The organism is Rhodococcus yunnanensis NBRC 103083 (genome assembly GCF_001895005.1).
Lineage (GTDB): Bacteria > Actinomycetota > Actinomycetes > Mycobacteriales > Mycobacteriaceae > Rhodococcoides > Rhodococcoides yunnanense.
In genome coordinates this window covers 518,801-576,471 of the sequence record NZ_BCXH01000001.1, presented here as the reverse complement: position 1 = coordinate 576,471, position 57,671 = coordinate 518,801, and the positions used below count along the sequence as shown (strand labels likewise).

Annotated in this window: 52 protein-coding genes (2 of these 52 running past the window's edge); 39 read left to right on the top strand and 13 right to left on the bottom strand. The window is 64.3% G+C overall.

From position 1 onward, the window contains the following. The 10 genes from carA to RY1_RS02485 form a co-directional block, all read left to right on the top strand. On the top strand, positions 1-944 hold the 3' portion of the coding sequence (gene carA, locus RY1_RS02530; RefSeq protein ID WP_072801911.1) for a glutamine-hydrolyzing carbamoyl-phosphate synthase small subunit. 190 nt of this gene lie to the left of the window's left edge; 944 of the gene's 1,134 nt are visible here — the last part of the coding sequence; its start codon lies beyond the left edge, outside the window; it ends in the stop codon at positions 942-944. Then, the gene (gene carB, locus RY1_RS02525) at positions 944-4,285 is read left to right on the top strand and encodes a carbamoyl-phosphate synthase large subunit (RefSeq protein WP_072801910.1); all 3,342 of its coding nucleotides are present in this window, start codon (positions 944-946) and stop codon (positions 4,283-4,285) included. Before carA ends, carB begins: the two co-directional genes overlap by 1 nt. Continuing rightward, entirely contained in the window at positions 4,282-5,109 is an 828-nt protein-coding gene (gene pyrF, locus RY1_RS02520; protein WP_072801909.1) for an orotidine-5'-phosphate decarboxylase, read from the top strand. Before carB ends, pyrF begins: the two co-directional genes overlap by 4 nt. Before the next feature lie 142 nt (positions 5,110-5,251). Beyond that, positions 5,252-5,572: an integration host factor, actinobacterial type gene (mihF, locus tag RY1_RS02515; protein ID WP_072801908.1), complete on the top strand. Its 321-nt coding sequence runs from the start codon at positions 5,252-5,254 to the stop codon at positions 5,570-5,572. Between the two features lie 29 nt (positions 5,573-5,601). Beyond that, entirely contained in the window at positions 5,602-6,198 is a 597-nt protein-coding gene (gmk, locus tag RY1_RS02510; RefSeq protein ID WP_072801907.1) for a guanylate kinase, read from the top strand. A 79-nt stretch (positions 6,199-6,277) separates the two neighbouring features. Next, the gene (rpoZ, locus tag RY1_RS02505; protein ID WP_072801906.1) at positions 6,278-6,583 is read left to right on the top strand and encodes a DNA-directed RNA polymerase subunit omega; all 306 of its coding nucleotides are present in this window, start codon (positions 6,278-6,280) and stop codon (positions 6,581-6,583) included. Positions 6,584-6,606: 23 nt separating this feature from the next. Beyond that, positions 6,607-7,857, top strand: a complete 1,251-nt coding sequence (gene coaBC, locus RY1_RS02500) for a bifunctional phosphopantothenoylcysteine decarboxylase/phosphopantothenate--cysteine ligase CoaBC (RefSeq protein WP_084727139.1) — start codon at positions 6,607-6,609, stop codon at positions 7,855-7,857. A 200-nt stretch (positions 7,858-8,057) separates the two neighbouring features. After that, complete coding sequence (gene metK / locus RY1_RS02495; protein WP_072801904.1) at positions 8,058-9,272, top strand: methionine adenosyltransferase; 1,215 nt, start codon at positions 8,058-8,060, stop codon at positions 9,270-9,272. Between the two features lie 30 nt (positions 9,273-9,302). Further along, the gene (locus tag RY1_RS02490) at positions 9,303-11,327 is read left to right on the top strand and encodes a primosomal protein N' (RefSeq protein ID WP_174565300.1); all 2,025 of its coding nucleotides are present in this window, start codon (positions 9,303-9,305) and stop codon (positions 11,325-11,327) included. A gap of 104 nt (positions 11,328-11,431) precedes the next feature. After that, positions 11,432-12,283, top strand: coding sequence for a cyclase family protein (locus tag RY1_RS02485; RefSeq protein WP_072801902.1), 852 nt, complete (start codon positions 11,432-11,434; stop codon positions 12,281-12,283). Here RY1_RS02485 and RY1_RS02480 read toward each other — a convergent pair. After that, complete coding sequence (locus tag RY1_RS02480) at positions 12,199-13,938, bottom strand: GGDEF domain-containing protein (protein WP_072801901.1); 1,740 nt, start codon at positions 13,936-13,938, stop codon at positions 12,199-12,201. The genes RY1_RS02485 and RY1_RS02480 overlap by 85 nt on opposite strands. A 311-nt stretch (positions 13,939-14,249) precedes the next feature. Between RY1_RS02480 and RY1_RS02475 the strand changes: the two genes are divergently transcribed. The 3 genes from RY1_RS02475 to RY1_RS02465 all read left to right on the top strand — a co-directional run bounded on the left by RY1_RS02475 (position 14,250) and on the right by RY1_RS02465 (position 17,329). Then, a complete protein-coding gene (locus RY1_RS02475; RefSeq protein ID WP_072802265.1) occupies positions 14,250-14,903 on the top strand; it encodes a PadR family transcriptional regulator in 654 nt (217 codons plus the stop codon). A 66-nt stretch (positions 14,904-14,969) separates the two neighbouring features. Then, entirely contained in the window at positions 14,970-15,893 is a 924-nt protein-coding gene (gene fmt, locus RY1_RS02470) for a methionyl-tRNA formyltransferase (protein ID WP_072801900.1), read from the top strand. Further along, positions 15,890-17,329, top strand: coding sequence for an RsmB/NOP family class I SAM-dependent RNA methyltransferase (locus RY1_RS02465; RefSeq protein ID WP_072801899.1), 1,440 nt, complete (start codon positions 15,890-15,892; stop codon positions 17,327-17,329). The genes fmt and RY1_RS02465 overlap by 4 nt, the downstream gene beginning before the upstream one ends. Here RY1_RS02465 and RY1_RS02460 read toward each other — a convergent pair. Both RY1_RS02460 and RY1_RS02455 read right to left on the bottom strand, forming a co-directional pair. Further along, positions 17,322-18,614, bottom strand: a complete 1,293-nt coding sequence (locus tag RY1_RS02460; protein WP_072801898.1) for an HNH endonuclease — start codon at positions 18,612-18,614, stop codon at positions 17,322-17,324. The genes RY1_RS02465 and RY1_RS02460 overlap by 8 nt on opposite strands. 128 nt (positions 18,615-18,742) lie before the next feature. After that, positions 18,743-19,915, bottom strand: coding sequence for an epoxide hydrolase family protein (locus RY1_RS02455; RefSeq protein WP_072802264.1), 1,173 nt, complete (start codon positions 19,913-19,915; stop codon positions 18,743-18,745). A gap of 97 nt (positions 19,916-20,012) precedes the next feature. Here RY1_RS02455 and RY1_RS02450 point away from each other — a divergent pair, with 97 nt between their 5' ends. From RY1_RS02450 to RY1_RS29895, 18 genes are all read left to right on the top strand, one after another. Then, positions 20,013-20,585 (top strand): CGNR zinc finger domain-containing protein, encoded by a 573-nt coding sequence (locus tag RY1_RS02450; protein ID WP_072801897.1) that lies wholly within the window; start codon positions 20,013-20,015, stop codon positions 20,583-20,585. Positions 20,586-20,645: 60 nt separating this feature from the next. After that, positions 20,646-20,993, top strand: coding sequence for an MmcQ/YjbR family DNA-binding protein (locus tag RY1_RS02445; RefSeq protein WP_072801896.1), 348 nt, complete (start codon positions 20,646-20,648; stop codon positions 20,991-20,993). 9 nt (positions 20,994-21,002) lie between these two features. Next, complete coding sequence (gene rpe, locus RY1_RS02440) at positions 21,003-21,680, top strand: ribulose-phosphate 3-epimerase (RefSeq protein ID WP_072801895.1); 678 nt, start codon at positions 21,003-21,005, stop codon at positions 21,678-21,680. Further along, positions 21,677-22,705, top strand: coding sequence for a bifunctional diaminohydroxyphosphoribosylaminopyrimidine deaminase/5-amino-6-(5-phosphoribosylamino)uracil reductase RibD (gene ribD, locus RY1_RS02435; protein ID WP_371829443.1), 1,029 nt, complete (start codon positions 21,677-21,679; stop codon positions 22,703-22,705). The genes rpe and ribD overlap by 4 nt, the downstream gene beginning before the upstream one ends. Before the next feature lie 40 nt (positions 22,706-22,745). Then, positions 22,746-23,357: a riboflavin synthase gene (locus RY1_RS02430; protein WP_072801893.1), complete on the top strand. Its 612-nt coding sequence runs from the start codon at positions 22,746-22,748 to the stop codon at positions 23,355-23,357. Between the two features lie 111 nt (positions 23,358-23,468). Continuing rightward, positions 23,469-24,764 carry a bifunctional 3,4-dihydroxy-2-butanone-4-phosphate synthase/GTP cyclohydrolase II gene (locus tag RY1_RS02425; protein ID WP_072801892.1) on the top strand — a complete coding sequence of 432 codons (1,296 nt, stop codon included), beginning with the start codon at positions 23,469-23,471 and terminating at the stop codon, positions 24,762-24,764. Further along, positions 24,761-25,258, top strand: a complete 498-nt coding sequence (gene ribH, locus RY1_RS02420; RefSeq protein WP_072801891.1) for a 6,7-dimethyl-8-ribityllumazine synthase — start codon at positions 24,761-24,763, stop codon at positions 25,256-25,258. Before RY1_RS02425 ends, ribH begins: the two co-directional genes overlap by 4 nt. Beyond that, complete coding sequence (locus RY1_RS02415; protein WP_072802263.1) at positions 25,255-25,710, top strand: PH domain-containing protein; 456 nt, start codon at positions 25,255-25,257, stop codon at positions 25,708-25,710. The genes ribH and RY1_RS02415 overlap by 4 nt, the downstream gene beginning before the upstream one ends. A 36-nt stretch (positions 25,711-25,746) precedes the next feature. Beyond that, positions 25,747-27,843 (top strand): excinuclease ABC subunit UvrC, encoded by a 2,097-nt coding sequence (gene uvrC / locus RY1_RS02410; protein WP_072801890.1) that lies wholly within the window; start codon positions 25,747-25,749, stop codon positions 27,841-27,843. Positions 27,844-27,872: 29 nt separating this feature from the next. After that, positions 27,873-28,787, top strand: a complete 915-nt coding sequence (gene rapZ / locus RY1_RS02405) for an RNase adapter RapZ (RefSeq protein WP_072802262.1) — start codon at positions 27,873-27,875, stop codon at positions 28,785-28,787. After that, positions 28,784-29,821, top strand: coding sequence for a gluconeogenesis factor YvcK family protein (locus RY1_RS02400; RefSeq protein ID WP_072801889.1), 1,038 nt, complete (start codon positions 28,784-28,786; stop codon positions 29,819-29,821). The genes rapZ and RY1_RS02400 overlap by 4 nt, the downstream gene beginning before the upstream one ends. Then, positions 29,812-30,795: a DNA-binding protein WhiA gene (gene whiA / locus RY1_RS02395; RefSeq protein WP_072801888.1), complete on the top strand. Its 984-nt coding sequence runs from the start codon at positions 29,812-29,814 to the stop codon at positions 30,793-30,795. Before RY1_RS02400 ends, whiA begins: the two co-directional genes overlap by 10 nt. 118 nt (positions 30,796-30,913) lie before the next feature. After that, positions 30,914-31,933, top strand: coding sequence for a type I glyceraldehyde-3-phosphate dehydrogenase (gene gap, locus RY1_RS02390; RefSeq protein ID WP_072801887.1), 1,020 nt, complete (start codon positions 30,914-30,916; stop codon positions 31,931-31,933). A 4-nt stretch (positions 31,934-31,937) separates the two neighbouring features. Then, entirely contained in the window at positions 31,938-33,149 is a 1,212-nt protein-coding gene (locus RY1_RS02385; protein ID WP_072801886.1) for a phosphoglycerate kinase, read from the top strand. Positions 33,150-33,152: 3 nt separating this feature from the next. Further along, the gene (tpiA, locus tag RY1_RS02380; protein WP_072801885.1) at positions 33,153-33,938 is read left to right on the top strand and encodes a triose-phosphate isomerase; all 786 of its coding nucleotides are present in this window, start codon (positions 33,153-33,155) and stop codon (positions 33,936-33,938) included. Positions 33,939-34,072: 134 nt separating this feature from the next. Continuing rightward, positions 34,073-34,306 carry a preprotein translocase subunit SecG gene (gene secG, locus RY1_RS02375; RefSeq protein ID WP_072801884.1) on the top strand — a complete coding sequence of 78 codons (234 nt, stop codon included), beginning with the start codon at positions 34,073-34,075 and terminating at the stop codon, positions 34,304-34,306. A 99-nt stretch (positions 34,307-34,405) separates the two neighbouring features. Beyond that, a complete protein-coding gene (ppc, locus tag RY1_RS02370; protein WP_072802261.1) occupies positions 34,406-37,237 on the top strand; it encodes a phosphoenolpyruvate carboxylase in 2,832 nt (943 codons plus the stop codon). Positions 37,238-37,320: 83 nt separating this feature from the next. After that, a complete protein-coding gene (locus RY1_RS29895; RefSeq protein ID WP_156376376.1) occupies positions 37,321-37,485 on the top strand; it encodes a hypothetical protein in 165 nt (54 codons plus the stop codon). A gap of 35 nt (positions 37,486-37,520) precedes the next feature. Here the strand turns inward: RY1_RS29895 and pgl are convergent, their stop codons facing one another. The 5 genes from pgl to tkt are packed head-to-tail and all read right to left on the bottom strand — an operon-like array spanning position 37,521 to position 43,952. Further along, on the bottom strand, positions 37,521-38,267 hold the full coding sequence (gene pgl / locus RY1_RS02365) for a 6-phosphogluconolactonase (protein ID WP_072801883.1): 747 nt from the start codon (positions 38,265-38,267) through the stop codon (positions 37,521-37,523). Next, positions 38,260-39,168: a glucose-6-phosphate dehydrogenase assembly protein OpcA gene (gene opcA, locus RY1_RS02360; protein ID WP_371829433.1), complete on the bottom strand. Its 909-nt coding sequence runs from the start codon at positions 39,166-39,168 to the stop codon at positions 38,260-38,262. The genes pgl and opcA overlap by 8 nt, the downstream gene beginning before the upstream one ends. After that, complete coding sequence (zwf, locus tag RY1_RS02355; protein ID WP_072801881.1) at positions 39,165-40,721, bottom strand: glucose-6-phosphate dehydrogenase; 1,557 nt, start codon at positions 40,719-40,721, stop codon at positions 39,165-39,167. The genes opcA and zwf overlap by 4 nt, the downstream gene beginning before the upstream one ends. 3 nt (positions 40,722-40,724) lie before the next feature. Further along, positions 40,725-41,849: a transaldolase gene (gene tal / locus RY1_RS02350; RefSeq protein ID WP_072801880.1), complete on the bottom strand. Its 1,125-nt coding sequence runs from the start codon at positions 41,847-41,849 to the stop codon at positions 40,725-40,727. A gap of 3 nt (positions 41,850-41,852) precedes the next feature. Then, complete coding sequence (tkt, locus tag RY1_RS02345; RefSeq protein ID WP_072801879.1) at positions 41,853-43,952, bottom strand: transketolase; 2,100 nt, start codon at positions 43,950-43,952, stop codon at positions 41,853-41,855. 347 nt (positions 43,953-44,299) lie between these two features. Here tkt and RY1_RS02340 point away from each other — a divergent pair, with 347 nt between their 5' ends. Next, entirely contained in the window at positions 44,300-45,307 is a 1,008-nt protein-coding gene (locus RY1_RS02340) for a heme o synthase (RefSeq protein ID WP_072801878.1), read from the top strand. 30 nt (positions 45,308-45,337) lie between these two features. On the opposite strand, the gene RY1_RS02335 is transcribed toward RY1_RS02340, so the two are convergent. Continuing rightward, positions 45,338-46,303 carry a quinone oxidoreductase family protein gene (locus tag RY1_RS02335; RefSeq protein ID WP_072801877.1) on the bottom strand — a complete coding sequence of 322 codons (966 nt, stop codon included), beginning with the start codon at positions 46,301-46,303 and terminating at the stop codon, positions 45,338-45,340. Positions 46,304-46,362: 59 nt separating this feature from the next. On the opposite strand from RY1_RS02335, the gene RY1_RS02330 reads away from it, so the two are divergent. Beyond that, positions 46,363-46,758 carry a hypothetical protein gene (locus tag RY1_RS02330; protein WP_072801876.1) on the top strand — a complete coding sequence of 132 codons (396 nt, stop codon included), beginning with the start codon at positions 46,363-46,365 and terminating at the stop codon, positions 46,756-46,758. A gap of 91 nt (positions 46,759-46,849) precedes the next feature. Here the strand turns inward: RY1_RS02330 and RY1_RS02325 are convergent, their stop codons facing one another. From RY1_RS02325 to mptB, 4 genes are read right to left on the bottom strand one after another with little or no spacing between them, the layout of a single operon-like run. After that, positions 46,850-47,833: a COX15/CtaA family protein gene (locus tag RY1_RS02325; protein WP_072802260.1), complete on the bottom strand. Its 984-nt coding sequence runs from the start codon at positions 47,831-47,833 to the stop codon at positions 46,850-46,852. A gap of 49 nt (positions 47,834-47,882) precedes the next feature. Beyond that, entirely contained in the window at positions 47,883-48,683 is an 801-nt protein-coding gene (locus tag RY1_RS02320) for an ABC transporter permease (protein WP_072801875.1), read from the bottom strand. Further along, the gene (locus RY1_RS02315; RefSeq protein WP_371829442.1) at positions 48,680-49,588 is read right to left on the bottom strand and encodes an ABC transporter ATP-binding protein; all 909 of its coding nucleotides are present in this window, start codon (positions 49,586-49,588) and stop codon (positions 48,680-48,682) included. The genes RY1_RS02320 and RY1_RS02315 overlap by 4 nt, the downstream gene beginning before the upstream one ends. Before the next feature lie 32 nt (positions 49,589-49,620). Beyond that, positions 49,621-51,390 (bottom strand): polyprenol phosphomannose-dependent alpha 1,6 mannosyltransferase MptB, encoded by a 1,770-nt coding sequence (gene mptB / locus RY1_RS02310; protein ID WP_371829432.1) that lies wholly within the window; start codon positions 51,388-51,390, stop codon positions 49,621-49,623. Positions 51,391-51,555: 165 nt separating this feature from the next. Between mptB and RY1_RS02305 the strand changes: the two genes are divergently transcribed. The 6 genes in view from RY1_RS02305 to sufU are tightly spaced (at most 57 nt apart) and all read left to right on the top strand, a layout consistent with a single transcriptional unit that may run on beyond the window. Then, positions 51,556-52,404 (top strand): helix-turn-helix transcriptional regulator, encoded by an 849-nt coding sequence (locus RY1_RS02305; protein ID WP_371829431.1) that lies wholly within the window; start codon positions 51,556-51,558, stop codon positions 52,402-52,404. Further along, positions 52,401-53,846 carry a Fe-S cluster assembly protein SufB gene (sufB, locus tag RY1_RS02300; RefSeq protein WP_072801873.1) on the top strand — a complete coding sequence of 482 codons (1,446 nt, stop codon included), beginning with the start codon at positions 52,401-52,403 and terminating at the stop codon, positions 53,844-53,846. The genes RY1_RS02305 and sufB overlap by 4 nt, the downstream gene beginning before the upstream one ends. Beyond that, positions 53,847-55,058, top strand: coding sequence for a Fe-S cluster assembly protein SufD (sufD, locus tag RY1_RS02295; RefSeq protein WP_072801872.1), 1,212 nt, complete (start codon positions 53,847-53,849; stop codon positions 55,056-55,058). It abuts the gene before it with no gap. Positions 55,059-55,089: 31 nt separating this feature from the next. Further along, positions 55,090-55,893, top strand: coding sequence for a Fe-S cluster assembly ATPase SufC (gene sufC, locus RY1_RS02290; RefSeq protein WP_072801871.1), 804 nt, complete (start codon positions 55,090-55,092; stop codon positions 55,891-55,893). A 57-nt stretch (positions 55,894-55,950) separates the two neighbouring features. Further along, positions 55,951-57,228, top strand: a complete 1,278-nt coding sequence (locus tag RY1_RS02285) for a cysteine desulfurase (RefSeq protein WP_072801870.1) — start codon at positions 55,951-55,953, stop codon at positions 57,226-57,228. A 1-nt stretch (position 57,229) separates the two neighbouring features. Then, a protein-coding gene (sufU, locus tag RY1_RS02280) for a Fe-S cluster assembly sulfur transfer protein SufU (protein WP_072801869.1) crosses the window boundary here: on the top strand, positions 57,230-57,671 show its 5' portion. It continues 38 nt past the right edge of the window; 442 of the gene's 480 nt are visible here — the first part of the coding sequence; its start codon is at positions 57,230-57,232; the stop codon falls past the right edge of the window.

Genomic DNA, 57,671 nt, shown 5'->3' with positions numbered 1-57,671 from the left:
GGAACCAGGAAGACGGCGAAGCGGCGAGCGCGCAGGATCCCAACAAGATCTGGGTGGCAGGTTATGTCGTCCGCGACCCCGCGAGACGTACGTCGAGCTGGCGCTCGACCGGTTCGCTTCAGGATCAGCTGGAAGCGCAGAACGTCGTCGGAATCGCAGGCATCGATACCCGCGCACTGGTACGGCATCTCCGCTCACGCGGCTCGATGCGTGCAGGAGTGTTCTCCGGTGACGCACTCGGGACGCAGGAAGAGCTGCTGGAACAGGTACTCGGCCAGCCGTCGATGCTCGGTGCAGACCTGGCAGGCGAGGTGACCACGACATCGGGTTACGTCATCGAACCGGTGGGCGGCGATGCGCGGTTCACCGTCGTTGCAGTCGATCTGGGTATCAAGACCAACACTCCACGCATGTTCGCCGAGCGCGGTGTCCGGGTCCACGTGGTGCCGTCGACGACGAGCATCGAGCAAGTTCTCGAACTGAACCCGGACGGGGTCTTCCTGTCGAACGGCCCGGGCGATCCGGCCACCGCCGACGCCAGTGTCGCACTCACCAGGGGTGTGCTGGAGCGGGATCTGCCGCTCTTCGGAATCTGCTTCGGTAATCAGATCCTCGGACGCGCGCTCGGCCGTTCGACGTACAAGATGAAGTTCGGCCACCGGGGAATGAACATTCCGGTCGTCGAGCACACCACCGGTCGCATCGCGATCACCGCTCAGAATCACGGTTTCGCACTCGAAGGCGAGGCCGGGGAGGAATTCGACACCGACTTCGGCCGAGCACGCGTCAGTCACACCTGCGCGAACGACGGAACGGTCGAGGGCGTCGAACTGCTGAGCGGACGCGGATTCTCCGTCCAGTACCACCCGGAGGCGGCTGCAGGCCCGCACGACGCCGCCTACCTTTTCGATCGTTTCACCAGCGTCCTTCAGGAGAAGAAGTAATGCCACGCCGCACAGACCTGAGCCATGTGCTGGTCATCGGATCGGGACCCATCGTCATCGGTCAAGCCTGCGAGTTCGACTATTCCGGTACCCAGGCGTGCCGCGTGCTGCGCGAAGAGGGACTGCGCGTGAGCCTGGTCAACTCGAACCCGGCCACGATCATGACCGATCCCGAGTTCGCCGACGCCACGTACGTCGAGCCGATCACCGCCGAGTTCATCGAGAAGATCTTCGCCCGCGAGGCCGAGCAGGGACATCCGATCGAGGCCGTCCTGGCCACCCTTGGCGGTCAGACGGCGCTCAACGCAGCTGTCGCACTGCACGAGCAGGGCATCCTGACCAAGTACGGCGTCGAGCTGATCGGTGCCGACTTCGACGCGATCCAGCGCGGCGAGGATCGCCAGAAGTTCAAGGACATCGTCGCCAAGGTCGGCGGCGAGTCCGCGAAGTCGGCCGTCTGTTTCACGATGGACGAGGTGCGCGCGACGGTCGAGGAGCTCGGCTTCCCCGTGGTGGTGCGTCCGTCGTTCACCATGGGTGGTCTCGGATCCGGCATGGCGTACAACGACGCCGACCTGACACGAATCGCCGGCGGTGGGCTCGCTGCCTCGCCGACCGCGAACGTCCTCATCGAGGAGTCCATTCTCGGGTGGAAGGAGTACGAGCTCGAGCTCATGCGCGACAGCCGCGACAACGTCGTGATCGTGTGTTCCATCGAGAACGTCGACCCGGTCGGGGTGCACACGGGTGACTCGGTGACCGTCGCTCCGGCGATGACGCTCACCGACCGCGAGTACCAGGCGATGCGCGACCTCTCGATCGACATCCTGCGTGAGGTGGGTGTCGACACCGGCGGGTGCAACATCCAGTTCGCGATGGATCCGGCGGACGGCCGACTCGTCGTCATCGAGATGAACCCGAGAGTGTCGCGGTCGTCGGCGCTCGCGTCGAAGGCGACCGGTTACCCGATCGCGAAGATGGCAGCCAAACTGGCCATCGGTTACACACTCGACGAGATCGTCAACGACATCACGCGAGAAACTCCCGCGTGCTTCGAGCCGACACTCGACTACGTCGTCGTCAAGGCACCTCGGTTCGCATTCGAGAAGTTCCCAGGCGCCGACGGCACGCTCACCACGACGATGAAGTCCGTCGGTGAGGCGATGTCGATCGGACGTAACTTCACCGAGGCGTTCGGCAAGGTCATGCGTTCGCTCGAGACCAAGCGTGCGGGTTATTGGACCGGCCCCGAGGTCGAGGCGGAGAGCCTGGAGGCCCTGCTTGCCGATCTTTCGGTTCCGCAGGACGGCCGCATGTACGGCATCGAGAAGGCCTTTGCACTCGGTGCCACACTCGAGCAGCTGTTCGACGCCACCAAGATCGACCCGTGGTTCCTCGATCAGTTCCAGCAGATCCACGAGCTCGGCAACGAGTTGCGTGCCGCCGAGAAGTTCGACGAGGCCCTGCTGCGCCAGGCCAAGTACCACGGCCTGTCCGATCGCCAGATTGCCGCGCTCCGACCGGAACTCGGCGACGAGGACGGTGTACGGGCACTCCGCATCGAGCTCGGGGTGCACCCGGTCTACAAGACCGTGGACACGTGTGCCGCCGAGTTCGAGGCGAAGACGCCGTACCACTACGGCACGTACGAGCTCGACCCGGACGCCGAGTCCGAGGTCGCCGAGCAGCGCGAGCGTCAGAAGGTGCTGATCCTCGGGTCAGGACCCAACCGCATCGGTCAGGGCATCGAGTTCGACTACTCCTGCGTACACGCGGCGCAGACGTTGTCGGAGGCCGGGTACGAGACCGTCATGGTCAACTGCAACCCCGAGACCGTCTCCACTGACTACGACACCGCTGATCGTCTGTACTTCGAACCTCTGACGTTCGAGGACGTCCTGGAGGTCTATCGGGCGGAATCACAGTCCGGCACCGTCGCAGGTGTCATCGTCCAGCTGGGTGGCCAGACACCACTCGGCCTCGCGAAGCGACTGAAGGCCGCGGGGGTGCCGATCGTCGGTACCAGCCCGGAGGCCATCGACCTGGCCGAGGATCGCGGCGAGTTCGGACGAGTACTGACCGAAGCAGGCCTGCCTGCGCCGAAGTTCGGCACGGCCACGACGTTCGATGGTGCCCGTGAGATCGCAGCAGGCATCGGCTACCCGGTACTCGTGCGTCCGTCCTACGTCCTCGGCGGACGCGGCATGGAGATCGTGTACGACGAGGCGTCGCTCGCCGACTACATCTCTCGGGCGACCGAGATCTCGCACGATCGTCCGGTTCTGGTCGACCGCTTCCTCGAAGATGCGGTCGAGATCGACGTCGACGCCTTGTGCGACGGCACCGAGGTCTACCTCGGTGGTGTGATGGAACACATCGAGGAAGCAGGTATCCACTCCGGCGACTCCGCGTGTGCGCTTCCGCCGATCACGTTGGGTCGCGCCGACATCGAGAACGTGCGACGCTCCACCGAACTGCTCGCCAAGGGCATCGGCGTCAAGGGTCTGCTCAACGTTCAGTACGCACTCAAGGACGACATTCTGTACGTCCTCGAAGCCAACCCGCGTGCCAGCCGGACCGTTCCGTTCGTGTCCAAGGCCACGGCCGTGCAGCTGGCGAAGGCGTGCGCCCGCGTCATGCTCGGTGAGTCCATCGCCGACCTGCGGGCCAGCGGCATGTTGCCCGCGAAGGGTGACGGCGGTACCACCCCTCTCGACGCGCCGATCGCCGTCAAGGAAGCAGTGTTGCCGTTCAACAGGTTCCGCCGCGCCGACGGAACCGGGGTCGACACACTGCTGAGTCCGGAGATGAAGTCCACCGGCGAGGTCATGGGCATCGACGCGGACTTCGGCACCGCGTTCGCCAAGAGCCAGACAGCTGCATACGGCTCGCTGCCTGCATCCGGTGCGGTGTTCGTCTCCGTCGCCAACAAGGACAAGCGTTCGCTGATATTCCCGGTCAAGCGTCTCGCGGACCTGGGCTTCACGATCCTCGCGACCGAAGGCACCGCAGAGGTGCTGCGGCGCAACGGTATCGCGTGCGAGCAGGTCTACAAGCAGTCCGGCGAGGAGGTGCCTGCCGGGGCGTCGACCATCGTCGACCGCATCCTCGCAGGTGACGTCGCCATGGTCATCAACACGCCGTACGGCAACTCGGGTCCACGCGTCGACGGATACGAGATCCGTAGCGCAGCAGTCGCGCAGAACATTCCGTGCATCACGACGGTGCAGGGAGCGTCGGCCGCAGTGCAGGGCATCGAAGCCGGTATCGCAGGCGGTATCGGAGTGCGATCACTGCAGGATCTGCACGCGGCCATCGCAGGCGGCACGATCCCGGCATGAGCCATCAGCACTCGTGGGCCGAACGGTTACGCATCGCAACAGCGGCACGTGGCAGGCTCTGCGTCGGTATCGACCCACATCCGGCGCTTCTCGATGCATGGGGCTTGCCACGGTCCGCCGACGGACTCGAAGCGTTCGCGGAGATCTGTGTCGAGGCGTTCGTGGGCGAGATTGCGGTGGTGAAGCCGCAGGTGGCGTTCTTCGAGGCGTACGGCAGTGCCGGTTACGCAGTTCTGGAACGCACGATCAGCGTGCTGCGCGACGCGGGCACCCTGGTGATCGCCGACGCCAAGCGAGGTGACATCGGGAGCACCATGGCCGCGTACGCGGCCTCGTGGCTCGGTGCCGATTCACCGCTGTCCGCCGACGCCGTGACGGTGTCGCCGTACCTGGGGTTCGACTCTCTTCGCGAAACATTCGCCGTGGCAGCGAACAACGGCAGGGGAGTGTTCGTGCTGGCGAGAACCTCGAACGCCGAAGGCGCGGATCTGCAGGGCGCGCGTGCTGCGGATCGGTCGGTCGCCCAGTCGATCGTCGACGGCGCCGCCGACGTCGACCGCGACGGGCTCGAGACCGTCGGCGTGGTCGTTGGCGCCACACGTGACCATGGCTTGGATCTGTCCGAGTTCGCCGGTCCAATCCTGGCCCCTGGACTCGGAGCACAGGGCGCGGGAGTGGAGGATCTGGCGAAGATCTTCACCGGTTCTCGGGAGCTTCTCCTGCCCAACTCCTCGCGAGGAGTCCTCGCTGCCGGTCCCTCCGTCGGTGCACTTCAGGACGCCGCGAGGACGCTTCGCGACGAGATCGAGCACGGCCTACGGTAGAGCAGGCATAGACCATCGATCTCGGCTCCTGGGCGCCGGGGGCGGGTTAGCGGTCAGGCCCTTCCGTCGGTAACGTCGCTGCTGTTGCTTCGTTGCCGACGGTGAAGCAGCAACTGTTCACTCACGATGAGACGGAGGAAACGTGGCGCTTCCCCAGTTGACCGCAGAGCAGCGTGCAGCTGCTCTGGAGAAAGCGGCTGCCGCCCGTAAAGTCAGGGCCGAGCTCAAAGAGCGTCTCAAGCGAGGCGGAACTGATCTCGCACAGGTGCTCAAAGATGCCGAGAACGACGAGATCCTCGGCAAGATGAAGGTCTCGGCTCTGCTCGAAGCGCTGCCGAAAGTAGGCAAAGTGAAGGCACAGGAATTGATGACGGAGCTGGAGATCGCTCCGACTCGTCGCATTCGTGGCCTCGGCGATCGCCAGCGCAAGGCTCTGTTGACCAAATTCGATTTCGAAGCCTGAGGAATCAGTGAAATCAAGAGGTAACGCACGTGTCCGATAGCGACGGGTCACCGCGCGGGAGGGGCCGGCTGATCGTTTTGGCCGGTCCCTCCGGCGTCGGAAAGTCCAGTGTCGTGCGAGTTGTTCGGCGCGAGCTGCCGGAGTTGTGGTTCAGCGTGTCGGTCACCACGCGAGACCCTCGTCCGGGTGAGGTCGACGGCGAGGACTACCACTTCGTGACCGCTGCCGAGTTCGACCGGATGATCGAGGCCGACGAGTTGTTGGAGTGGGCCAGCGTGCACAGCGGCCTGCACCGGTCCGGCACTCCCTCCGCCCCGGTCGAGAAGGCTCTCGAAGACGGCAAGCCCGTGCTGCTCGAGCTGGACCTGGCGGGCGCGCGTGCGGTTCGGGTGTCCAAGCCGGAAGCTCTTCTGGTCTTCATGGCGCCGCCGACCTGGGAGGATCTGGTACAGAGGCTCACATCGCGCGCGACCGAGGAATCACACGCCACCGAACGCAGGCTCGAGACAGCCAAGGTCGAACTGGCGGCGCAAGAAGAGTTCGACACGGTCATTGTCAATACCGATGTCGACCATTCGTGCGAACAGTTGGTATCCTTGTTGGTCGGTAGGTCGTCAGTCGGTTGACCGGAGGCCTGCTTCACGCTCGAACAGTCGCCCAGCAGCGGTTTCGTAGCACCAACGATGCAATTTCAGGAGAACACTAGTGAGCAGCACTTCAGCGGCCGTTTCCGACTTCGACGGACGCAGCGCTCTGCCGGCATACGACACACCGCTCGGAATCACCAACCCGCCCATCGACGAGCTTCTCGCACGCACGTCGTCCAAGTACGCCCTCGTGATCTACGCGGCCAAGCGCGCTCGCCAGATCAACGACTACTACAACCAGCTCGGTGACGGCATCCTGGAATACGTCGGTCCTCTCGTGGAGCCGGGTCTGCAGGAGAAGCCGCTGTCGATCGCGCTCCGTGAGATCCACGCCGATCTCCTCGAGCACGTCGAAGGCGAATAAGAACCGGTAAAGGACTAGAGCCGTTGCGCGTAGTCGTCGGGGTAGGTGGGGGCATCGCCGCCTACAAGAGCTGTTCCCTCATCCGAAGCTTCACCGAGAACGGGCATCACGTGCGGGTCATACCGACCGAATCCGCACTGGAGTTCGTCGGACGTGCGACATTCGAGGCGCTGTCCGGTAACCCGGTGCACACCGGTGTGTTCACCGACGTGCCCGAGGTTCCACACGTTCGCCTCGGACAGGAAGCCGATCTCGTCGTCGTAGCGCCCGCGACGGCCGATCTGCTGTCCCGTATCGCTGCCGGTCGTGCCGACGACCTTCTCACCGCAACGCTGCTGACTGCGCGGTGCCCCGTGCTGCTCGCACCAGCGATGCACACGGAGATGTGGGAGCATCCTGCGACCGTTGCCAACGTCGCAACGCTGCGCAGTCGCGGGGTCACTGTCGTCGAACCTGCTTCGGGCCGGCTGACCGGACGCGACACCGGCTCGGGCAGGCTGCCCGAGCCCGCCGAGATCCACGCGCTCGCGATGTTGCTCTCGGAGCGGGACGATGCGCTTCCACAGGATCTGACGGGTCGGAAGATCGTCGTGACAGCGGGTGGGACGCGTGAGCCTCTCGACCCCGTCCGGTTCCTCGGAAACCGCAGTTCGGGCAAGCAGGGTTATGCCCTGGCGCGGGTGGCCGCGCAACGCGGTGCGGACGTCACCCTGATCGCCGGGTACACGAGCGAGCTCGCCGATCCGGCGGCAGTCGAGGTGATACACGTCAAGACCGCACACAACATGCACGATGCGGTGCGCAAGTACGCACCAGAGGCAGACACCGTGATCATGGCCGCCGCCGTCGCCGACTTCCGTCCCACCACCATCGCGGCGAGCAAGATCAAGAAGGGCGCGCACGAGCCCGACTCGATCCAGTTGGTTCGCAACGACGACATCCTTGCAGGGCTTGTCGACGCGCGCCGTAACGGTGAGATCGCCGACTCGACCGTCATCGTCGGATTCGCCGCCGAGACGGGCGACGAGAACGGCGACGTACTCACCTATGCGAGGACGAAGCTCCGACGCAAGGGCTGCGATCTGCTCGTCGTCAATGCAGTCGGTGACGGCAAAGCGTTCGAAGTGGACCACAACGATGGGTGGTTGCTCGGTGCGGACGGATCGGAATCTGCACTGGGCGACGGATCGAAAGCGCTGCTGGCAAGTCGAGTACTGGATGCAGTCGTGTCCGTTCTGACGTCCGCACCGTCTCCGCTTTCCGATCACGGGTGATTTCAAAGGTGCACAGGCAGAGCGCGCACGACTAGTGTCGATGTGCGCTCAGGAATCCGGTAGGGCCTGGGTGCCGAAACGTGCACGCCGTCCACCTGGACCACCGCAGTACACGAACAAGCAGCTTTACCGAGTGACAAGCATGGGCCGATGGGAGCAGGGGTTCCGATCGGCCGGGGAAACACGTCGAGAGGAAATCCGTGAGCAAGTCCGGCAGTCGGCTCTTCACCAGTGAGTCCGTGACCGAGGGGCACCCAGACAAGATCTGTGACGCGATCAGCGACTCGATTCTCGATGCGCTGCTCACCGAGGATCCGCGTGCACGTGTGGCTGTGGAGACGTTGGTCACCACAGGCCAGGTTCACGTGGCCGGCGAGGTCAACACCACCGCGTGGGCCGACATCCCGAAGATCGTGCGCGAGAAGGTGCTCGAGATCGGCTACGACTCGTCGGCCAAGGGCTTCGACGGCAACTCGTGTGGTGTCAACGTCGCCATCGGCGCCCAGTCTCCCGAGATCGCACAGGGCGTCGATCATTCGCACGAGGCTCGCGTCGAGGGTCTGTCGGACGACGAGATCGACCGTCAGGGTGCGGGCGATCAGGGGCTGATGTTCGGATACGCCAACACCGACACCCCCGAGCTCATGCCGCTTCCGATCGCATTGGCGCATCGCCTGGCGCGTCGTCTCACCGAGGTCCGCAAGTCGGGCGTGCTGCCGTACCTGCGCCCGGACGGCAAGACCCAGGTCACCATCGAATACGACGGCGACAATGCAGTGCGCCTGGACACCGTGGTCGTGTCCACTCAGCACGCCGCCGACATCGATCTCGACAATCTGCTGACCCCGGACATCCGCGAGAAGGTTCTCGGATCCGTTCTCGCGGAGCTGAACGTGCCCACATTGGACACCTCCGACATCAGGCTGTTGGTCAACCCCACCGGCAAGTTCGTTCTCGGCGGTCCGATGGGCGACGCCGGTCTGACCGGCCGCAAGATCATCGTCGATACCTACGGCGGCATGGCCCGTCACGGCGGCGGCGCGTTCTCGGGCAAGGACCCGTCGAAGGTGGACCGAAGTGCCGCGTACGCCATGCGGTGGGTCGCGAAGAACGCGGTGGCGGCAGGGCTTGCAGACCGCATCGAGGTCCAGGTCGCGTACGCGATCGGTAAGGCCGCTCCAGTCGGATTGTTCGTCGAGACGTTCGGCACCGAGAAGACCGACCCCGCGCGTATCCAGGCGGCCATCTCCGAGGTCTTCGATCTGCGTCCCGGGGCGATCATCCGCGATCTCGATCTGCTGCGTCCGATCTACGCACCGACCGCCGCGTACGGTCACTTCGGCCGAACCGACATCTCGCTGCCGTGGGAGTCGACCGATAGGGCAGACAAGTTGCGTGCGGCAGCCGGTCTCTGATTCCGGACCGCGTCCGGGTTCCGGATCGCGGTGACCGCCGTTGCCAGAGCGGCAGCCGATGAGCTTCCTGTAGCTCGGGTGCTGCCGCTTCTGCCGTTGTCGCACCTGGACCGCGAGTTCGACTACCTGGTTCCGGCGGAGTTCTCCGACGATGCACAGCCAGGGGTGAGGGTCCGGATCAGATTTGCGGGCCGACTCGTCGACGGTTATCTCGTCGAGCGCGTTGCGTCCAGCGATCACCCGGGCAAACTGGGATGGCTGGATCGAGTGGTCTCGCCCGAGCGTGTTCTGACCGCCGAGGTGAGTTCTATGGTGACCGCGGTAGCTCAGCGATACGCAGGTACACGCGCCGATGTACTACGCCTCGCTGTTCCTCCCCGTCACGCGAAGGTCGAGGGCGAGCCCCTGGCGGATCCCCCGACGATCCTCCGCGCCCAACCGGACGAGGGCGCCTGGGCGTCGTATACCCATGGGACCGCGTTCGTGGATGCACTTCGGCAGGGGAGAAACCCGCGAGCAGCGTGGCAGGCGCTGCCGGGTGAGAGCTGGCCGACGCGATTGGCCGAACTCGCCGCCGTCACGGCATCGAGTGGACGGTCGGTGGTCGTCCTCGTGCCCGACCAGCGTGACCTCGACCGCGTTGTCGCGGCATGCGAAGAAGTAGCCGGTCCAGGTTCGGTCGTCGCGTTGTCGGCCGGGCTCGGACCGGCGAAACGGTATCGACGATGGCTGGCCGCGTTGAGACTTCCCGTCTCGATCGTGATCGGCACGAGAAGCGCCGTCTTCGCGCCGGTGCAGAACCTGGGTCTGCTCGTCATGTGGGACGACGGTGACGACAGTTACGCCGAGCCGCGATCGCCCTACCCGCACGCCCGCGAGTCGGCGCTGCTGCGGGCTTACGGGACAGGGTGCGCAGTCGTACTAGCGGGCCATTCCAGAACCGCAGAGGCGGAAGCACTCGTAGATTCCGGCTGGGCTCACGATCTGGTCGCTCCACGAGATGTGGTGCGCGCACGGCAACCGCACGTCGTGGCACTCGCGGACAGCGATCACGCGCTGGCACGCGACCCAGGTGCGAGGGCAGCCCGTCTGCCCGGTATCGCCTTCGATGCAGCGCGAACCGCGCTGAAGAACGACCTCGGCGTCCTGGTCCAGGTTCCGCGTGCAGGCTATGTTCCGTCGCTCGCGTGCGGGAAGTGCAGGAATCCGGCGCGATGTCGTCGATGCAACGGTCCGCTGTCGCTACCGTCCGCGGCCGGTCCGGACGGAGCTGGAAGCCCCACGTGCAGTTGGTGTGGCATCGCAGACACCAACCACCGATGCACGGTGTGCGGCTCGCGCACACTGAGAGCCGTCGTCGTCGGAGCCCATCGGACCGCGGAGGAACTGGGGCGTGCTTTTCCCGGCGTTCCTGTACACACATCCGGTGGATCCGCCGTCCTGGACACGGTTCCCGCCGGTGCGAGTCTGGTCATTGCGACCGTCGGCGCCGAGCCGTCGACGGTCGGCGGTTACGGTGCGGCGCTGTTGCTCGACGGTTGGGCACTACTGGGTCGAGCTGATCTGCGCGCGGCCGAAGAAACATTGCGGCGGTGGATGACTGCTGGGGCACTCGTGCGATCGGGACGCGACGGCGGCAGCGTCGTGGTGGTCGCCGAAGCCGAAATTCCGACAGTGCAGTCGTTCGTGCGGTGGGATCCGGTGGGCCATGCGAGAAGTCAGTTGGACGAACGAGTCGAGGTGCGGTTCCCACCTGCGGTTCATGTAGCAGCACTCGACGGAGCGACAGCGTCGATCACCTCGCTTCTCGAATCTGCGGCGCTTCCCGAGGGGACGGAGATTCTGGGGCCGGTGCCACTTCCGGACGGTCAACGTCCGCCGGCAGGCGGAGGTGAGGACGCACTGTCCGGTGATGTGCAGCGCATGCTGCTTCGGGTACCGAGGAGTGCCGGTGGAGCACTCGCTCGGTCTCTGGCAGACGCGCAAGCGTCCCGAAGCGTCCGCAAGATCACTACGCCCGTGCGAATTCAGATCGACCCGATCCGCATCGGCTGACCCGTCGAACACGATTGTTCGATCCGGACGCATAGAGTCTGATCCTGACGACACTGGGCGGGGTGACGGATGTCTCGCCGCATACGGAAAGTGAAGGTTCGGGGATGAAGAGACGGCAGCTGATGCGTCGTGTTGCAACAGGTTTGGCAGTGGTTGCCGGCGCACGCCTGGCGGGACCGGCGCTCGCGCAGGCGGCACCGGGCACCGGATCGGCCGATTTTCCAGGACTCGGCGTTCCGTTGGACAGGTTGCTCGGTATCGTCTCGCTCTCGCACGTCAACGATCCGGCGACGACGCCGATCTTCCCCGGCGATCCCGAGTTCGTACTGGAAACGGCCGCGACCGTTGCCGCAGATGGCTACTACCTGCAGAACGTCAGAGAAGGCGAGCACACCGGAACCCACTGGGGCTCCCCGGCGCATTTTCAGGACGGTGGATTGACTGCCGACCAACTCGTGCCGGAGGACCTGTTCCTGCCCGCGGTGAAGATCGACATTCGAGACAAGGCAGCAGCCGACGCGGATTACGCGGTGACCGTTGCCGACCTGCAGCAGTGGGAGGCGACGAACGGGCGCATCCCATCGGGAGCGGCTGTGATCCTGTGGACTGGATGGGATTCGAAGTGGGGTACCGATGCGTACGTCAATGCGGACGCCGACGGAGTGACCCATCAACCCGGCTTCTCACCGGATGCTGCGCAGTGGCTCATCGACACCGGCCGGCTCGCCGCGCGAGGAGCTCTGGGGACCGACACCTTCGGGCCCGATCTGGGTAACGACGAGACCTATCCGGTGTCGGTCAAGCTGTACGACCATCATCGAATCAGTCTGGAGAACCTCGCCAACCTGGGTGCGCTCCCAGCGGCCGGTGCCTACGTTCTGGTCGGCGGCGCGATCAACCGAGCCGGGTCGGGTTCACCTGCAACCATATTCGGGTTGATTCCGCGACTGCCCTGAGCGGCCCATGCGTCCCTGCCGTTCGACCACCAGTCGAACGGCACGCGGCGCTCGGCGAGGTTGTAGACCAGGCGAAGCGTCCCGTCGGAGTCGTACGCGAAGACGCCTGCCTTGCCGTTCTTCTTCGCCTCGTACATGGCCCGATCTGCGTTGCGCAGCAGTACGTCTGCGGTGACCTCGCCGTCGAAGACTTCCAACTCCACAACCCCGACACTGGCACCGATCGAGACCGAGTGACCCTCGAGATCCTGCGGAACTCGGAGCGCGTCGACGATCGATCTGGCGGTGCGGCAACCGGCGTCGATTCCGGCGGGAATGAGCACGGTGAATTCGTCGCCGCCGAATCTGGCGACGATTCCTCCGTTGTCACCGTCGTCCACCGACGCGAGCAGGCGCTTCGACAACGTCTTCAACGACCGATCGCCTGCGCCGTGGCCGAGTCGATCGTTGATCGCTTTGAAGTCGTCGAGGTCGATGAGCAGGAGGACGCCCAATTGGCCGTCGATGTTGTGCTGATCGATCGCGTGACCCAGGTGCTCGTCGAATGCAGCCCTGTTCAGAAGGCCGGTCAGTCCGTCGTGGTGTGCCCGGTAGCTCAACTCGGACTGGGTCTCCGACAGTCGTCGTAGTAGAGCGTCGTTCTGAATGAGTGTGAGCATCTGGCGGGCGAGCGACAGAACGACGACCGCGAAGAACAGGCCGAGCACGACTGGATCGGTGGCGCCCGTGGCCAGCCACTGGATGCCGACCACGAGGGCAACCGCCGCGACCAGACCGTACGGCACGAGCAACTGCGTGCGATCGCTCGCCAGGCGATCCGGCCACGTGCGGGACGCGCCGATTCCGCGTGCGTCGGCAGCTGCTCTTCTCGCACGCGGATCGACAGGAGGCGCCGAAGCTGCCAGTGCGATCAGAACTGGTGCTGCGATGAACCCCGCATCGGCGATCAGTGGCATCTCGTCGGCGCCGCTCGCGACCAAGTACGCGTAGAGGCTGTCCGATACTGCCAGGCTGACGAGGCCGGTGGCCAGCAGTGCGAGTTGCGTTCGATACTTGCGGACGATGCGAGGCACCAACGCCAACATTCCCACCATGACCACGAGAACCAAATCGGTGACGGGGTACATCAACGCGACCAGAAACCGGAGAGAATCGGATTCGTTCGATCGGGCGACCTGCCCGAGAACCGTGGACCACGACAGAACGAACAGCGAGCCGACGATCACCAGACCGTCGAGCAGAGACGTCGTCCAGCCGTAGGTTGCGCCGCCGGTCCTTCGCCGCGACGACTGCCCGATGACGGCCAGTAGCGCGGGTACCGCGAAAATGGGGAACAGAAAGAAGCCGAAGTCGGCGTACGACGGTGACGGCAGTGGGATGCCGAGAACGGATCGGTACAGGGCCCAGACCAGCATTCCGCCGGTCCAACAGGCCATGCCTGCTGCCATGAGTGCCCGCCACCGACGTTCCGATCCGCTGCGGCGGTGCGCGGTGTACCAGCAGACGGCCGTGGCGGTCGCGCCGCCGATCAGTTGAGCTCCATCGTCGAGAGCAGTCGATGCGGCATCGGGGAGGATTCCCGATACCGCGATCGTGACGACGAGGGCGACGACGCCGAGAGAAGCGACGATGCGCTTTCCCAGTGGTGTCGTCATGAGGGCTCCTCGTCGTCAACAGATGTTCTCTACGTAGGCCGAGGCGCCCGTCCGATTCGGTCGTGAACCCCAACGCATGGGATCCCTGCGCGAGAAACCTCGGTGCGAACAGGCTAGCTGTTACGGGACCGGTTGACCGTTGTCCGTTCAAAAGAATCACCTTCAATCACTTGCCAAAGATACATTGCCGATATATCGTCAATATGTCCTTAAAATACAGAAGGAGAATGGACATGGAAAACTTTTACGAAATGCAGCGTTGGCCCTGGTTGGGGCTGGGGGAACGTGCACACCGTCCGCATCGCTTCACGATGTGGACGCCGCAGGACATCGGCGGCAACGAAGACGAACAGCCTCGATCTCGCGATCGTGATCGACGTCACGGAGATCCGGAGCGAGCGCGGGGAGGTCGACGCGGTGGACCACACCCGCGTGGCGGTTTCGGACCCGGTGGAAATCTGGGACGGGGGAGAGGTAGGGGAGGTCGAGGCCGACGCGGAGACGTTCGAGCAGCTGTACTTCTGCTGCTCGCCGAGTCGCCGATGCACGGCTACGAACTGATTCAACAGATCGTGTCCAAGAGCGAAGGCGCGTGGAAGCCCAGTCCGGGCTCGATCTACCCGGCGCTCTCGCAACTGGAAGACGAAGGACTCGTCCTGATCGAGAAGGTCGACGGTCGGAAAACGGCTCGGTTGACCGACGAGGGCCGACAGTTCGTCGACGAGAATCGCAAGGACCTCGGATCCCCATGGGACGACGTCCGAAGCAGTGTCGGTGGCGACGCCATGGACCTGCGAGGTCTCATCGGGTTGCTGATGGGGGCGGCAGGTCAGGTCGCAGCCGTCGGAACACCCGATCAGGTGAAGTCCGCGAGCGAGGTTCTGACCGATGCACGGAGGAGCCTCTACCGGATCCTGGCCGAGGACGATCGAGCAGGCGAGTCCGAGACGGGTGTCGAGGAGTGACGGCTCCCTTCCCTAGAATGGGTAGTTCGTGAGAAATCCGTTCTACCTATTCGTGGGAGCCCACTGGTGCGAGTTGTGTTCGCAGGTACGCCTGACCCGGCAGTTCCGTCGTTGGAACGGCTGATCGCGTCGGACAAGCACGACGTCGTCGCCGTAATCACCCGTCCTGATGCGGCGTCCGGGCGTGGCCGCACGGTCGGACGCTCACCTGTCGGCCGTCTCGCAGACGAGCACGGAATTCCTGTGCTGTCACCGCACCGGCCGTCGGATCCCGACTTTCTCGACGCGCTCATTGCGCTCGACCCCGATGTATGTCCGGTTGTCGCGTACGGGGCGCTGTTGCCTCGTCCGGTGCTGAACGTGCCGAAGTTCGGGTGGATCAATCTGCACTTCTCATTGTTGCCTGCGTGGCGCGGTGCAGCCCCGGTCCAGGCCGCGATCGCTGCCGGAGACGATGTCACGGGAGCGTCGACGTTCCTTCTCGAAGAGGGAATGGACACCGGCCCCGTCCTCGGTGTGGTCACCGAATCCGTGAAGCCGACCGACACCGCAGGCGACCTTCTCGCGCGACTCGCCGTCAGCGGGGCCGAGTTGCTGGAAGCGACGCTGAATGCGATCGAAGCGGGTGAGGCGTCAGCGATCGCCCAGTCCGAGGACGGCGTGTCCTACGCCCACAAGGTCACCGTCGAGTCGGCTCGTATCGACTGGACTTCGTCTGCCGCAGCCGTCGACAGGCACGTCCGGTCGGTGACCCCGGCTCCCGGCGCCTGGACGACGATCGGTGATACCCGGCTCAAGGTTGCGCCCGTTTCACTGTCCGACGTCGAACTCGAACCCGGCCGCATTCTCGTACGCAAGGACGGCGTGTTCGTGGGAACCGCGACGCGCGCGGTTCTCCTCGGTGACATTCAACCGCAGGGCAAGAAACTGATGAAGGCACTCGACTGGGCACGCGGTGCTCGGCTGACCGAAACGGCGGTGGCCCTGTGAGCTCCGAGAACAAGCGTCCCGTTCGGTCACCCGGGTCTCGCGGTCCCAAAGGCAATCGCCCCAACAGGGGAAACGGCCCCACTGCGGTGCCTGCCGTCGACAAGGCGCGGCTGGCGGCCCGCGATGTGTTGAAGGCCGTCCGCGAGCGCGACGCGTACGCGAACCTGGTGTTGCCCGGTCTGCTGCGTGAGCGCAAGCTCGACACACGGGACGCTGCGCTGGCCACCGAGCTCGCGTACGGCACCTCCCGCGCGCGTGGGCTGCTCGATGCCGTGATCGAAAATGGTTCCGGGCGTGCGATTTCCGACATCGACGGTGGGTTGCTCGACATTCTGCGACTCGGTGCGTACCAGCTGCTGCGGACGAGAGTGGCCCCGCATGCAGCTGTCGCGACGTCGGTAGATCTCACGCGCGCCGAATTCGGCAGTGGTAAAGCCGGTTTCGTCAACGCCGTACTGCGGCGAGTGTCGGAGAAGACCGCTGAGCAGTGGGTCGACGAGCTTGCCCCCGACGCCGACAAAGATCCTGTCGGACATCTCGCGTTCGAACATGCTCACCCGAAATGGATTGCGCAGGCCTTCGCCGACGCTCTCGGTGCCGATGCGGCCGAACTCGCCGATGTTCTCGAAGCCGACGATGCACGGCCTGCAGTGCATCTCGTCGCCCGCCCCGGTGAGATCTCGGCCGAGGAACTGGCTCTCGTCACCGGCGGTGAGGAGGGTAAGTACTCGCCCTACGCTGTGTATCTCGACGGCGGTGATCCGGGAAAGCTCGATGCCGTGCGTGATGGTCTGGCCGGAGTCCAGGACGAGGGCAGTCAATTGGTCGCGCGGGCACTGACGTTGGCGCCGATCGATGGACCGGACACCGGGCGCTGGCTGGATCTGTGCGCCGGTCCGGGTGGTAAAGCCGCGCTGCTGGGTGCGATCGCGGAGATCGACGGCGCGCACGTCGATGCAGTCGAACCGACTGCTCACCGCGCGGAGCTGGTTCGAAAGACGACCAAGGCGTTGCCGGTCACCGTGCATGTCGTCGATGGTCGCGATCCGGGTCTCGACGGCGGATACGACCGCGTTCTCGTCGATGCGCCCTGTACCGGCCTCGGTGCTCTGCGACGGCGGCCGGAGGCGCGGTGGCGTCGATCGGCCAAGGATGTTGCGGCGCTGGTGACCCTGCAGAAGGAATTGCTGGCGTCGGCGTTGAAGCTCGTTCGACCGGGTGGAGTCGTGGTGTATTCCACGTGTTCGCCTCACCTGTCGGAGACCTCCGGCGTCGTCGCCGACGCCGTTCGCCGATACGGGGTTCTGCAATTGGACACGCGCACACTGCTTCCCGAGGTTCCTGGTATCGGCGACGGTCCTTCGGTTCAGCTGTGGCCGCATCGCCACGGAACGGATGCGATGTTCTTGGCCGCGTTGCAGCGGCCGGTCAGCTAGCTTCACGATTCAGGTGGAGCGGCGTCGGGGTCCGGTCGGCGGTGGAACGATATCGGTGACCGGTCGGGGTGATCAGTTCGAACGAGTGCAGGGTTCCCGGTGGGTTGTCGCTCCTCGATGACCACCCCGGCGTTTCCTTGGTGTAATTGCACGCTTCGCACAGGCCGGCGCCGTTGTGTGCGCTGGTGGGACCTCCGGCGTGATGCGGGGTGATGTGGTCGTGGTGGCGGATCGGAGCGTTGCAGTACGGCGTTCTGCACCATCGATCTCGCAGATCGATCAGGCGTGCCAGTGACTTCGGGAATGCGCGCGCCGTCGATTCCATCGCGGTGATCGCCCCGGTCACAGGTGTGCTGTACAGCTTGCGGAGAGTTGTCACGGCTTCGCTGGTCACCGAGTGAGCAATGATGTCGCGGGCGATCGCTGCAGGGATCGGTCCGTATCCCTTGACGTGCGCCGGCGCGGTCCCTCCGGCGAGCAGTGACTCGTCGGAGATCACGATCACCACCTCCACCGGCGAAGCCGACGCTGCCGAGACGCCGGTGCATCGTTCGAGAAGAAGGTCTGCCATGATCTGGTTCTTGCTGCGTTCGACGACGTCTTCGGTGCAGATGATGGTGTCGGCGTCGCGGCTGAGTGTGGCGTGAACTGCGACTGCATCTTTCATCGGCAACAATGCCGTCAGGTACGCCATCGAATCCGGCGCCGGTCTGCTGGTGACACACCGTTGATTCGGTGCTTTCCGTGCTCGTTCGACGATTGCGGCGCAATCGCGTTCCACTGCCAGCGTGTATGCCTTGCCGCGAACTGCTGTGTCTCCGAGTCCGCGTAGCGTCTCGGGGTCCGCGCACAGCTGCTCGTCGATGTGTCGGCGGTCGTCTCGATCGAGGCAGATGATCTCCTTGATGATCAGCGAGGTTCGCCACTCGTTGAGATGCCCCGTACGCAGCAGATTCAGGGTATGCGGCATGTCCTCGGTCAGGATGCGGGCCTGGCCGAGCAGGTGGCCTCCTCGATGTGGAGACTCTTTGCGTGCCAACGCAATCTGAGCGGATATGCCCTTGGACCATCGATCGGCGGGTGTACCGCGCTGGCGGCGCTCTTCGCGGACGGCACTCTCGAACTGTGCACTGATGACCGCCTGGGCGGCGCATGCAGCCGATTTCATATCCTCCAGTGCGCTGATCGTGTCGATAAGTTCAGCATTGGTGACGTCGTCACGGATCTCCTGCAGCGCCACTGCGAATTCTGCGATCTCTGTGCTGTTCACAATTCCGACCCCCATCGAATGTATGTTCGATAGTATCAAAGGTCATGGACCACAGCAAGTTTCACCGATTGAATTGCACATTCATAGCTTAGTTGGTGCGATATCGGGGAGCGCGGTGCGAGGACTCTGGGCCCTCGCGGCGCTCATCGACCGGCAGTCAGCACTGCCGTCAAGCCTTGCCGTAAATCATCGACGAAATATTCGGGTACCTCCAGGGATGGGAAGTGGCCCCCGACCTCGGGAGTTGTCCACTTGACGATCCGCCGGTACCGCTCTTGTGCCCAGGCGCGTGGACATTTACCGATATCCCGGGGGTACATGGTGATCGCTGCCGGGACGTCGACTCGAAGTTCTGGGTCGAGCGAGTTGTGGCTCTCGTAGTAAATACGGGCCGACGATGCGCCCGTACGTGTCAGCCAGTACAGGGTGACGTCATCCAGAATGCTGTCGATGGAGATCGTCTCGAACGGGCTGTCGTCGGTGTCGGACCACTCGGCGAACTTGTCGAGGATCCACGCGAGTAGCCCTACCGGTGAGTCGACGAGCGAGTAGCCGATGGTCTGCGGTCGGGTCGCCTGTTGCTTCGCGTATGCCGCGTGGTTCCGCCAGAAGTCGCGGGTTTCCTCGGTCCATTTCAGCTCGACCGGCGTCAGTCCCTCCGTAGCCAGTCCGGGCGGCGCCTCGGCGAATGTGGTGTGTATTCCGAGAACGTGTGCTGGGAATCTGCCGCCGAGGATCGTGGTGATCACGCCTCCCCAGTCGCCGCCGTGGGCTACGAAAGTGTCGTAACCGAGCCTACTCATCAGCTCCACCCATGCGGCGGCTATCTTTTCGGTTCCCCAGCCGGTGTGGTGTGGCTTGTCGCTGTATCCGAAGCCCGGTAGCGACGGGATCACGACGTGGAACGCCGGAGTGTGAGGATCTTCGGGATCTACCAGCTCGTTCACTATGCCGATGAACTCGACGATGCTGCCCGGCCAGCCGTGCGTGAGAATCAAGGGAGTCGCATCCGCGCGTGCGGATCTGCTGTGCAAGAAGTGAATTCCCAGGCCGTCGATCGTCGTACGAAACTGGCCGATCCGGTCGAGGCGCTCCTCGAACGATCTCCAGGCGTATTTCGTCCGCCAGTAGTTCAAGACTTCGGCAAGGTCGGAAAGAGGGACGCCCTGATTCCATCGGCGATGATCGGCAGACGTGGGCGAGATCGTCTCTGCCTCCGGCAAGCGCACTGCCGCCAATCGCAACCGTAGATCGTCGAGGTCGACGTCGGGTGCGTGGACTGAGAACGGCTGTACTTCGCTGGCCGATCGGGGCATGAGGTCTCCTGCTGTCATAGAAGTGCGTGTGCATGGAACCGGCTTAGACGGTTCTAACACCCGCACACCGTGCAGTGCAACAACCTAAGGTGGTTCCATGCACGTCGAGTTCCCCGAATTTCGCCTCGGTAGCGTATTGGCGACCAGCTTCACGGCAACCTTGACAGAGCGTCACGGCAACGCTGTGGAACGCATTCCCACGCCGCGCAGGCTCGCCGACTGGTTGACAGCGAACGATCTTGCCGTGGAGACCTGTACAGCCACCGAACTCGGCCTCGCGCGTGATCTGCGGGAATCGATTCACGCTGCCGCGACAGCCGCTGCGCTCCAGCAAGCACTCCCTGCATCTGCAGTCCTGGTCGTCAATGACTGCAGCGCCCGAGGTCGGGCGACGGCAGCCCTGACGCCAGAAGGGAATCGAGTCTGGGAACTCAGCTCGCTTGGCTGTGTCTCGGATGCGTTGAGCGTTATCGCCGCCGACGCGATCAGCATCATTGCTGGCGAACGAGACGGGAAGCTGGCGATATGCGCATCGGAAAGCTGCCAGGCCGTGTTTTTCGACATCAGCCGAGGTAGCACGCGCAGGTGGTGTGACATGAACACGTGCGGCAATCGTCAGAAGAAGGCACGCTTCCGCGCGAATCAGCGAGACAAATTGCTACACGTGTGACAGCTCGGTAAGTGCGCGTTCGTACAAGACGCAGGCCCGCGGCTGCGGAACCCTGAGTACATGGCAATCAGGTGGGAACAGGTCGTCGCGTCGGCCGTCGAACTTCCGAAGGTCGAGGAATCCACGTCCTACAACACGCCCGCGTTGAAGGTGGCGGGGAAGTTGATGGCTCGGTTGCGGACCGAAGCAGAGGGCGGCCTCGTTGTCGTGTGCGGGCTCGACGAGAAGGAAGCACTTCTCGCATCGGGTAGTGCGGCGTTCTACACGACGCCGCACTACGACGGATATGGGTCGATCATCGTCGACCTCGACCGGGTGGACAGCGCGGAACTGCGCGACATGATCGTCGAGGCATGGCGGATGCAGGCGCCCAAGACCGTGCGAAGACGGTACGACGAGACCCACTAGGCTGGGGCGGTGGCAGCTCCGATGATCGCACCGTCCATTCTCTCCGCCGATTTTGCTCGCCTGGGCGAGGAAGCCCGAGCCGTCGAGGGCTCCGATTGGCTGCACGTCGACGTCATGGACGCGCACTTCGTGCCCAATCTGACCCTCGGTCTACCCGTCGTGCAGAGCTTGTTGAAGGCGACCGACATCCCTCTCGACTGCCATCTGATGATCGAGGATCCAGCACGGTGGGCACCGCCGTACGCCGAGGCGGGTGCGTACAACGTCACATTTCATGCGGAGGCGACCGACGACCCGATCGCGGTGGCCAAAGATATTCGGGCAGCGGGCGGCAAGGCCGGATTGAGCGTCAAACCAGGTACTCCGATCGAGCCGTACCTGGAGATCCTTCGAGAATTCGACACGCTTCTCGTGATGAGCGTCGAGCCCGGATTCGGTGGGCAATCGTTCATCCCCGAGGTGCTGAGCAAAGCACGCATCGTCCGCAATCTCGTCGACTCCGGTGAGCTGAAGCTCGTCGTGGAGATCGACGGCGGAATCAACGTCGACACCGTCGAGCAAGCCGCCGAGGCCGGAATCGACTGTTTCGTTGCCGGGTCCGCGGTGTACGGCACCGCAGATCCTGCGGCCGCAGTACGAGGTCTTCGCAACCAGGCGGCCCGCGCATCCAACCACCTGTCGCTCTGATGTCCGCCGACGGGCCGATCTCCCTCGACGAGGCGCTGCGGACGGCCGTCGACGCATCGGAGGCAGCTCGCGGTCGCACCAGCCCCAATCCGCCTGTCGGTGCTGTGATTCTCGATCGAGACGGGATCGTCGTCGGAGTCGGGTCGACGCGTCCGCCCGGCGGCCCGCATGCCGAGATCGTCGCGTTGCAGCGGGCAGGTACGAGTGCTCGCGGCGGAACCGCTGTCGTGACGCTCGAGCCGTGCAATCACACCGGCCGGACCGGGCCCTGTTCCCGGGCGCTGATCGACGCAGGGATCACGAGAGTCCTCTACTCCGTGGCCGATCCGAATCCGCTGGCCGAGGGTGGCGCTCGGACGCTTGCCGACGCGGGAGTGCTGGTCGAGGCAGGTCTCGGTGCCGAGGTCGTCAGCCGAGGCCCACTCCGGGCATGGCTGCACAAGCAACGAACCGGTCGACCCCACGTGACGCTGAAGTACGCGGCGAGCCTCGACGGGCGAAGCGCCGCCGCCGACGGGACGAGTCGATGGATCACCGGTCAGGGGGCAAGGGCTCACGTTCACGCGCACCGATCGAAGCTCGACGCGATCATCGTCGGGACCGGAACGGTGTTCGCCGACGACCCGTTGCTGACCGCGCGTCTCGCGGACGGAACGAACTCGCCGCATCAGCCGACACGCGTGGTGTTCGGACTGAGGCAAGTGCCGAGGACCGCGCGGATTCTCGGCGACGATGCGCCGACGGTCTTCGTGCACAGTCGAGATCCGCGCGAGGTGATCGAGGCTCTCGCCGAGCACACCGATGTTCTTCTCGAGGGAGGACCGACCGTCGCCGGCGCATTTCTCGCCGCCGGACTGGTGGACCGCATCATTGCCTACATCGCCCCCACAGTCCTGGGGTCCGGGCTCTCGGCAGTGGAGAACGCAGGCGTCGGAACAATTTCGGAGGCGAAGAGGTTCACGTTCGAGAGTGTCGACTCGATCGACGGCGACATCGTCGTCAGCGCCGTACCAGACCGCCAGTGAGCATTCGGGCTCAGCAACTCTAGCGAAGAGGAGACATCACGTGTTCACCGGAATCGTCGAGGAACTCGGCGAGATCGTCGGCAAGGAAGAACTGACCGATTCGGCGCGCTTCACCGTCAAAGGTCCGATCGTGACATCGGATGCAGGCCACGGTGATTCGATCGCCGTCAACGGTGTGTGCCTGACAGTGGTCGACGTGCTGGCCGACGGCGCGTTCACGGCCGATGTCATGCAGGAGACCTTGAACCGGTCCAGCCTGGAGCGACTCGAAGTCGGAAGCAGGGTCAACCTGGAGCGGGCGGCTTCGCTGAACAGCAGGCTCGGCGGGCACCTGGTGCAAGGACACGTCGATGGCACCGGAAAGGTCGAATCTCGGTCGCCGTCCGAGAACTGGACTGTCGTGCGAATCTCCATGCCCGTGTCGGTGGCTCGCTATGTCGTGGAGAAGGGCTCCATCACCGTCGACGGCGTCTCCCTGACGGTATCCGGGCTCGGCGAGGACAGCAGTGGTCATTGGTTCGAGATCTCGCTGATTCCGACGACACTCGACCTCACGACGCTCGGTCGGGCGGAGGTCGGTACACCGGTGAACCTCGAGGTCGACGTCATCGCGAAGTACGTCGAGCGGCTGCAGACCCTCGACGGTCGATAGCGAACAAAGAAAGTACTGTTGAGTGTGTCTCCGCACCGGAGATGCAGCAAGATCTGGGTGCACTGTGAGCGTGATGACGTGGTGCGGCATGAGAAGCATGGAGCGTAGGACGTGACAAGGTTCGACAGTATCGAGCGGGCAGTCGCCGACATAGCTGCGGGTAAAGCCGTCGTCGTCGTCGACGACGAAGACCGTGAGAACGAAGGCGATCTGATCTTCGCCGCCGAGAAAGCCACACCGGAACTGGTTGCGTTCATGGTGCGGTACACCTCCGGGTACCTGTGCGTTCCACTTGCCGGGGACGACTGCGACAGGCTCGGTCTCCCTCCGATGTACGCCACCAATCAGGACAAGCACGGCACCGCGTACACGGTGACCGTCGACGCGCGTGAGGGTATCGGAACGGGAATTTCCGCATCGGACCGTGCGGCGACGATGCGTCTGCTGGCAGATCCGAACACCGGCGCCAACGACTTCACCCGTCCCGGCCACGTCGTTCCGTTGCGTGCCAAGGAAGGGGGCGTTCTTCGTCGTCCCGGCCACACCGAAGCAGCCGTGGACCTCGCCCGCATGGCCGACTTGCGCCCCGCAGGCGTCATCTGCGAGATCGTCAGCCAGAAGGACGAGGGCGCGATGGCGCAGACCGACGAGCTTCGTGTCTTCGCCGACGATCACAACCTCGCGCTGATCTCGATCGCGGACCTCATCGCGTGGCGTCGCAAACACGAGAAGCATGTGGTGCGCGTAGCCGACGCTCGAATCCCCACCAACCACGGCACCTTCCGCGCGGTCGGCTACCACAGCGTCTACGACGAAGTAGAGCACGTCGCGCTCGTGCGCGGCGACATCGAGGGCCCCGACGGTGACGGTAGCGATGTCCTCGTGCGAGTCCACTCCGAGTGCCTCACCGGCGACGTCTTCGGGTCGCTGCGCTGCGACTGCGGGCCGCAACTCGACGCTGCGCTCGAGATGATCGCCCAGGAAGGCCGGGGCGTCGTGCTGTACATGCGCGGACACGAGGGACGCGGCATCGGTCTACTGCACAAACTGCAGGCCTACCAACTGCAGGACGCAGGATCGGACACCGTCGATGCGAACCTCCAGCTCGGGTTGCCCGCCGACTCCCGCGACTACGGAATAGGTGCGCAGATCCTCGTCGACCTCGGCGTCTCGTCGATGAGGCTCCTGACCAACAACCCGGCCAAGCGAGTCGGGCTCGACGGCTACGGACTGCACGTCACCGAACGGGTTCCAATGCCGCTGCGCGCGAACGAAGAGAACCTCACCTACCTCCGCACCAAACGGGACCGCATGGGTCACGACCTCATCGGCCTCGACGACTACGAACTCCGCCGATCCACCGGCTCCACTGGTACCACTGACCTGGAAGCAGGGAACACACTATGAGCGGCGAAGGCGAACCCCAACTCCAGCTTGCAGGCGCAGGCGATCTGAAACTCGCGATCGTGGCGGGCCAGTGGCACAGGACGGTGTCCGAGGCGCTTCTCGCCGGAGCCACCCGCAAGGCGGAGGAAGCAGGCGTCACCGACGTCACGATCGTCCGAGTCGCGGGAGCGATCGAACTTCCGGTCGTCGCACAGACCCTCGCACGTTCGCACGACGCCGTCGTCGCGTTGGGCGTGGTCATCCGGGGCGGCACGCCGCACTTCGAGTACGTGTGCGACGCAGTGACCGCCGGGTTGACCCGCGTATCGCTCGACGAGAGCACCCCGGTCACCAACGGTGTCCTGACGACCAACGACGAGCAGCAAGCGCTCGATCGCGCTGGTCTACCCGGATCTTCCGAGGACAAAGGTGCCCAGGCCGTCGCGGCTGCCATCGATACGGCGCTGACGCTCAAGCATCTCCGCCAGCCGTGGACGAACGAGGCGTTCCGATGACCGCAGCCGGTCGTTGGGAGCTCGAGGTGAAGTCCAGGAAGTCCGCGCGGTACGCCATCCTCGCCGCTGTCGTACTGCTCGTGGCGCATGTGACGGTTGCCATCCTTCTTCGCGTGTCACCGACCGGTGTCTACTTCCGCACGGCAGATCAGTTGGCGCTCGCCGGGATCGGAGTGCTGCTCGCCGGGATCGCACTGCTGTTGACGCGGCCGCGCGTTCGGGTCGGGCCCGAGGGCGTCGCGGTCCGCAACATTCTGTCCGAACGTCTCATCGAGTGGGACCTCGTTCAAGGCTTGTCCTTCCCCGACGGTGCGATGTGGGCGCGCGTCGACATTCCCGACGACGAATTCATTCCCGTCATGGCCATCCAATCGAACGACCGTGAGCACGCGGTAGCAGCGGTAAGGACGTTCCGTACGCTCGAAGCCAAGTACGTCGGCGCCGACACGTGAGATTTCGCGTCGGACCCTGCGACTAACCTGGAAGACGTGTCCGATCCAGCAACGTATCGCCCCGCAACCGGCACCATCCCGGTCGAGCCAGGTGTGTACAAATTTCGTGATCCACACGGACGCGTGATCTACGTCGGCAAGGCCAAAAGCCTGCGCAGCCGACTCAATTCGTATTTCGCCGACGTCGCGTCGCTTCACCCACGTACTCGGCAGATGGTCACTACCGCCGCGTCCGTCGAGTGGACTGTCGTCACGACCGAGGTCGAGGCGCTTCAGCTCGAGTACAACTGGATCAAGGAGTTCGATCCTCGGTTCAACGTCCGGTACCGCGACGACAAGACCTATCCGATGCTCGCGGTCACGATGAACGAGGAATACCCTCGCCTGTTCGTCTACCGAGGCCCGCGCCGAAAGGGCGTGCGCTATTTCGGCCCGTACGCGCATGCGTGGGCTATCCGAGAGACGCTCGACCTCCTGCTTCGGGTATTTCCAGCGCGAACGTGTTCCACCGGGGTATTCAAGCGGCACAACCAAATCGGACGTCCCTGCCTGCTGGGGTACATCGATAAATGTTCGGCGCCGTGTGTCGGCCGTGTGTCGGCGGACGAACACCGCAAGACGGTGGAGGACTTCTGCGATTTCCTCTCCGGCAAGACCGACAAACTGGTACGCCAGATCGAGAAGCAGATGCAGGAAGCGTCCGACGATCTCGATTTCGAGACCGCGGCCCGGCTGCGCGACGACGTCGGTGCATTACGCCGGGCGTTGGAGAAGCAGGCCGTCGTCTTGGGCGATGGAACCGATGCCGATCTCGTCGCATTCGCCACCGACGCGCTCGAGGCTGCGGTCCAGGTCTTCCATGTCCGAGGTGGCCGCGTCCGCGGGCAGCGCGGTTGGGTCGTCGAGAAGGCCGGTGAGGTGATCGAGGTGGACGCAGATTCCACCGATCGGTCGGACCTTCCCGCGCTCGTGGAACAGTTCCTGACGCAGTTCTACGGTGAGCAGGCGTCGCTGTCGATGCAGACCCCCGGAGTCGACGACGGCGGCGCCAATGCGGTGCCACGCGAGGTTCTGGTCCCGGTGCTTCCCGCGAACGCCGACGAGGTGCAGCAGTGGCTCACCCGTCTGCGGGGATCCAACGTTCAGTTACGCGTGCCGCAGCGAGGGGACAAGAAGGCGCTCGCCGAGACCGTCGAACGCAACGCCAAAGAGGCACTGCAGCAGCACAAGCTGAAGCGCGCAGGCGATTTCACGTCCAGATCTGCTGCGCTGCAGGGGATTCAGGAAGCACTCGATCTCGACTCGGCGCCGCTGCGTATCGAGTGCATCGACATCTCGCACGTGCAGGGGACCGACGTCGTTGCCTCGCTGGTGGTGTTCGAGGACGGGCTACCTCGCAAGAGCGACTATCGGCACTACGCGATCAAGGAAGCCGCGGGTGACGGTCATTCGGACGACGTCGCCAGCATCGCCGAGGTGACGCGTCGTCGTTTCCTCCGGCACTCCTCGGACGCGGGAGCTGGGGCGAGCGGTGGAGATCTGGCGCCCGAAGCGGCGCTCGATCCGCAGACCGGGCGCCCCAGACGCTTTGCATACCCACCGAACCTGTTCGTCGTGGACGGCGGCGCGCCCCAGGTCGCTGCTGCGGCCGAGGTACTGGACGAGCTCGGTGTGACCGATGTCGCGGTGGTGGGTCTGGCGAAGCGTCTCGAAGAAGTGTGGGTGCCGGGAGAAGCCGATCCGGTGATTCTGCCGCGCACCAGCGAGTCGTTGTACTTGCTGCAGCGCGTTCGTGACGAGGCACACCGTTTTGCGATCACCTTCCATCGCAGCAAGCGTTCGCGCAGGATGACGGCATCGGCACTCGATTCGGTGCGTGGTCTCGGCGAGACCAGACGTACTGCTTTGGTGAGCCACTTCGGATCCGTTGCGAAGTTGAAGCAGGCCTCGGTCGCCGAGATCATCGAGGTGCCCGGCATCGGTGAGATGACGGCCAAAGCGGTTCTCGTCGCCCTCGGCGGCGAGTCGGGTTCGGACACACCGGACACGGTCGTGGGGGATGATGTCACAGGCGGCAACGCAGTCGATCGGGGTCGGCAGGACACAACTTCGACAGAGCAGGGCGTGAGTTGAGCGAATCGGATGTGAAGCATGCAGCGGGCGTGCCCGTCGATGCGGACGGACCGCCGGCGGAGCCACGCCCGGGCGGTATCGAGGTGGCGCTGGTGACGGGATTGTCGGGGGCCGGCCTTCGCACTGCCGCGAAGGTGCTGGAGGATCTCGGGTGGTACGTGGCGGACAACCTACCGCCCGAGCTCATTTCCAAGATGGTCGACCTCGGACTCGAATCGGACCCTCGTATCGAGCGGTTGGCTCTGGTGATGGATGTGCGCAGTCGGTTGTTCACCGGGGATCTGGGTTGGGTAGTGAAGGAGCTCGATTCCAAGGGCGTACGCAACCGGGTGTTGTTCCTCGACGCGACCGACGCGGTCCTGATCCAACGGTTCGAGTCGAACCGTCGCAGTCATCCCCTGCAGAACGACGGCCAGGACGCAACTCTGACGGAAGGGATCGCGGCCGAGCGTGAGCAACTTGCTCGGGTCAAGGCCGCCGCAGACGTGACCATCGACACGTCGTCGCTGTCCGTGCACCAGCTGCGCCGCAAGATCGAGGCGGCGTTCAGTGGAGCAGGGGCGACGATGATCGGCGTCACCGTGCAGTCCTTCGGGTTCAAGTACGGGCTGCCTATCGACGCCGATCTGGTGTGCGATGTTCGGTTCCTGCCGAATCCGCATTGGATTCCCGAACTTCGTGAGCACACGGGTCGCAACAGCGCCGTCCGAGACTACGTGCTCGGCCAAGACGGTGCCCTCGACTACTTGAACACCTATCACCATCTGCTGCAGTTGACGGTGAACGGATACCGACGGGAAGGCAAGCGCTACATGACGGTTGCAGTGGGGTGCACCGGTGGCAAACACAGGAGCGTGGCGATGTCGGAGGCGTTGGCCGCGCTGCTGGCCGAACACGACGATCTGTCGGTGCGCGTGGTGCACCGCGATGCGGGCCGCGAATGACCGACTCGGAATCGCCGGAGTCGCGGCTGCAGGACGGTCGGCCGATCAGAATCGTCGCGTTGGGGGGCGGGCACGGGCTGTACGCAACATTGAGCGCGGCTCGGATGCTCGCGTCGGACGTGACGGCCGTGGTGACCGTCGCCGACGATGGAGGATCCTCCGGTCGGCTGCGGGCAGAACTCGGGGTTCTCCCGCCCGGTGACCTACGGATGGCTCTTGCTGCGCTGGCGGCGGACGACCCCCGCACGATCAGGTGGGCAGAGGTGCTTCAGCACAGATTCGGAGGCACGGGCGCACTTGCCGGTCATTCGGTGGGCAATCTGATCCTGGCAGGTCTGACGGAAGTTCTCGGCGACACCGTCCTCGCGTTGGACGAGGTCGCGCACTTACTGGGAATCGCGGGGCGTGTGGTGCCCATGGCACCTATCCCGCTCGACATCGAAGCCGACGTCTCCGGGTTGGAGGACGATCCCCGAGTGAGCAGGGTCATCCGAGGTCAGGTCGCCGTGGCGACGACCCCTGGCAAGGTTCGCCGCGTACGTCTGATGCCGCCCGACCCGCCTGCAACTCCGGAAGCCGTGGCCGCCATCGGTGTCGCGGACCTCGTCGTGCTCGGCCCCGGTTCGTGGTTCTCGAGTGTCATTCCCCACGTTCTGGTTCCCGACCTGCTGAAGGCTCTTGCCGAGTCGACCGCGCAGAAGGTGCTGATACTGAATCTTGCGCCCGAGCTCGGCGAGACCACTGGATTCTCTGCCGAGCGGCATCTGCACGTACTCTCCCAACACGCACCTGATTTCAGAGTTGACCACATCATCGTCGATTCGGCTTTCGTACCGGCCGGGGGAGAGCGCGACCACCTCGCTCGGGCGGCAGCGCGTCTCGGCGCCGAGGTCGTGTACGTCGACGTCGCCGAATCCGGTACTCACGCTCATCATTTCGGAAAGTTGGCTGCGGCGCTCGGTAGCATCGTCTCGTCGCGAGACGGGGCTCTATCGAATGCGCCGCGCAGAGAGGGGATCACTTCGTGGCCATGACAGCGGAGGTGAAGGACGAGCTATCGAGGCTCGCGATCACCCAGGTGAGCTGCAGGAGAGCCGAGGTGTCGGCTCTCCTGCGGTTCGCGGGTGGGCTTCACATCGTTGCGGGACGGGTCGTCGTCGAGGCGGAGGTGGATCTCGGGTCCATCGCGAGGCGACTACGTCGGGAGATCTTCGATCTGTACGGATATTCCTCCGATGTGCACGTCCTCAGCGCAGGCGGACTCCGCAAGAGTTCGCGTTACGTGGTTCGTGTCGCGAAGGACGGTGAGGCGCTCGCTCGTCAGACCGGTCTTCTCGACATGCGGGGTCGGCCGGTCCGCGGACTTCCGGCCCAGGTCGTCGGCGGTACGGTCGGTGACGCCGAGGCCGCGTGGCGAGGGGCCTTCCTCGCTCACGGATCGCTGACCGAACCCGGCCGTTCGTCGGCGTTGGAGATCAGTTGCCCTGGTCCCGAAGCTGCTCTGGCACTCGTCGGTGCCGCACGGCGACTCGGCGTCGCCGCGAAGGCGCGGGAGGTTCGCGGAACGGACCGAGTGGTCGTCCGTGACGGAGAAGCGATCGGCGCATTGCTGACCAGGATGGGAGCGCAGGACACTCGGCTCGTCTGGGAGGAACGCCGGATGCGCCGGGAGGTGCGTGCGACGGCCAACCGGCTCGCCAATTTCGACGACGCCAACCTACGCCGGTCCGCCCGCGCAGCTGTTGCTGCTGCGGCACGAGTCGAGCGTGCGCTCAAGATTCTCGGCGACGACGTCCCCGACCATCTGGCCGCCGCGGGTTCGCTGCGCGTCCAACATCGGCAGGCGTCGTTGGAGGAGCTCGGACAGCTCGCCGACCCTCCGATGACGAAGGACGCCGTCGCTGGACGCATCCGCCGACTGCTGTCGATGGCGGATCGCAAGGCGAGGGAGACAGGAATTCCGGACACCGAGTCGGCAGTGACCGCGGAACTGCTCGACGAGGCCTGAACCCGAGGTGACGGGTGACGCGCGCGCGACTGCTGCTCGCACACTAGGGTGGAAAACGCACTGGGGATGTCTCCATGCGCGAAATACGACAATCGGTTCAACAACTTAGGAGCGAACAGTGACGATCCGGGTAGGCGTTAACGGCTTCGGCCGCATCGGACGTAACTTCTTCAGGGCAGTCGATGCGCAGAAAGCTCTCGGCACCACCGACATCGAGATCGTGGCTGTCAACGACCTCACCGACAACGCGACCCTGGCTCATCTCCTGAAGTACGACTCCATCCTCGGCCGACTGCCGTACGACGTCAGCCTCGAAGGCGACGACACCATCGTCGTCGGCGATCAGAAGATCAAGGCATTGTCGCTGCGCGAAGGCCCGTCCGCACTTCCCTGGGGTGAGCTGGGCGTCGACGTCGTGGTCGAGTCCACCGGCATATTCACCGATGCAGCCAAGGCCAAGGGCCACCTCGATGCAGGTGCCAAGAAGGTCATCATCTCCGCACCCGCCAAGGGCGAGGACATCACCATCGTGATGGGCGTCAACGACGACAAGTACGACGGCAGTCAGAACATCATCTCCAACGCGTCGTGCACCACCAACTGCCTCGGACCGATCGCCAAGGTGCTCGACGACGAGTTCGGCATCGTCAAGGGCCTCATGACGACCATCCACGCCTACACGCAGGATCAGAACCTGCAGGACGGTCCGCACAGTGACCTGCGTCGTGCACGCGCCGCAGCGCTGAACGTCGTGCCGACCGGCACGGGTGCGGCCAAGGCCATCGGCCTGGTTCTCCCGCAGCTCCTCGGCAAGCTCGACGGATACGCCCTTCGTGTCCCGATCCCGACGGGTTCGGTCACCGACCTCACCGCGAACCTCAAGAAGTCGGCCACCGTCGCGGAGATCAACGCCGCGATGAAGGCTGCAGCCGAAGGCCCGCTGAAGGGCATCCTCAAGTACACCGAGGACCCGATCGTGTCCTCGGACATCGTCACCGATCCGCACTCGTCGATCTTCGACGCCGGTCTCACCAAGGTCATCGACGACCAGGTCAAGATCGTGTCCTGGTACGACAACGAGTGGGGCTACTCCAACCGCCTCGCCGACCTCATCGGACTCGTCGGAAAGTCCCTCTGATCACATGGCGGTCAACACTCTGCAGGATCTGATCGCGGCCGGGGTCGCCGGCCGCGCGGTGCTGGTGCGCTCGGACTTCAACGTTCCGATCGAGAACGGTGTCATCACCGATCCCGGCCGAATCGTGGCGTCGTTGCCGACACTGAACGCCTTGCTCGATGCGGGCGCCAAACTGATCGTCACGGCGCACCTCGGTCGCCCCGACGGCAAGCCTGAGGCGAAGTACTCGCTCGCGCCCGTCGCATCGAAGTTGGGGGAGCTGCTCGGGCGGCACGTGCAACTTGCCGGTGACGTCGTGGGCCAAGACGCACAGGCACGTGCCGAAGGCCTCACCGACGGTGATGTTCTGCTGCTCGAGAACATCAGATTCGATCCCCGCGAGACGAGCAAGGACGAATCCGAGCGTGCGAAGTTGGCAGCCGAGCTCGTCGCGCTGACGGACGGCGAAGGTGCGTTCGTCTCCGACGGCTTCGGTGTCGTGCACCGCAAGCAGGCTTCGGTGTACGACGTCGCGAAGCTTCTTCCGTCCTACGCGGGCAACCTCGTCGCAACCGAGGTGGATGTCCTGAAGAAGCTCACCGAGACACCGGAGCGGCCGTACGCGGTGGTTCTGGGTGGGTCGAAGGTGTCGGACAAACTGGCGGTCATCGAGGCTCTCGCACCCAAGGTCGACACTCTCGTGATCGGCGGCGGGATGTGCTTCACCTTCCTCGCGGCACAGGGGCAGCCGGTCGGTACGTCGCTGCTTCAGGAAGACATGATCGATACCTGCAAGGATTTGCTCGAGCGGTTCGGTGATGTCATCCACCTGCCGAAGGACATCGTCGTCGCCGATTCGTTCTCCGCGGATGCCGAATCCCGAACGGTGCCCTCGCACGAGATTCCCGACGGTTGGATGGGCCTGGATATCGGCCCCGAATCCGTCGAGCGTTTCGGAGCAGTTCTGCGTGCGGCGAAGACGGTCTTCTGGAACGGACCCATGGGAGTGTTCGAGTTCGAGAAGTTCGCAGCAGGTACCAAGGGCCTCGCCGAGGCGATCGTGGCGGCCACGTCGAACGGGGCTTTCAGCGTTGTCGGTGGTGGTGACTCCGCAGCTGCGGTGCGCACCCTCGGTCTTCCCGACGACGGTTTCTCGCACATCTCGACCGGGGGTGGCGCGTCGCTCGAGTACCTCGAGGGCAAGCAGCTTCCCGGCATCGAAGCCTTGGAGGTCTGACGCGTGTCACGTAAGCCGCTCATCGCAGGCAACTGGAAGATGAATCTCAATCACCTCGAAGCCATTTCGCTGGTGCAGAAGATTGCCTTCTCACTTCCGGCGAAGTACTTCGACAAGGTCGACGTGACGGTCATTCCGCCGTTCACCGACATTCGCAGCGTGCAGACTCTCATCGAGGGCGACAAACTCCTGCTCACCTTCGGTGCGCAGGATCTGTCGGCCCAGGAGTCGGGCGCGTACACCGGTGAGATCAGTGGTTCGATGCTGGCGAAGCTGGGGTGCACGTTCGTGGTCGTCGGGCATTCCGAGCGTCGCACGTTGCACAGCGAGGACGACGCCACGGTGTTGGCGAAGACGAAAGCTGCGCTGAAGCACGGGCTGACCCCGATCGTCTGCATCGGCGAGGGCCTGAACATCCGCGAGGCAGGAGAGCACGTGTCCTACAACGTGAACCAGCTGCGCGGGTCGTTGGCCGGGTTGTCCGCCGAGGACATTTCCAAGGTCGTCATCGCCTACGAGCCGGTCTGGGCAATCGGCACCGGACGTGTTGCGAGTGCGGCGGACGCACAGGAAGTGTGCTCGGCCGTCCGCGAAGAGCTGAAGACTCTGGCCTCGGCCGAGGTCGCGGCCGGCGTGCGCGTGTTGTACGGCGGATCTGTCAACGCGAAGAACGTCGGCGAGATCGTCGGCCAGTCCGATGTCGACGGTGCACTCGTCGGTGGGGCCTCGCTCAAAGCCGACGAGTTCGCGACATTGTCGGCTATCGCCGCGGGCGGACCGTTGCCCTGATCGGCTGTTCATCGCTGGTTCGACACTTGCCATGTCGTCACTGCCGTGTCACTGCCGTGGAGGCGGTGACACGGCAGTGTGCGTCGGCCAGGTAGGCTGTCACAGGTTGTGAGCTGAATCGATGTGAGGCGGACATGGAACTGTTTCTGGATATTTTGCTGGTCATCACCAGCTTGGCGCTGATTCTTCTGGTGCTGCTGCACCGGGGTAAGGGCGGCGGCCTGTCCAGCCTCTTCGGTGGTGGCGTGCAATCGAGCCTGTCCAGTTCGACGGTCGTCGAGAAGAATCTCGACCGTCTGACCGTCTTCACCGGAATCGTCTGGCTCATCGCGATCCTCGGAATCGGTCTCGAGATCAAGTTCTCCTGATCGGATTCTCCGTCTTTGTTCTTACATAGCACGCGCTGAGGGTCCGTATCACAAGCACCTCGGACTGCATGCATGGATCGTGTGGTCGATAATCGTCTCATGAGCGAAACCCCATCGGAGTTGGCTGGTTCTCCCGCATTCGTCACGCCCACGACGCAGGGGCGAGAGTTGACCGAGCCACTACGGGAAGACATCCGCTACCTCGGTGGGATCCTCGGAGACATCATTCGAGAACACGAGGGCGAGGCCACGTTCGATCTCGTCGAGCGTGCGCGCGTGGAATCGTTCGCGATCAGGCGATCCGAGGTCGTCCGCGAGGACTCGACCGGAATGTACGCCGACGCCGAAGTGGCGCAAGCGATTCCGCTCATCCGCGCATTCTCTCACTTCTCACTTCTGGCGAACCTTGCGGAGGATCTTCACCGCGAACGTCGAAGAGCGATTCACCTCGACCGTGAAGATCCGCCGCAGGACAGCAGTCTCGACGCCACCTGGCTCAAGTTGGATGCCGCGAACCTCACTCGTGAGCAGGTGGCCGCCGCGCTGACCGACGCCCTTGTCGCGCCGGTCATCACGGCTCATCCGACCGAAACGCGGCGCCGCACAGTGTTCGACGTGCAGTCCAAGATCACCGAGTTGATGCGCCGACGCGAGATTGCCTCGTCGGCGCAGCCGAACAAGGCCTCGGCAGCAGCGAAGGAGCGTGCTGCCGTCGATGTTCAAATCCGGCGCCAGGTACTCACTCTGTGGGAGACGGCGCTGATTCGATTGTCGCGCTTGCGTATCCAGGACGAAATCGAAGTCGGTCTGCGATACTTCGAGACCTCGCTCTTCGACGTCATGCCCGCATTGAACGCCGATGTCCGCCGGGCACTCAGGCAGCGCTTCCCCGACGACGACCTGCTTGCCAGGCCGATACTTCGTCCGGGATCGTGGATCGGCGGGGATCGTGACGGAAACCCGAACGTGACAGCGGATGTCGTGCATACGGCGACGCACCAGGCCGGATATGTGGCGTTCGCGCATTATCTCGACGAATTGGTAGCGCTCGAGAAGGAACTGTCCATGTCCGTGCGGCTCGTCGATGTCACGGACGAGCTGTCCACGTTGGCAGCCGAGTCCGGTGACCCCGACGACCGCCGTGACGACGAGCCGTATCGCGTCGCAGTACGGGGCATCCGTGCTCGCCTCACCTCGACGGCGGCGGCAGTTCTCGACGACATTCCGGTGGCAGGTCTGGATCTGGGTTCGGTGCCGTACGCGTCGCCCCAGGACATCCTCGACGATCTCGACATCATCGATCGAGCACTGCGTGCGGACGGTGACGCCCTGATCGCCGATGATCGACTGCTCGCACTGCGTCAAGCCGTCGAAACTTTCGGGTTCCACCTGCAGGCTCTCGACATGCGTCAGAACTCGGAGACGCATGAGATCGTCGTCGCAGAGTTGTTGGCGTGGGCCGGTGTTCACTCGGACTACCTGTCTCTCGACGAGGACGAGCGGGTTGCCGTGCTCTCGCACGAGCTGACCACGAGGCGACCTCTCGTAGGCCCGACCGCAGAGTTGAGCGAACTCGCGACGAAGGAGCTGGGCATCGTTCGCGCAGCCAAGGAAGCGATCGATCACCTGGGCCCCGACACGATCCAGAACTACATCGTCAGCATGTGCCAATCCGTCAGCGACATGCTGGAGGCGGCTCTCCTGCTCAAGGAGGCAGGAATTCTCGATCCGGGTGCAGACGGGACGGCGCCGACTTCCACGGTCGGTGTGGTGCCGTTGTTCGAGACGATCGAGGATCTGCAGCAGGGGGCCGCGACACTCGTGGCGACACTCGACGTGCCCGTCTACCGTGCCCTCGTGGCGGGCCGCGGCATGAACCAGGAAGTCATGCTCGGATACTCGGACTCCAACAAGGACGGCGGATACCTCGCCGCCAACTGGGCGCTGTACCGCGCCGAACTGGATCTGCTCGAGGCATCACGCAAGACCGGAATCAGGTTGCGGTTGTTCCACGGTCGGGGCGGCACCATCGGACGAGGCGGCGGCCCCAGCTACGACGCCATCCTGGCCCAGCCTCCCGGCGTCGTCCAGGGATCGCTTCGGTTGACCGAGCAGGGTGAGATCATCGCCGCGAAGTACGCCGAACCGTCGATGGCTCGTCGTAACCTCGAATCGCTTGTCGCCGGAACGTTGGAGTCGTCGCTTCTCGATGTGGAAGGACTCGGGGACGGCGCCGAGCCAGCGTATGCGGTGCTGGACGATCTGGCTGCGAAAGCCCGCGCGGCGTACGGCCGTCTGGTGCACTCCGAGCCAGGGTTCGTCGAGTACTTCAGGACGTCGACACCGGTCGCCGAGGTAGGCGAACTGAATATCGGTAGCCGCCCGGCCTCACGCAAACCGACCAATTCGGTGTACGACCTCCGCGCGATCCCGTGGGTGATGTCGTGGAGTCAGTGCCGCGTCATGCTGCCCGGCTGGTACGGGACCGGCTCTGCCTTCGAGGAATGGGTCGACGGCGACGACGACAAGCTCGCGGTCCTGACCGACCTCTACCGGAAGTGGCCGTTCTTCCAGACCGTCCTGTCGAATCTTGCTCAGGTGATGGCGAAGTCGGATCTCGGGATCGCGGCTCGCTACGCGGATCTGGTGCCGGATACCGAATTGCGTGATCGGATCTTCGGCATGATCGAATCCGAGCACGCCAAGACGATCGAGATGTACTTGAAGATCACCGGGCACTCGCGGCTGCTCGAGGACAACCCAGCTCTCGAACGGTCCGTGCACAACCGGTTCCCGTATCTCGAACCGCTGAATCAGATGCAGGTCGAGATGCTTCGACGGTTCCGCGCGGGTGACGACGACGAGCGCGTCAAGCGTGGCATCCTGCTGACGATGAACGGCCTCGCCACCGCACTGCGCAACAGCGGATAGGGTCCGCCGTACGCATGGAACCGTCAGCCGCGCCGGCGCGTCAGAGGTGGTAAGGGGAACCACACGAGAACGGGGGGGCAGCGATGGCTCAGTGCACTAGCGACGCGCGCGCGTGGCGAGACGGGACGGCGTACAGGGCGCACGGGAGGCGCGTGCTCGGTGGCCGGGCACGCGCGACCGTCCAACCGGACGACAGAGATGCCGAAGCGACCATCCCCATGGACACCGATGGCGTCGAACCCGTGTGAACACACGAGCTCGACGCCATCGGTGGCCTCGGAAATCAGGTGTTGTCGAGCTCCGATGCCGCGCCTGCATCGACGAACCAGACGGTCGATTCGGAACCGTGGGCGCCTGCCGAGGGCACATCGTCGGGGTCCGCGCCGCCGACCGCAGCGGCGACGGCTTCTGCCTTCGCCGCTCCGGCCACCAGGAGCCACACGTGCTTGGCACGCTGAACTGCGGGCAGCGTCAACGTGATTCGAACCGGCGGAGGCTTGGGGGAGTTCTCGACCGCGACGACAGGGTGATGCTTCTCGCGGACGGCATCGGTGTGCGGGAACAACGAGTTGATATGCCCCTCACCTCCCATGCCGAGCAGATGCACGTCGAATGCCGGTGTCTGGGCACCGTCCGAATGCGAACCGAGGATCTGGGCGTAGTTCGCCGCCGCCACCTCGGGGTCGCTTCCGTACGGCCCGTCCGACGCGGCCATGCGGAACACGCGATCCGGGTGTACCGGAACGTGATTCAGCAGCGCTTCCGAAGCCTGTACCTCGTTGCGTTCCGGATCACCTGCGGGTAGGAACCGCTCGTCGCCGAAATACACGTCCACCTGGGCCCAGTCGATGGCTCCGGAATCCTTGCGCAGCGCTTCGAGCAACGCGATTCCGGTTCCACCTCCGGTGAGGACCACCGACGCCGAGCCGCGTGCGGCCTGAGCTGTGGTCACGACATCGACGAATCGTGACCGCGCCGCGTCGACGAGGGCCTCGGTATCGAGGAACCGAAGTACCGATGTCTCACTCATAGGTCACCTTCGACAATCCGTTCAGCGCCAGTTCGTAGATCTCGTCGGTGTCGAGTCTGCGGAGTTCCTCGGCCAGACATTCCCGAGTTCCGCGGCGTGCCAATGCGACCTCCGCATCGGGTTGTCCCGTCCGACGCAGTGTTGCCGTCTTACCGGTCTGCGGCCGGGTTATCGAGATGCTCGAGGTCTCCCGTTGCAACTCCACACTGAGTTCCCCGCTACGACGATGAACGGGGATATCGAGTTTCGCTGCCAACCAGCCGGCCAGGATGTCGAGTGCAGGCTCTTCGGCGAGGCCCGAGACCGTCGCCGAGACGACCTTCTCGTGCGGCGCTTGATCGAGTGCCGTGGCCAGAAGTCCGCGCCAGTAGGTGACCCGACTCCACGACAGGTCCGTGTCGCCCTGGGTGTAGCTGCTGGCCCGGCTCTTGATCGCAGCGGTCGTATCGGGCGCATTGGTGGCATCGGTGATGCGGCGAATTGCCAAGCGCCCCAAGGGATCCTTGGCGGGGACAGCGGGTGCCTCGTCCGGCCACCATGCCACGATCGGTGTGTCGGGGAGCAGAAAAGGGATCACGACGCTGTGTTCGTGTTCCGCCAGTTCACCGTTGAGCCTCAGCACGACCACCTCGGACGCGCCCGCGTCGCCGCCGACCCTGATCTGCGCGTCGAGGCTCGATGCGGCGGCACGATCACCGTGCGTCAGCACGATGACACGACATGGATGCTCGCGGCTCGCATCGTTCGCGGCCTCGATGGCACGCTCGGCTTTGTCGTTGTCGCGACTGGCGACGATGAGCGTGAGGACACGACCGATGGTGACGGCTCCACCGGACTCGCGAAGCTCGACGAGCTGCTTGCCGACCTCTGCCGTCGTCGTGGCGGGAATGTCGACAATCACGGCCTTCTCCATTCTCGTCCGGTGCGGTGCATCATTTCGTCTCCCGAAGTCGGCCCCCACGTTCCGGCTTCGTACGGCTCGGCCACACCGCCGGACGCCCAGAACTCGAGGATGGGATCGAGGATCTTCCAGGACAGCTCGACCTCGGCGTTGACGGGGAACAAGGACGGTTCACCGAGCAGAACGTCCAGGATCAGACGCTCGTACGCTTCGGGGGACGACTCGGTGAAAGCCTGCCCATAGCTGAAGTCCATGCTGACATCGCGCACCTGCATGCTCGATCCGGGCACCTTCGAGCCGAATCGCATGGTGACGCCCTCGTCGGGCTGCACCCGAATGACGAGTGCGTTCTGCCCGAGTTCCTCCGTCATCGTCGCGTCGAACGGAAGGTGTGGCGCCCGCTTGAAAACCATCGCGATCTCGGTGACGCGTCGCCCGAGCGCCTTGCCGGTGCGGAGATAGAACGGCACTCCGCCCCATCGACGTGTATCGACCTCGAGGGTGATGGCCGCGTAGGTCTCGGTGTTGGATTCGGCGTCGAATCCTTCTTCCTGCTTGAGGCCCTTGACCTTCTGGCTGCCCTGCCAACCTGCGGCGTACTGTCCTCGTGCCGATGTCTGATCGAGTGGTTCGGCCAATTTGGTTGCGGAGAGCACCTTGATCTTTTCCGACTGCAGCTCCGAGGGGCTGAAACTGACCGGTTCCTCCATCGCGGTGATCGCGAGCAGCTGCAGAAGGTGGTTCTGGATGACGTCCCGTGCTGCGCCGATGCCGTCGTAATACCCTGCACGACCGCCCAATCCGATGTCCTCGGCCATGGTGATCTGAACGTGGTCGACGTAGTGGGCGTTCCAGATTGGATCGAACAACTGATTGGCGAAGCGCAGCGCAAGGATGTTCTGCACCGTCTCCTTGCCCAGGTAGTGATCGATCCGGAACACGGTGTCCTCGGGGAACACTCGGTTCACGACGGCATTGAGTTCCTTGGCGCTGTCGAGATCGTGTCCGAACGGCTTCTCGATGACGACGCGTCGCCACTTCTCGTCCTCGCTCTGTGCGAGTCCGGAGCGTGAGAGCTGTTCGAGCACCACCGGAAACGCACCGGGCGGAATCGACAGATAGAACGCGTGGTTTCCACCCGTTCCTCTGGTCGTGTCCAACTCGGCGAGAGTGCGCGAGAGCTCGTCGAACGCCGCGTCGTCGTCGAACGATCCCTGAACGAACCGGAATCCTTCGGCGAGTGTGTTCCACACTTCTTCGCTGAACGGTGTCCGAGCGTGATCGCGTACTGCGTCGTGCACGATCTTCGCGAAGTCCTCGTCGGCCCAGTCACGCCGCGCGAAGCCGACCAGGGCGAAACCGGGAGGCAGAAGCCCCCGGTTCGCCAGGTCGTACACCGCAGGCATGAGCTTCTTACGGGCGAGATCGCCGGTGACGCCGAAGATCACGAGGCTGCAGGGCCCTGCGATCCGCGGAAGACGTTTGTCACGGGCATCGCGGAGCGGGTTGTGCCACTCCGCGGAGTCCTTCTTGTCGGTCTCTGCGGTGGTCACGTCTCAGCTCTTCTGGCCGGCTTGACGAAGCTGCTCGCCGGTGGCCTCCAGCAGTTCGGTCCAAGACGCCTCGAACTTCTCGACGCCCTCGTTCTCCAGGGTCAGGAAAACGTCGGTGATGTCGATACCGATGGCCGAGAGCGCGTCGAAAACTGCCTGTGATTCCGGTCCCTTACCCGAAATCGTGTCACCGGTGACCACGCCGTGATCGGCCACAGCGTCGAGCGTCTTCTCCGGCATCGTGTTGACGGTGTTGGGGGAGACGAGATCGGTGACGTAGAGCGTGTCCGGGTACGCGGGGTTCTTGACGCCGGTGGACGCCCAGAGCGGGCGCTGCGGCCGAGCGCCGGATCCGACCAGCTCGTGGAAACGAGGTCCGACCTCGAACGTCTGCTGGTAGGCAACGTAGGCCAGGCGCGCGTTGGCGAGTGCGGCCTTGCCCTTGAGCGCCTCGGCGTCGGGCGTGCCGATCTTGTCGAGCCGCGCGTCGATCTCGGTGTCGACGCGAGAGACGAAGAACGACGCGACCGAGTGGATCTTCGACAGATCGTGGCCGGCCGCACGTGCGGCTTCGAGACCCTCGAGGTACGCACCGATGACCAGTTCGTAACGCTCGACGGAGAAGATCAGCGTGACGTTCACCGAGATGCCTTCGCCGATCACCTTCGCGATGGCGGGAATACCGGCCTCGGTGGCCGGAATCTTGATCAGCACGTTCGGCCGATCGACGATCTTCCACAGCTCGACGGCCTGGGCGATGGTCTTCTCGGTGTCGTGCGCGAGGCGGGGATCGACCTCGATGGACACACGACCGTCGACACCGGCCGACGACTCGAAGATGGGCGCGAAGATGTCGCAGGCGTTGCGGACGTCGTCGGTGGTGACGGTCCGGATCGTCGCGTCGACGTCGGCTCCGCGCTCGGCGAGTTCGGTGACCTGAGCGTCGTAGGCGTTGCCCTTGCTCAGTGCCGCCTGGAAGATCGACGGATTGGTCGTGACACCGACGACGCTCTTGCTGTCGATCAGTTCCTGAAGATTGCCGGAGGTGATCCGGTCACGCGAGAGATCGTCGAGCCAGACGGATACGCCTGCTGCGGACAGATCTACGAGGTTCTTGTTCTGGGTCATGGGTTATCCCTTCACGTTGGTGATCGAGCGCTGAGCGGCTGCGGTGACGGCCTCGGCCGTGAAACCGAACTCGCGGAACAGTGTCTTCGCATCTGCCGACTCGCCGTAGTGCTCGAGCGAGATGATCTCGCCGAAGCCTCCGACGATCCGATACCACGGCATCGCAATGCCCGCTTCGATCGAGACACGAGCCTTGACGGTCGGCGGAATGACCTGGTCGCGGTAGTTCTGGTCCTGGCTGTAGAACCACTCGACACACGGCATCGACACGACCCGTGCCGCGATTCCCTGTGCTTCCAGCTGCTTCTGCGCCTCGACGGCGTACTGCAGCTCCGAACCGGTGCCGATGAGGACGACGTCGGGAGCCGCCTTGGAGGACTCGACGAGGATGTAGCCGCCCTTCGACACACCCTCGTAGCTCGTCCCCTCGAGGATCGGGATGCCCTGCCTCGTCAACGCCAAACCGACGGGGCCGCTGCTGCTCGACCTGGCCAGAACTGCCTGCCATGCGAACGCCGTCTCGTTGGCGTCACCGGGACGCACCACCGACAGGTTCGGGATCGCGCGCAGAGCAGCGAGGTGCTCGACCGGCTGGTGCGTCGGGCCGTCCTCGCCGAGACCGATGGAGTCGTGGGTCCAGACGTAGATGGGATCGATGTCCATCAACGACGCAAGACGCACCGCGGGACGCATGTAGTCGCTGAACTGCATGAACGTGCCACCGTATGCACGCGTGGGTCCGTGCATGACGATGCCGGACAGGATTGCTCCCATCGCGTGCTCACGAATACCGAAGTGCAGAGTGCGGCCGTACGGCTCGGCGTCCCAATCGTCGGTGGAGATGGACGTCGGGCCGAAGGACTTGGCGCCCTTGATCGTGGTGTTGTTGCTGCCTGCGAGGTCTGCGGACCCACCCCAGAGCTCGGGGAGTACCGGGCCCACTGCGGACAGCACGTCACCCGACGCGGCGCGCGTCGCGATGGCCTTGCTTCCTGGCTCCCACGTCGGCAGAACGTCGGTCCAGCCTTCGGGGAGGTCACCGGCGGTGAGGCGGTCGAGAAGCTGCTTGCGCTCGGGCTCGCGGGCAGCCCACGCGTCGAACTGCGTCGTCCACTCGGCATGCGCCTGTCGGCCGCGTTCCTGCAGCTTGCGGGTGTGCGAGATCACCTCGTCGGTGACCTCGAACTTCTTCTCGGGATCGAAGTCGAGAGCCTGCTTGACCTTGGCGATCTCTTCGTCGCCGAGCGCGGCACCGTGGACGGCGCCGGTGTTCATCATCGTCGGGGCGGGAAAGCCGATGATGGTGCGCAGGACGATGATCGAGGGCTTGTCGGTGACTGCCTTTGCAGCCTCGATGGCCTCTTCGATCGCGGTGACGTTCTCGCCGCCCTCGACGACCTGTACGTGCCAGCCGTAGGCCTCGTAGCGAGCGGCGGTGTTCTCCGACAGCGCGATGTCGGTGGCGTGCTCGATCGAGATCTTGTTGTCGTCGTAGAAGAGAATCAGGTTGCCGAGCTGCTGCGTCCCGGCGAGCGACGACGCCTCGGACGTGATTCCCTCTTCGATGTCGCCGTCGGAGGCGATGACGTAGATGAAGTGGTCGAACGGGCTTTCGCCGAGCGCGGGCTCGGGATCGAACAGTCCCCGCTCGCGACGCGAGGCCATGGACATGCCCACCGCGGACGCCAGTCCCTGACCCAGCGGACCCGTGGTGATCTCGACGCCGTCGGTGTGGCGGAATTCCGGGTGGCCTGGAGTCTTGGACTTGTAGGTGCGCAGCGATTCGATGTCGATCAGTTCCAAGCCGAATCCGCCCAAGTACAACTGCAGGTACAGGGTGAGGCTCGAGTGCCCACACGAGAGCACGAACCGGTCACGGCCGATCCAGTGCGTGTCGGTCGGGTCGTGTCGCATCGTGCGCTGAAACAGCGTGTAGGCAAGCGGTGCCAGGCTCATCGCCGTGCCGGGGTGACCGTTGCCGACCTTCTGAACCGCGTCCGCTGCGAGGACTCTGACGGTGTCTACCGCCCTGGTGTCCAGGTCCGTCCAGTCGCTTGGGTGGTGCGCTGTGGTGAGGACGTCAATATCGTCTGTGATCGACACGAGCAGAGATCTCCTGACATTGGTACGAGTGTGGCTAGGCGTGCACGACCGCCGTGGATCGAATCACGTCGGCCACCAGCCTAGTTCTGCACGAGCCTACTGTCGTGCCTTCCCCCAATTGGGCGCCCTCTCCGAGTACGGCGGGTTGCTGGGGAGTTACCGGTACACGACAAGTTGCTCACTTTGGGTGCCCTGGGAATTGGAGACCGGATCACGGACGTCTACCATCGCTTGTAGTAGTACGCATCCACATCGAAATCTTCGGTGCTCGATGCGTACATGCAGTCGGCGCGCCTGCTCCCAGGGGTGTCATTTCATGTGTGTTCGAGCCCGTGCAAGGAGACGTAGTGCGAATTGGGCAGCAGCCGGGCGGCCACGGATTCGCAGGCGGCCCAAGCCACCCCGATGACCACCGGACGGACGAGGGCTCGACGGCAGCGGAGAAGTCGGCGGTGGGCCGCGCATTCGCGCTGGTGTTGGCCTACATTGCGCTCACAAAACCGCGTGTCATCGAACTTCTTCTGGTCACGACTATCCCTGCGATGCTGTTGGCCGACCGCGGCCACGTTCAGCCGGGTCTGATTCTGACGACTCTGTTCGGTGGCATGCTCGCCGCGGCCAGTGCAAACTGTCTCAACATGGTCGCCGACGCCGACATCGACAAGATCATGGCCAGGACCGCAAAACGACCACTCGCTCGCGGCGCCATGCCGGTGTCCCACGCATTCGTGTTCGGCGTGACACTCGGAATCATCTCGTTCTTCTGGCTGTGGTTCACGACCAATCTGCTCAGCGGCATTCTCGCGGTCGTGACGATCTGCTTCTACATCTTCGTCTACACCCTGGTGCTCAAGCGGCGAACATCGCAGAACGTCGTCTGGGGTGGAGCTGCCGGATGCATGCCGGTGATGATCGGTTGGTCCGCGGTCACCGGGACCATCGGTTGGCAAGCCGTCGTGATGTTCCTGGTGATCTTCCTGTGGACCCCGCCGCACACCTGGGCACTGATGCTCCGCTACAAGGAGGACTATCAGGCTGCCCACGTACCGATGCTCCCCGCAGTCGCCTCGGAGACGAAGGTCACCAAACACATCGTCGTCTACGCGTGGGCGACGGTCGCGGCGACGTTGGCACTGGCTCCGGGATCCGGAGTGATCTATGCCGTGATCGCGCTGGCGTCCGGAATCTGGTTCCTGGTGGTCGCGCACCGTCTGTATGCGGGAGTGCGAGCCGGAACACCGGTGAAGCCGTTGAAGCTGTTCATCCTGTCCAACGAGTACCTGGCGCTCGTGTTCTGCGGCCTGGCCGTCGACTCGGTCGTCGGATGGGACACACTCGCGCAGCTGCTGTCCTGATCGATCCGCGAGTGCAGCAGGTGGCCTGACTCAGGGAACAAGCACGATCGATCCCGTCGTCCGGCGGCCCTCGAGGTCCGAGTGTGCGGCCGCGGCGTCGGCAAGTGGATATCGGGCCCCGATTGCGATGTCGAGAGTTCCAGCCGAGACGGCTGCGAAAATGTCTCCCGCGCGCCACTCGAGCTCGGCGCGATCACGAACGTGGTGCACCAGTGTGGGGCGCGTCAGAAAGAGCGACCCCGCCGCGTTGAGCCGTTGCGGGTCGACCGGGGGCACAGGTCCGCTGGCTGCGCCGAACAATGCGAGTGTCCCGCGAATGCGAAGGGACGCCAGGCTCGCGTCGAAGGTTGCGGCTCCCACCCCGTCGTACACGGCGTGCACGCCTTCTCCCTCGGTCGACGCGCGCACGCGCGCCGGGACATCGTCGTCGTAGCGCAACACATCGGACGCTCCGGCGGCACGAGAGAGCTCTTCCTTGGCGTCCGAGGACACCGTGGTGATCACCCTGACTCCCTTGGCCACGGCCAGCTGAGTGAGCAGCAATCCAACCCCACCTGCGCCCGCGTGCACGAGCACCGTCTCGCCCGATTTCGCCGGATAGGTGGACTCGAGAAGATAGTGCGCTGTCATGCCCTGAAGCAGGGCGGATGCTGCCTGTTCTGCCGGAACTCCGTCCGGCACGGCCACGGCCACAGCTGCAGGAACGACCACCTTCTCGGCGTAGCTGCCCGGCGCACTCGCCCATGCGACTCGCTGTCCGACGACGAAGCCGGTGACCGACGGTCCGATAGCTTCGACTACTCCGGAGCCCTCGTCGCCGGGCACGTAGGGAAGCGAACGGCCGTAGAGGCCACTTCTGAAGTACGTATCGATGAAATTGATGCCGATCGCCTCGGTGCGAACGAGAAGTTCACCCGCACCGGCGATCGGGTCCGGAGCCTCGATCGAGTACAGAACCTCGGGGCGTCCGTTCTCACGTACTTCGATTGCGCGCATGGCTCGTTTCTACACGGCTCGCATTCGGCAGCCGGGTTACCGGGCGGTATCGTCGAGCAATGGCTACCGATTCAGAGAATTCGACATCACCGGCCGCCGCCGTCGATTCTGCGACGACACCGAAGATCGAGGTGCCGGCACGCGCCTTGTCCGCGGTTCGCTCGTTCGTCGGTGAGCACGGCGGTTCGGGCAACGTGGTACTCCAACCGATCGGCCGAGTGGGCACGCGGGTGACGCTCGTCGGCGCCGACGGTGTTCTGGGAGACCAGGTCGTCGCGAACAACGACATCGCCCGTGCACTCGTCGAGGAGGTCGGAAATCTGACCGAGTCGGAATGGGATCGAGAGCTGATCAGTTCGGTCAATCCTGCCCCGGGCCACTACCGCAAGATGGCGGGATGGGTAGCGCGTCAGACGCGGTTCCCGAAGGCCCGCAACGCGGCTGCCGAAAAATAATTTCGAACCGAGGGAACCGTTTGCGCACTGGGCGCGTCGAAACAAGTGGAGAGGTAGTCGGTCGTCTGAGGGGGAGACCGGCTACCTCTCCTCACGCTCCGATGGGGGAGACCGCTCGGTCCGCGTTCTCGCGTGAACGGCATGCGGCCCACACAGCTGCTGTGGCCGCCGTGCAGGCGCCTGCTCCTGCCACGTGAACTGCGACGAGGGCGGCCGGAACATCGGTGAAGTACTGGACGATTCCGACCGCACCCTGCGCCACCACGACTGCGATCAGGACCTTGCACCTCGTCTTGATCAAGTCCGGCGCTTTCACCGCATACAACGCGAAGCCAAGGCCTACGAGTAGCGCGAGGTACCCCACCAACAGTTGCGAGTGCAGATGGACGAGTGTGACGATCTCGATGCCGAGCCGTGGGACTGGCTCCTCGATGCTCTTGTCGCCCGCGTGCGGTCCGGCGCCGGTCACCATGGTGCCTGCGATCAGCACGGCTCCGAGCGCGACCCCGGACAGTCCGATGAGCATGCGCAACGGCTCCGGCACCGTGGGAACCGAGGGTGCAGGCGAATCAGGTGTGGGTGAATCAGGAGCGGCGACCTGGAAGTAGAGCAACGTCGCAAGCCAGACCATCAGCATCGACGCGACGAGGTGGATCGCGACGGTCCACCACAGAAGACCGGTCAACACGGTGAAGCCGCCGATCACAGCCTGCACCACGGTTCCGAGGGGCATCAGCCACGCGTATCGGATCACCCGGCGATCGCGTCGGGCACGCGTGACGGCCAGGACGATCGCCGCTGCGAAAAGGACGACCACGAAGGTCAGCATTCGGTTACCGAACTCCACCGCCTGGTGCAGAACGGGAACCTCGGATACTCCCACCGGTGTGAAGCTGCCGGGGAAACACTGAGGCCACGTCGGGCATCCGAGTCCGGATGCGGTGACCCGCACGACGGCCCCGGTGACGGCGATCCCTCCCTGGGTCAGGATCACGAGGAACGCCAGGACCTTCTGCACTCGAAGCGAAGGAAGGGGCAACCGGTCGACGACGCTCAGAAACGCTCGATACAGCACGAGGTGATGGTAATCGCCGGTCAACTACACAGTGTCGTTGACCCCGCGGTCACACGAATTTGAACGTGCGGACTGCGATCCACCCGCACACCACGGCCCAGCCGGCCAGTACGGCGACGCCGAACCAGTCCCACGAGCCGACGACGGCTTGACCGAGTGCTTCGGCGAGCGCTCCGGACGGGACGAGCCGAGCGATCGTGTGCAGCGCCGTAGGAAGGTCGTCGGACAGGACGACCAGCGATCCGATGCCCAGCATCACGAACCACAGGATGTTGGCGAGTGCCAGGACGATCTCGGCTCGGAGGGTTCCGCCGAGGAGAAGCCCCATCGTGGCGAACGTCACCGTTCCGAGTGCGATCACCAGGGCTCCTGCGAGCAGGCCGGTAGCGTCCGGTCGCCATCCGAGAACGATGCCGATCGATCCGAGTACGACCGACTGCAGGATCACGACCATCATCACTGCGATGGACTTGCCCGCGATGATGCCCCACTTGGGCAGCGGTGTAGCACCGAGTCGCTTCAATGCGCCGTAGCGCCGATCGAAGCCGACGGCGATCGCTTGTCCCGTGAAAGCGGTCGACATGACGGCGACCATCATGACCGCGGGAACTACCTGATTCACCGGGTCGTCACCCATGGTGCCGAGGGGTAGCAGTGTGAGCCCGACGAGCAGCGTGATCGGAATGAACATCGTGAGCAGCAATTGTTCGCCGTTGCGCAGCAGCAGTGTGAGTTCGAGCATCGACTGCGACATCACCATCGCTGCGGGCGAGCTCGGCGACGGATCCGGAGTGAACAGACCCGGCTCGAATCGGTTGTCGGACCCGCGGGTGTCCCGCCGCACTGTCATCGTCTGAGCTCCCTACCGGTCAGTTCGAGAAAGACGTCTTCGAGGCGGCGCTGATCGACCTGCAGTTCGGTCGCCAGCACGTTCTGCCCCGCGCACCACGAGGTGACGGTGACGAGGATCTGCGGGTCGATGACACCCTCGATCACGTAGGAACCGGGCAGCTCCTCGACCGGGCTGTATCCGCTCGGCAGTGCCGCATCGAGCAGTGAGAGCTCGAGACCGGGGGGCGCGGTGAACCGAAGTCGACCGTCGGCTCCCTGCTTGGTGAGTTCGGATGCGGTACCCGAGGCGACGATCTGCCCGTGGTCGATGATGACCAGCTCGTCTGCCAACTGTTCTGCTTCGTCCATCAGATGGGTGGTGAGCAGCACCCCGACGCCGTCACGGCGAAGTGCCTCCACCAGCTCCCAGACGAGCAACCGAGCTTGAGCGTCGAGGCCGGCCGTCGGCTCGTCGAGGAACACCAGCTCGGGTCGTCCGACGATGGCGCAGGCCAGCGCAAGTCGTTGTTGCTGTCCGCCGGACAAACGTCGATACGGAGTCTTGACGGCTCGTTCGAGGCCAAGACAGTCGAGCAGCCAGTCGGGATCGAGTGGGTTGGCGGAATAGGAAGCGACCAATCGCAGCATCTCGCCGGCTTTGGATCCCGGATACGCGCCGCCGCCCTGCAGCATCACGCCGATACGTGGCCGCAGCTGGGCGGACTGACGGATCGGATCGAGTCCGAGCACTCTGACGGTCCCGGAGTCCGGGGTCACGAATCCCTCGCACATTTCGACGGTCGTGGTCTTCCCTGCACCGTTGGGTCCCAGGAGCGCCAGTACCTGACCACGCTCGACCGTGATGTCGATGCCGTCGACGGCCGCCACGCCGCTGTACGCCTTTCGTACGTCGGCGAGCTGCACGGCGGGTTGCGTCGAGTTCGACGCGGGAACGATCACGAGGAACCAGCGTATTCCCCGGCGGCGGGGTCCTTGACCGGTGGTCCGATCTTCGCCCGCCACGGCAGGCGTGAACGCGTCAGCAGGTACAGAATTCCGATGGTCGCGATGGTCATCACGGCGGCCTGAACTATCTGGAACGGCAGATATTCGCTGCCGTTGGGCATCAGAATCACGCTGACGATGGACGAGAAGACGATCGCGGGTACCCGGAACGACGGCCGGGTCGCCCAGGCAGCCAGCGGGGTCACGGCCCACAGCAGGTACCAGGGCTGCACGACGGGGAACAGCAGCACGAGGGCGCCGAGCGAGACTCCGAGTGCGCCGACGGGGTGCAAACGCCCCTTGAGCACCGCGACGAGCATTCGGAGAGCAATGAATCCCGCGACCGCTGCCGCGATCGGTCGTGTGAGACTCAACACGGCGGTGGTGTGGTCGCCGAGCCCCAACAGAACGCCGACGAATCCAGTCCCGACACCCAGGATCGTGGGAATGGACATCCAGCTGCGCACCACGCTGGCGGTACCGAGGGTGTGCACCCAGCCGAAGCCGAGCCCGCTGCACCAACTGACCCCGACGTGAATGACGATCGTCACCAGTCCGAGTACGGCGGCCGCCATCAGCACAGCGCGCACGGTCCCGCCCCATCGTCGCGCGAGTGCCATGCCGACGAATCCGAGAGCAAGCAGGGACGGGATCTTGACCGTCGAGGAGAGGGCGATCAGTGCTGCTCCCGAGACCAGAAGCATCGCGGACGTCGTTCGGATCGGTGACGCGGATTCGATTGCGCGCAGTGCCAATTCGGTACCGGCGAGCATGAGCCCGATCATCAGTGCCTCGTTGTGGATTCCCGCGACGAGATGGAACAGCAGGAGCGGATTCGCAGCGCCGAGCCACAGTGCGCTGACCGAGGCCACACCGCATCGACGTGCCAGTCGAGGTAGAGCCCAGACGATCAGGGCCACACCGCCGAGTGCGAGCAGGCGGTGCAGAAAAATGCCCGCGACGATGTTCTCACCGGTCAGCCAGGTGATCCCGCGGCCCATCCAGAGAAACAGCGGACCGTACGGGGCCGGAGTGTCTCGCCAGATGTTGGGGACGGTCCGCGTCAGCACGTTGTCGACCCCGAGCGCCCCCGCCGGTCCGATCTCGTACGGGTCGAGGCCCCGTGCGGTGATCTCGCTCTGCGCCAGATAGGAATAGACGTCCTTGCTGAACATCGGCGGCGCGACACACAACGGAAGAATCCACAGAAGCAACGTTCGATCGAGTTGAGACCGGGTCAGGCGGCGGGGGGCAGTGCCGCCGCGTACCCGGCCGACGGCGAATCGGCCGAGTAGAAGCCAGGCCAGAACGACCATGACCGTTCCGGTCATCGTGATGGTCAGCGCCGAACTTGCCATTCTCGACGGAAGGCTCAGTATGCGGACGCCGGCCACCGGGTTCTGCAGAACCGGTTGGGCGCCCGCCCCGAGTGCACCGACCGCCATGAGGATGGCCCCAGCCGCACCGAATCTTCTGATGCTCCTGAGTTGTCCGGTCTCGGCCTTGTTCAGGCCTGGCGCCTCGGGTTCGTCACCGTGCAGTGCAGCAACGCTCGACGAGGGGCTGTCCGCGTCGAGCCCGACCACCCAGCGCAGCCTGTGCACGGCTGTCCGGCGGAAGCGTCGGATGCGGGGGTCACCGGGATCGGTGGACGACGGCGGCGGCGTGGACGGACCGGCCGAGGCTTCTTCGGCGCTCTGTTCGTCTGCGGTCTGTGGCACGTTGGCAGCGTAACCGCGACACGCCATCGCGTGGACGACCACGCCTCCTCAGCGCCGTGGACCGCTGCAACAGCGACTCGGTGGCGAATATTCCCAGGTCTGCGCGTCGGGTGAAGAAGGGCACCCTTGGTGGACCGGTTCGAACAATTCCGTCACACTGGTGTTGTGAAAACATCCGACAGGTCCGCGCGCGAGACGGGGCGCGGCCAGCGCGTCGCCGCATCCGCACCGGTTCCGGGTGTGGTGACCTCTGGAAATGCCGTCTCCGCTAACTCCGCGCCGGCTGTGATCGGACACGAAGGCCAGACGCGCAGTGCGGTCGTCACTCTACTGCTCGAAGAAGGGCCGATCACGGCTTCCGATATCGGCACCCGCCTCGGATTGAGTGCTGCTGGAGTTCGTCGGCACCTCGAAGCGCTCATCGATACCGGTGAGGCCCGCGTTGCGTCGTCTGCTGCAGTACGCGGGCGTGGCCGCGGCAGGCCCGCGAAGCACTTCCAGTTGACCGCGGTCGGCAGGAATCGGTTGGGTCATACCTACGACGATCTCGCGGGTGCAGCGATGCGCCAGCTCAGGAAAATCGGCGGGGACGCGGCAATCGAGACCTTCGCCCGGCAGCGAGTGGATGCGATAGTCGCCGACGTCGAACCGGCGACGGGTACCCGCGCCTCCGATGTCGAGGAAGCCGCCGATCGCATCGCCGACGCGTTCACCGCAGCTGGATTCGCGGCATCGACCCGTCAAGTGGGCAACGGAGTGCAGATCTGCCAGCATCACTGCCCCGTATCGCACGTCGCATCCGAGTTCCCGGAACTGTGCGACGCCGAACGTCGTGCTTTTTCCGAGCTTCTCGGAACCCATGTGCAGCGCCTGGCCACCATCGCCAACGGTGACTGCGCCTGCACCACCCACGTTCCACTGAACATTCCGAAAGTCCGCTCCACCCCCTCCAGATCTTCCGGCGCACAGCCCAGTGCCGGAGAACGTACAAGCCTCCGGAAGGAGCTCGCATGACCGTCACACCAGATCAGGTGACACCCGCGGTGCCGATGACTCAGGACGAGACCATCGCTTCGCTCGGTAATTACGGTTTCGGCTGGGCCGATTCCGATGTTGCCGGTGCCAGCGCCAAGCGTGGTCTGTCCGAGGCCGTCGTCCGCGACATCTCGGCCAAGAAGAGCGAACCGGAGTGGATGCTCGAAGCGCGACTGAAGGCTTTGAAGACGTTCGATCGGAAGCCGATGCCCAACTGGGGCTCGGATCTGGACGGCATCGACTTCGACAACATCAAGTACTTCGTCCGCTCCAGCGAGAAGCAGGCGGCGACGTGGGACGACCTGCCCGCAGATATCAAGAACACCTACGACAAGCTCGGCATCCCCGAGGCGGAGAAGCAGCGTCTGGTCTCCGGCGTGGCAGCACAGTACGAGTCCGAGGTCGTCTATCACTCGATTCGTGAGGATCTCGAGGCGCAGGGCGTCCTCTTCCTCGATACCGACACGGCTCTCAAAGAGCAGCCGGAGTTGTTCCGCGAGTACTTCGGCACTGTCATCCCGGCAGGTGACAACAAGTTCTCCGCGTTGAACACCGCTGTGTGGTCGGGTGGCTCGTTCATCTACATCCCGCCGGGCGTCCACGTCGACATCCCGCTGCAGGCGTACTTCCGCATCAACACCGAGAACATGGGTCAGTTCGAGCGCACCCTGATCATCGTCGACGAGGGCGCCTACGTGCACTACGTCGAGGGCTGCACCGCGCCGATCTACAAGTCCGACTCCCTGCACTCGGCCGTCGTGGAGATCATCGTCAAGAAGGGTGGGCGTTGCCGTTACACGACCATCCAGAACTGGTCGAACAACGTCTACAACCTCGTCACCAAGCGCGCCAAGGCAGAAGCGGGCGCGACGATGGAGTGGGTCGACGGCAACATCGGCTCCAAGGTCACCATGAAGTACCCGGCCGTGTGGATGACGGGCGAATACGCCAAGGGCGAGGTCTTGTCCGTCGCGTTCGCCGGACCGGACCAGCACCAGGACACCGGCTCGAAGATGCTGCACCTCGCGCCGCACACGTCGTCGAACATCGTCAGCAAGTCCGTCGCACGTGGTGGCGGTCGTACGTCCTACCGAGGACTGATCCAGATCAACAAGGGCGCGTACGGCTCCCGGTCCACCGTGAAGTGCGATGCACTTCTGGTGGACAACATCTCGCGCTCGGACACCTACCCGTACGTCGACATCCGCGAGGACGACGTCTCGATGGGACACGAAGCGACAGTCTCGAAGGTCAGCGACGATCAGCTCTTCTACCTGATGAGTCGCGGACTGACCGAGGACGAGGCCATGGCTATGGTCGTCCGCGGGTTCGTCGAGCCGATCGCTCGTGAGCTCCCCATGGAATACGCGCTCGAGCTGAACCGGCTCATCGAGCTTCAGATGGAAGGATCGGTCGGTTAAGTGACCAACCCCGTAACAGGCGTTCAGGGTGCAGTCGCGTCCGAGAACCCAGGCGCGAAAGAAGACAAGTCCAAGCTTGTCGCCAACAAGGGTGCTCAGTTCACGTCGTACGACGTGAACGCATTCGAGGTGCCCTCGGGACGCGACGAGCTGTGGCGTTTCACCCCCATCCGCCGGCTCAAGGGGCTGCACGACGGTACTGCCGTCGCGACGTCCGGCTCTCACATCGCCGTCACAGCGCCCGAGGGCGTATCGGTGGAGCAGGTCGGACGCGACGACAAGCGTCTCGGTGCTGCTGGCGTGCCCGCGGATCGTATTGCAGCACAGGCGTTCTCCACGTTCACCGAAGCGACTGTCGTAACGGTGCCGTCCGAGCGTGAGCTCGCCGAGCCGATCGACATCACGATCACCGGTCCGGGCGTGGACGCAATTGCGTACGGGCACCTGCAGATTCGCCTGGAACAGTTCGCGAAAGCGACTGTCGTCATCGATCAGCTCGGCAGCGGTACCTACGCCGAGAACATCGAATTCGTGATCGGCGACAGTGCGCAGCTGAACGTCGTACTCATCCAGGACTGGGAGTCCGACGCCGTTCACGTCGCCGCGCATCACGCTCGGCTCGGGCGCGACGCCGTGCTGAGGCACTTCAACGTGAGCCTCGGCGGAGACCTGGTCCGCGTCAGCCCCACGGTGCACTACGACGCACCGGGTGGAGATGCCGAACTTCTCGGACTGTACTTCGCCGACGCCGGGCAGCACTTGGAGCAGCGTCTGCTCGTCGACCACACGGCACCCAAGTGCAAGTCGAACGTTCTGTACAAGGGCGCGTTGCAGGGGGAGACCGGTCCGGGCAAGCAGGACGCGCACACCGTGTGGATCGGTGATGTGCTCATCCGTGCCGAGGCCGAGGACACCAGTACGTTCGAGTTCAACCGCAACCTGGTTCTCACCGACGGTGCACGTGCCGATTCGGTGCCGAACCTCGAGATCGAGACCGGCGAGATTCTCGGCGCCGGGCACGCCAGCGCCACCGGCCGATTCGACGACGAGCAGCTGTTCTACCTGCGCGCTCGTGGCATCTCCGAGGATGCAGCCAGACGATTGATCGTCCGCGGATTCTTCCACGAGATCATCGACCGCATCCCGGTGCCCGCCGTACGTGAGCGGCTCGACGCCGCCATCGAGACCGAACTCGCCGTCACCGGCGTCTGACCCACTCGACAACTTTCGAAGGAACCTCAAGATGTCCACGCTCGAAATCCGTGACCTGCACGTCAGCGTCGCACACTCGGACGCAACCGCTCAGCCGATCGACATCCTCAAGGGTGTGAACCTGACGGTCCGTTCCGGTGAGACACACGCCATCATGGGCCCCAACGGGTCCGGCAAGTCGACGCTGTCCTATGCGATCGCCGGTCATCCCAAGTACACGGTCACCTCCGGCACCATCACCCTCGACGGTGAGGACGTGTTGGAGATGTCTGTCGACGAGCGCGCGCGCGCGGGCCTGTTCCTTGCGATGCAGTACCCGGTGGAGGTGCCGGGTGTGTCGATGTCGAACTTCCTGCGCACCGCGGTCACCGCGGTTCGCGGCGAAGCACCCAAGCTTCGGCACTGGGTCAAAGAGGTCAAGAGCGCCATGGGCGAGCTCGAGATCAAGGACGAGTTCGCCGACCGCAGCGTAAACGAGGGCTTCTCCGGTGGTGAGAAGAAGCGGCACGAGATCCTGCAGCTGGGATTGCTCAAGCCGAAGATCGCCATCCTCGACGAGACCGACTCCGGACTGGACGTCGATGCACTGCGTGTCGTGTCCGAGGGTGTCAACACCTACAAGGAGCGCGGCTGGGTCGATTCCACCGGCACGCCGGTGGGTGGCGGGGTTCTGTTGATCACGCACTACACGCGCATCCTTCGATACATCAAGCCGGATTTCGTGCACGTGTTCGTGGGCGGTCAGATCGTGCAGTCCGGTGGAGCCGAACTGGCCGACGAGCTCGAAGCAAACGGATATGCGGGATTCACTCAGGCTGCAACAACAGGAGCGTGAACTATGGCCGGGAGCGGAGCCTGCGACGTGACCAGAGCTGGAAGTGCACCGGCAGTTTTGACGGGTAGCACGTTCGACGTCGCGTCGGTGCGTGCGGACTTTCCGATACTCGGTCGCACGGTTCGAGACGACAAGCCGTTGGTGTACTTGGACTCGGGTGCGACGTCACAGCGTCCGGTCCAGGTCCTCGACGCCGAGCGCCACTTCTCGGTGACGTGCAACGCAGCGGTCCACCGCGGCGCTCATCAACTCGCCGAAGAGGCCACCGATGCCTACGAGGGTGCCCGTGCGGCTATCGCGTCGTTCGTCGGTGCCGACGTCGATGAGTTGGTGTTCACCAAGAACGCCACCGAATCGCTCAACCTGGTGACGTACGTGCTCGGGGACGACCGGTTCGATCGCCACGTAGGTCCCGGTGACGAGATCGTCATCACCGAACTCGAGCACCACGCCAATCTGGTTCCCTGGCAGGAGCTGGCACGGCGTACCGGTGCGACGTTGCGGTGGTACGGCGTCACCGACGACGGCCGGATCGATCTCGATTCGTTGACTCTGACCGATGCGGTCAAGGTCGTCGCGTTCACGCATCAGTCGAACGTGACGGGTGCGGTCGCTCCCGTGGCCGAGTTGGTTCGTCGGGCGAGAGAAGTCGGCGCACTGGTCGTACTCGACGCATGCCAGTCGGTGCCGCACATGGCCGTCGATTTTCACGAACTCGACGTGGACTACGCGGCGTTCTCCGGGCACAAGATGCTGGGGCCGTCCGGAGTCGGTGTTCTCTACGGGAAGGCCGCGCTGCTCGCAGCGATGCCACCGTTCATCACCGGCGGTTCGATGATCGAGACCGTCACCATGGAGAAGACGACGTACGCGTTGCCTCCGCAGCGGTTCGAGGCCGGAGTCCCGATGACGTCGCAGGTGGTGGGACTAGGCGCTGCAGTCGGTTATCTCGAGGTCGTCGGGATGGATGCGATTGCCGCACACGAGCACGAACTGGTCGTAACCACACTCGCGAGGTTCGCCGAGCTCGACGGCGTCCGGGTGCTCGGACCGACCACCGGAGTCGACCGCGGATCGGCCGTGTCGTTCACGGTCGATGGAATTCACGCACATGACCTCGGGCAGATTCTCGACGACGAAGGCGTTGCCATCCGCGTCGGGCATCATTGCGCGTGGCCACTGCACCGACGGTTCGGAGTCGCCGCCACGGCGCGGGCGTCGTTCGCCCTGTACAACACACTCGACGAGGTCGACGTGCTCGTCGCTGCGATCGAACGCGCGCAGAGCTTCTTCGGAACAACGCGAGCGACCACGGCATCGGATGGAGCGGCCTGACATGCGTATGGAACAGATGTACCAAGAGGTGATCCTCGATCACTACAAACATCCGCACGGCCGTGGACTGCGCGAGCCGTTCGGTGCCGAGGTACATCACGTCAACCCGACATGCGGCGACGAGGTCACACTCCGAGTCCACATCGACGAGCAGGGCACGGTCGCCGACGTGTCCTACGACGGGCAGGGCTGTTCGATCAGCCAGGCGGCGACGTCCGTGCTGACCGATCAGGTGGTCGGATTGCCTGTTGCGCAGGCTCTGCGAACCGTCGACGCGTTCAGCGAGATGGTGGGAAGCAGGGGTAACGTCGAAGGAGACGAGGACGTCATCGGCGACGGAGTTGCTTTTGCCGGTGTGTCGAAGTATCCGGCGCGCGTCAAGTGCGCGTTGCTCGGATGGATGGCTTTCAAGGACGCGGTTGTTCGGATAGTCGACGAGACTC

What these genes read in the sequence shown, in the direction of transcription:
- carB (WP_072801910.1), top strand. Translation starts at nt 944, where the DNA reads ATGCCACGCCGCACAGACCTGAGCCATGTGCTGGTCATCGGATCGGGA.
- pyrF (WP_072801909.1), top strand. Translation starts at nt 4,282, where the DNA reads ATGAGCCATCAGCACTCGTGGGCCGAACGGTTACGCATCGCAACAGCG.
- RY1_RS02485 (WP_072801902.1), top strand. Translation starts at nt 11,432, where the DNA reads ATGAAGAGACGGCAGCTGATGCGTCGTGTTGCAACAGGTTTGGCAGTG.
- RY1_RS02480 (WP_072801901.1), bottom strand. Translation starts at nt 13,938, where the DNA reads ATGACGACACCACTGGGAAAGCGCATCGTCGCTTCTCTCGGCGTCGTC.
- RY1_RS02475 (WP_072802265.1), top strand. Translation starts at nt 14,250, where the DNA reads ATGTGGACGCCGCAGGACATCGGCGGCAACGAAGACGAACAGCCTCGA.
- RY1_RS02460 (WP_072801898.1), bottom strand. Translation starts at nt 18,614, where the DNA reads ATGGGGGTCGGAATTGTGAACAGCACAGAGATCGCAGAATTCGCAGTG.
- RY1_RS02455 (WP_072802264.1), bottom strand. Translation starts at nt 19,915, where the DNA reads ATGCCCCGATCGGCCAGCGAAGTACAGCCGTTCTCAGTCCACGCACCC.
- RY1_RS02450 (WP_072801897.1), top strand. Translation starts at nt 20,013, where the DNA reads ATGCACGTCGAGTTCCCCGAATTTCGCCTCGGTAGCGTATTGGCGACC.
- RY1_RS02445 (WP_072801896.1), top strand. Translation starts at nt 20,646, where the DNA reads ATGGCAATCAGGTGGGAACAGGTCGTCGCGTCGGCCGTCGAACTTCCG.
- ribH (WP_072801891.1), top strand. Translation starts at nt 24,761, where the DNA reads ATGAGCGGCGAAGGCGAACCCCAACTCCAGCTTGCAGGCGCAGGCGAT.
- RY1_RS02415 (WP_072802263.1), top strand. Translation starts at nt 25,255, where the DNA reads ATGACCGCAGCCGGTCGTTGGGAGCTCGAGGTGAAGTCCAGGAAGTCC.
- RY1_RS02400 (WP_072801889.1), top strand. Translation starts at nt 28,784, where the DNA reads ATGACCGACTCGGAATCGCCGGAGTCGCGGCTGCAGGACGGTCGGCCG.
- RY1_RS02385 (WP_072801886.1), top strand. Translation starts at nt 31,938, where the DNA reads ATGGCGGTCAACACTCTGCAGGATCTGATCGCGGCCGGGGTCGCCGGC.
- secG (WP_072801884.1), top strand. Translation starts at nt 34,073, where the DNA reads ATGGAACTGTTTCTGGATATTTTGCTGGTCATCACCAGCTTGGCGCTG.
- ppc (WP_072802261.1), top strand. Translation starts at nt 34,406, where the DNA reads ATGAGCGAAACCCCATCGGAGTTGGCTGGTTCTCCCGCATTCGTCACG.
- RY1_RS29895 (WP_156376376.1), top strand. Translation starts at nt 37,321, where the DNA reads ATGGCTCAGTGCACTAGCGACGCGCGCGCGTGGCGAGACGGGACGGCG.
- pgl (WP_072801883.1), bottom strand. Translation starts at nt 38,267, where the DNA reads ATGAGTGAGACATCGGTACTTCGGTTCCTCGATACCGAGGCCCTCGTC.
- tal (WP_072801880.1), bottom strand. Translation starts at nt 41,849, where the DNA reads ATGACCCAGAACAAGAACCTCGTAGATCTGTCCGCAGCAGGCGTATCC.
- RY1_RS02335 (WP_072801877.1), bottom strand. Translation starts at nt 46,303, where the DNA reads ATGCGCGCAATCGAAGTACGTGAGAACGGACGCCCCGAGGTTCTGTAC.
- RY1_RS02330 (WP_072801876.1), top strand. Translation starts at nt 46,363, where the DNA reads ATGGCTACCGATTCAGAGAATTCGACATCACCGGCCGCCGCCGTCGAT.
- RY1_RS02320 (WP_072801875.1), bottom strand. Translation starts at nt 48,683, where the DNA reads ATGACAGTGCGGCGGGACACCCGCGGGTCCGACAACCGATTCGAGCCG.
- sufB (WP_072801873.1), top strand. Translation starts at nt 52,401, where the DNA reads ATGACCGTCACACCAGATCAGGTGACACCCGCGGTGCCGATGACTCAG.
- sufC (WP_072801871.1), top strand. Translation starts at nt 55,090, where the DNA reads ATGTCCACGCTCGAAATCCGTGACCTGCACGTCAGCGTCGCACACTCG.